The sequence below is a fragment of the Streptomyces sp. NPDC001002 genome (assembly GCF_053599215.1).
The window spans coordinates 1-56174 of record NZ_JBSFLV010000044.1; the positions used below are offsets into that span (position 1 = coordinate 1).

Sequence of the window (56174 nt, forward strand, 5' to 3'; positions counted from 1 at the left end):
GCACGGCGAGGGCCGCGTCCACGCGCGCGCGTGGCCCGAACGCCGCGTCCGCGTCGCCCGCCCACAGCGCCGCCGCGTCGACGACGAGGGTGGGGTCGGCGAGGCTGTGCACCTGGACGATCGCCGCGCCCGCCGTACGCACCCGCTCGCCTCCGTCGAACAGTTCGTACGCGGACAGGTCCAGGCGGAGCGAGACACGTACGCCCGCGTCCATGCCGGCCGCGACCTCGGCGGCCCAGTCCTGGGCGTCCGGCAGGCGCTGGGGGCGGCGGTCCGCGAAGGGCCGACCCGAGACGTACGGTGCGGCGGGGGTGCGGGGCAGGGTGTCCGCGACCGCGTCCAGGAAGGCCCGCATCAGCGCCTCGGGCTCGGGCAGCCGAAGCGGGCCGGCCCCGGGCAACGGGACCGCGTGGCCCTCGTACGGCAGGGCCGCGGCGACCGCCCTGAGGTGCGCGATGTCGGCCTGGTCCAAGGGGCCCGCCCGCCAGGCGTCATGGCCGGTGGCCGTCAGTCCGGGCAGCAGCCGGCCGCGCGCGGTGAGCCGCAGCGCGTGCAGCGTGGCCGCGCCCCAGCAGGCGGTGGCGGGGTGGGCGGCCGGGTCGCGCCGGGCCCGGACGAGGAGGGGCAGGGCCTCGCCGACGGGGAGGGTGAGGGCGGGTGCGGTCCTGCGCCGTACGCTCGCGCCGTGCGGTCGTACGACCGTGAGTTCGGTGTCCGCGGTGGCGGGCAGCTCTCCGCCCTCGGGGTCCCAGAAGGCGACCCGTCCGTCGCGCGGCAGGGGCGCGGGCAGGAAGACGGCCGCCAGCCGGAGGGGGATCTCCGCCCCCGTCCGCTCGGCCACCGCAGCCGTGTCGCTCATACGACCTGTCACCTCCCGCCCGTGTGTCGGATCAGACGTCTTCGACTCTACGGGCGGCCTCTGACAATCGGCCCCGGCGACCGGCCGGGGCCCGTCTCCTACGGCACCGCGCGGGAGACGACGTACACCATGGGGTACGTCGTGTTCTGCATGTTCACGATCACGTCCTGCGTCGGCTTGGGGCTCTTCTGCTTGTGGGCGAGCCCGAAGTTGTCGCCGCCGCGGGCGCCGGGGCCCGTGAACTTCCAGCCGGTGACCTTCTGGTCGCGCTCGCTGATGGTGATGTCGCCCTTCTTCAGGTCGGCGCGGGTGACGCCCATGTCCTTGAGGAAGGTGTCCAGGCCCGCGTTCGTGGTCTGGAACTGCGCGTAGAGACGGCTGGTCTTCCAGTTGTTCGTCTCGTAGTAGGCGACCTGGTTCGACGGGTGCGGGATCGGTACCTGGTACAGGCGGCGCTGGACCTTCGACGGCCAGCCCTCGGTGAGGCCGGTCGCGGAGTACTTGGCCTCCTTGTCCTTGCCGCTCTGCCGGCTCTGGTCGGCGGAGATCACCAGATAGCCGGCCGGGACGCCGATCAGCAGCACGATGATGAGCAGGGTGAGGGCCCGCCGACGGAACTTGTGGCGGGGGTCCTCCGCCGGTCCGGACGGTTCGTCGGGGGGTGCCGCCTGCCGCGGCAGCGATGCGGTCACGCGGTGTCCCTGGTCGAACGGCGGGCCTGGACGTAGCGCTCGTAGCGCTCGTGCCGCTCGACCCGGCGGCGGTTGGCGCGGCGGAAGCGGCGGGCGACCAGGCGGGCCAGGTCGGCGGCGCCGACCATGCCGGCCTCGGGGCCCAGCTGGGCGCGGGCGATGCGCGCCTCGGGACGGTAGCCGCGGCCGGTGAGCTGGCGCTTGAAGGCGTCCCGCGCGGGGCCGATCAGCAGGTCGTCGGCCGCGCTGACGCCGCCGCCGATGACGAAGCAGGAGGGGTCCAGGGCGGCGGCCAGGTTGGCGATGCCGACGCCGAGCCACTGGCCGATGTCCTGGAGGAGCTCGATGCACATCGCGTCGCCCTCGCGGGCCAGCTCGGTGATCATCGGGCCGGTGATGTCGTCGATGTTGCCCTTGACGTGCTCGATGATCCCGTAGGCGACCGGGGAGTCGGCGGCGGCCAGTTCCTTGGCCTCGCGGACCAGCGCGTTGCCGGAGCTGTACTGCTCCCAGCAGCCGCGGTTGCCGCACGGGCAGCGGTGGCCGCCGGGCACGACCTGCATATGGCCGAACTCGCCGGCGACACCGTACTTGCCCCGCTTGACCTGGCCGTCCTCCAGTATGGCGCCGCCGATACCGGTGCCCAGCGTGATCATCACCAGGTGGTCCTCGCCGCGGCCCGCGCCGAAACGCCACTCGGCCCAGGCGGCGGAGTTGGCGTCGTTGTCGACCAGGACGGGCACGGCCAGGCGGCCCGCGAGGCGGTCGCGCAGCGGCTCGTTGCGCCAGGAGAGGTGGGGCGCGAACAGGATGCGGTTGCGGTCGGCGTCGACCCAGCCGGCCGCGCCGATGCCCACCGCGTGCACGTCGTGGCGGTCGGACAGGTCCAGGACCAGTTCGACGATCGTGTCCTCGACGACCTTGGGGCTCTTGGACTTGTCCGGCGTCTCCGCGCGGAGCTTCTCCAAGATGTTGCCGTCGGCGTCCACGACGCCGGCCATCACCTTGGTGCCGCCGATGTCGATGCCGACGGTGGGGACGCGGGGGGCGGTCAGGTGTGACCGGCGTTCCCTCGTCCCGACCGTGCGGAGCGCCGGCGCGCGGCGGGAGCCTATGGGGGCGGTGAAGTTGCCGTAGGTGCTCATCAACGCATGATTCTGCCTCACCGTGACTCACAGTGCTGTACGGGGGAGCAATGGGGAGTGCGCGAGTGATGCCGGGTGCGGGTCAGCCGTGGCTTGTCGCGCAGTTCCCCGCGCCCCTGAGGGCACTGCAGCAACCAGCATCAAATTGTCCTGACATTACGACCAGCGACACCCCTCGACCGGCGACTCTCAGGACCGCACCAGCAACTGGAACTCGAACGAATAGCGCGTCGGGCGGTACGTGTGCGTGCCGAACTCCACCGCTCGGCCCGTGTCGTCGAACGTGACGCGTTGCATGGTGAGCAGGGGGGCGCCCTCCGGCTCGGCCAGGCGGTCGGCCTCGGCGGCGGTGGCGGCTCGGGCGCCGATGGTCTGGCGGGCGCTGTGCAGGGTGATGCCGACGGCGCGCATCATGCGGTAGAGGCCGGTGGCCTCCAGCTGCTCGGTGTTCAGGTCGAGCAGGCCGGGCGGGATGAAGTTGCAGAGGTACGCCATCGGCTCGCCGTGCGCGAGGCGCAGCCGCTCCACCCGGTGCACGTCGCTGTCCTCGGCCACCCCCAGGGCGGCGGCGATCTCCGCGGTCGCCGGGACGATGGCGTTGACCAGCACCTTCGTCGCGGGGCGCTGTCCGGCCGCCTCAAGGTCGTCGTAGAGGCTGCTGAGCTCCAGGGGTCGCTTGACCTGGCTGTGCACGACCTGCGTACCGACTCCTCGGCGGCGCACCAGCAGGCCCTTGTCGACGAGCGACTGGATGGCCTGGCGGACGGTGGGCCGGGACAGGCCCAGTCGGCCCGCCAGCTCGATCTCGTTGCCCAGCAGGCTGCCGGGGGTGAGCGCTCCGTGTTCGATCGCGGCCTCCAGTTGCTGCGACAGCTGGAAGTACAGCGGCACCGGGGAACTCCGGTCCACGCTGAGGTCGAGCGACACGGTGGGGTCCACTTCTGGTTTCGGCACGGGCCGAGCGTAGCTCTGTGCGTTGTTGACGGGAAGTTGTGTAGTTCGATTGTCCGGACATACGCATTGACAGCGTACGGTCCTGACCCCCATGTTTTGTTCCATGCGCATCGGGGTCATCGGTACGGGCCGCATCGGCACCATCCACGCGAACACGCTCAGCCGTCATCGCGAGGTCGGTTCCCTGATCCTCACGGACGTGGATCCGGCACGGGCCCAGGAACTCGCCTTCCGCCTCGGGGAGACCGCGGCGCCGGGGGTGGACGAGATCTTCCGGTGGGGCGTGGACGCCGTGGTGATCACGACGGCGACCTCGGCGCACGCCGAACTGATCGGCCGGGCGGCGCGCTCGGGTCTGCCGGTGTTCTGCGAGAAGCCCATCGCGCTCGATCTGCCCGGCACGTTAAGTGCGATCGCCGAGGTCGAGACAGCGGGGACGATTCTGCAGATGGGGTTCCAGCGCCGCTTCGACGCGGGCTACACGGGCGCGCGGGAGGCCGTGCGCTCGGGGCGGCTCGGACGGCTGCACACCGTCCGGGCGCTCACCAGCGACCAGGCTCCGCCCGCCGCCTCGTGGCTGCCGCTGTCCGGCGGGCTGTACCGGGACACGCTGATCCATGACTTCGACATCCTGCGCTGGGTGACCGGGCACGAGATCGTCGACGTCTACGCGGCCGGGTCGGACGCCGGGCCCTCGATGTTCCGCGAGGCGGGCGACGTCGACACCGGCGCCGCGCTGCTGCGGCTCGACGACGGCACGCTCGCCACGGCCACCGCGACGCGGCTGAACGGCGCGGGGTACGACGTCCGCATGGAGCTGGCCGGGGAGCTCGACCAGATCGTCGTCGGCCTGGACGACCGGACGCCGATCGCCTCCACCGAGCCGACCGGGCCGCCGGCCGCGGACAAGCCGTGGGCCGGCTTCATGGAGCGCTTCGGGCCCGCGTACGAGGCGGAGCTGTCCGCGTTCGTCGAGGTCGTGCTCGGCCGCCGGGCGAACCCCTGTGACGGACGCGAGGCCCTGCAGGCGCTGCGCATCGCCGAGGCCTGCGAGGTGTCCAGACGGGACCGCAGACCGGTCGCCCTGGCGGAGATCCCGGGGTGGACCGAGTCGGCGTACAGGTAGTCCGTAGCAGGGGCGGGCCGGCAGCCAGGCGCCCCGCACCCGCACCCGCGTGGGGCAGCCCTACCAGCGCACCGGCAAGCTCCGCACCCCTCGCATCAGCATCCCCGGCAGCCAGTCGCCGGGCGGCCCGTCGAGGGCGAGTTCCGGGGCCCGCTCCAGCAGGGTCCGTATCGCCGTACGGCCTTCCAGGCGGGCCAGTGGAGCGCCCAGGCAGAAGTGGATGCCGTGGCCGAAGGCCACGTGGCCGCGGGTGTCGCGGTGGATGTCGAAGCGGTCGGGGGCGGGGTAGCGCAGTCCGTCGCGGTCGGCCGCGGTGAGGCCGACCATCACGGCGTCGCCCTTCTCGATGTGCGTGCCGCCGATGTCGAGGGGCTCCGCGGCGAACCGGAACGTCGCGTTCTCCACCGGTCCCTCGTAGCGCAGGGTCTCCTCGACCGTGCCGTCGACGAGGCTCATGTCGGCCCGCAGGGCGGCGAGTTGGTCCGGGTGGGTGAGGAGGGCGTGGACGGCGTTGGTGATCAGGTTCACCGTCGTCTCGTGGCCCGCGATGAGCAACACGAAGGCCATGCCGCGCAGTTCGCTCGGGGAGAGCCGGTCGCCGTCCTCGGCGGTGGTGCGGATGAGGTCACTGAGCAGGTCGCCGCTCGGTCCCGCGCAGCGCTTGTCCTCGATCAGGTCGGCGAGGTAGTCGGCGAGTCGCACGAACGCCTCGTGCTCGCTGCCCGAATCGGTCGGCACGATCGCCTCGTTGGAGATCTTCCGGAACTCGGTACGGTCCACCTCGGGCACGCCGAGCAGCTCGCAGATCACGGTGATCGGCAGCGGGTACGCGAAGGAGTCGACGAGGTCGGCCCGGCCGAGCGGCAGCATCGCGTCGAGGAGTTCGTCGGTGATCTGCTGGATCCTGGGCCGCAGTTCCTCCACCCGGCGCATGGTGAAGGTCCGTGAGACCAGCGAGCGCAGGCGTGTGTGCTGGGGCGGGTCGGTGGTCAGCAGGTTCTTCCCGATCAGCTCCTCGTCGAGGAACCGCACCCCGATCTTGGTGGCGTCCTTGGCGAGCCGCGGGTCGGCGAGCGCCGCGCGCGCCTCCTCGTACCCGACGACCAGCCAGGTCTCGTGGTGCTCCTCGGGCACGGGCAGCCGCACCCGGTGCACCGGTCCGCGCTCGCGCAGTCGCGCGTACACGGGATGCGGGTCACTGCGGAACCCGTCCCCGAACTCCCCCAGGTCGATCACTTCCACCATGGACTCCCCCGTCCTTCCACCCGGACAACGTCCGGCATCGGCCGCGAGTGCCCGTCTCCCCCTTCCGGCCCGCTAGTTGGCGCCCCCTCCCGGTTCCTCCAGCAGTCCCGCGTCGTACACCAGCAGCGCGACCTGCACGCGGTTGTTCAGGTCCAGCTTGGCGAGGATGCGGGAGACGTGGGTCTTGACGGTGGCGACGCTCATGAAGAGCTGGGCGGCGATCTCGGCGTTGGACAGACCCCGGCCGACCGCGACGGCGACCTCGCCCTCGCGGTCGTTGAGGACGGAGATCCGCTCACGCGCGCGTGCGCGCCGGGTGTCGGCGGCGTTCCCCACGGCGTGCTCCACCAGCCGGCGGGTGACGGCGGGCGACAGGACGGGGTCGCCGGCCGCGACCCGCCGTACCGCCTCGACGATCTCCTTGGGGGGCGTGTCCTTGAGGACGAATCCGGCGGCGCCCGCGCGCAGGGCGCGCAGCACCTGTTCGTCGCCGTGGAAGGTGGTGAGGACGATGACCTGCGGTGCGTCCTTGCGGGTGCGCAGCTGCTCCGTGGCCGTGAGCCCGTCCACCGTGGGCATCCGGATGTCCATGAGGACGACGTCCGGCCGGGTGCGGTCGACGAGGTCCTCGACCTCGCCGCCGTCCGCGGCCTCGCCGACGACCTCGATGTCGTCCGCGCCGCCCAGCATCAGGGACAGGCCCGCCCGCACCAGCGGATCGTCGTCGACGAGGAGCAGTCTGATCACAGTCATGGGCCTACGTAATCACGGTTGCGCCGGGCGCAGGGCAAGGGTGTGGACGGAACCGGCTCTCCGGTCAACACGCGCGCGTGGAGGCGGGTTTGGAAAGTGGACGCCGGGTCGGAGGGTGGATGCGGGACAGGAGGGCGGGAGTCGGTTCGGCGGGAGCGCGGCCGGCGCCCCGGGCCCCTCTCGGGGGCCGCCCTCATCCCCACGGCAGCCAGGCCCGCACCCGGAACCCCCCGTCCTCCCCGCTCTCGTGCTCCAGCCGTCCGCCGGCCAGCGTCGCCCGCTCGGTGAGGCCGATCAGGCCCTGTCCCGAGCCGGGGACGGCCGGGACGTCACCCTCGGGGGCGGGGTTGTGCACGGTCACCGTGAGCCCCTCCCCCGGAGCGCCGGTGACGCAGACCGTGACCTCCGTGCCGGGCGCGTGCTTGCGGGCGTTGGTCAGGCCCTCCTGGGCGATGCGGTAGGCGGTGCGGCCGACGGAGGCGGGGACGGCGGTGGGGTCGCCGACGCGGTTGTCGAGGACAACCTTCATACCGGCCTCGCACGATTCGGCGACCAGCGCGGAGATCGCGGCGAGCGTCGGCTGGGGCCGGCCGCTCTCCTCGTTCTCGCCCGCGCGCAGTACGCCGATGATCTCCCGCAGGTCCTGGAGCGCCTCGTGGGCGCTCTCCCGGATGACACCGGCCGCCCGGGCGATCTCCTCGCGCGGGGCGTCGGGACGGAACTCCAGGGCGCCCGCGTGGACGCTGAGCAGGGTCAGCCGGTGGGCGAGGACGTCGTGCATCTCCCGGGCGATGGCCTCGCGCGCGAGGCGCTGTGCCTGCTCCGCGCGCAGCCGTGCCTCGGTCTCGGCGCGCCGGGCGCGGTCGCGCAGGCTGACCATCAGCTGCCGCTTCGACCGCACGAACATGCCCCAGCCGATGACCGTGACGGTGAACAGCGTCGAGAAGGCGAGCACGCCCGCGTAGGGCAGGTCGGGGTCGGGGCGGACCCAGAAGTAGAACGGCATCAGGACGAGGGTGATGCCGCCGATCCAGGCCACGTAGCGGAACGGCCGGTGCACGGCGACGGTGAACAGCGCGACCATGGCAGCGCCGCCCGCGGTGTTGGAGACCAGGCCCACGGGGATCATGGCGACGGCGAGACCGACCGGCCAGCGGCGGCGGCCCCAGACGGCGGCGCAGGCGAGTGCGCCGACCGCTTGGTCGAGGGCGATGAGTCCCTGCGGGAGGTTCGGGTCGTCGGCCACGCTCTGCGCGCCCACGATGCCGATCAGCACGGCCAGCAGGAAGGCGCTGAAGTCGACCACCCAGTCGCGTGCGGTGCGCCGGGGTCGGCGCCCTGACGCCGTGGCATCCGGATCGAGCTCGTGGAGCACCGCGGACGGGAACAGCCATCGGCGACCGGTGATCGTCTGCGGTGCGGGGGCCGGCTTGTCTGAACTCACAGTCGACAAATCTATGCGTGACAGGGCCGGGTCACTGCCGTCCGTACGAGATCGGCGACCAAAGTCTCGCCGCGATGGACTTTCGGCGCGCCGGGCGGCGTCGAGGACCATCCTGCGGCGGGCATGCCTCGCCCCGCGGCCGATGTGGGTGGGGGGACCGCGGGGCGAGGGTGGTGCCATGAAACAGCTGCTGGAACTTCTCGGTCTGCTCGCGCTGGTACAGGGTGTGCTGGGCCTGCTGCACGAGTTCACCCACTGGCATGTGGGCCTTGTGCAGAAGCTCGGCTTCCTCGACGGCTACGGGGTCTACGCGAGCGTCGCACTGGTGGTGCTGGCGATCGCGCTGTTCGCCGCCGCGGAGAGTCGGAAGTCCGGCTGACCGCGGACCGGGCTCCTGACGGGTCGCGCTGTTCCCTCGACGACGGCCGAGCGGGGGAAGTCGCTCAGCAGCCGAAGTTGATCAGGTCGAAGGTCACGTAGTGGTCCGCGGTGTAGTAGTCCTCCTGGGACCGCTGACCGGTGACGATGCGCTTGGCGCCGCGCGTGGACGAGCCCGGCGTCTTGACCGTGTACTCGTGGTAGTAGCCGGAGGACTGGCTGGGTAGCACGCCTTCCTGGTTCCGGAAGACGGTGCCGTCCTGCGAGTACGGGAAGGGCCCGCCCGCGTCGATCAGGTCCAGCGTGTCGTACGCCTGGGAGGGCAGGTCGCTGTAGCAGATGCTGCCGACCGAGGCCGCGGCGGCGTCCGCCGTGGTGACGGAGACGGTACCGCCGACGAGAAGCGCGGACAGGACGGCGGCAGCGGCGCCGATGCGGGTGATTCGTGGGGGGAATCTCATGCCCCCCATGATGACGCGCGTAGACAGTGGCATGTCAATGACAACTGCGCAGAATTTCCCGCCAAGTCCGATGAGTTTTCCGCGAGTTAACGTGCTGCGACGGGTGCGCACACGGTCCCCACACTGGCAGCCGGAGGGCGTCGCCCTAGGCCGCCCTCACGCGTTGTCCGGGAGCTCGTACGACCCGTACTCCGGTCGGCCCGCCAGGTCGTACGACTGGATCGAGACGCCGGTCGTGGTGATGGTGCCGCCCGTGTGCGTGAACTTCGTCGGTAGCGCGCCCTCCGCGAAGAGGCGGAAGCCGGAGCCGAGGACGACCGGGAAGGTCAGCAGGTGGAGGGTGTCGATCAGGTCGAGGGCGAGCAGGGACTGGACGAGGGCGCCGCTGCCGTGGATCTGGACCTCGCCGTCGGTGCGTTCCTTGAGGGCCGTGACGTCCTTGGCGAGGTCGCCGTCGAGGACGGTGGTGCCGGACCAGGCGGGGTCGGTCAGGGTGGACGAGGGGACGTACTTCGGGAGGGCGTTGAGCTTGGCAGCGATCGGGTCCGCGGGGTCGGTCACCCTCGGCCAGTGCGAGGCGAAGATGTCGTAGGTGCGGCGGCCGAGGAGGAATGCGCCGGGGCGTTCGAAGACCTCGGTGATGAACCGGCCGAAGTCGTCGTCGCCGAAGGGGAAACTCCAGCCGCCGTGCTCGAAGCCTCCCCGGGGGTCCTCCTGGGGGCCGCCGGGGGCCTGGTAGACGCCGTCGAGGGTGACGAAGATCGTGGAGACGAGCTTGCCCATGGCGGGTGCCTGCTTCCTGGTGCGGGGTCTGTTGTCATCACCTCAGACCCCGCGAACCCCCGCAACTCATCGGCCTGTCGCCTATCCGGCGTGCGTCGAGAAGAGGCCACCCGTCGGACCCTGCTTGTCGCCGCCCTGCGCCTTCTTGAGGGCGTTGGCCAGGCTCTCGATGGTCAGGGACTGCAGGATCACCTGGCCGTTGCCCTCCAGGGTGGCCAGGGACAGGCCCTCGCCGCCGAAGACGGCGTTCATCAGACCCTGGCGGTTGAGGCCGCCGACGCGCTGGACGCCGTACTGGATCCCCTCCTCGAAGGCGACGACGCAGCCCGTGTCGACCTCGATGCGGCCGCCGAAGTCGGCCGGGTTGAGGTCGATGAAGTTGCCCGCGCCGGCGATGATCACCGTGCCCTGGCCGGTGAACTTCTCCAGGACGAAGCCCTCGCCGCCGCTCATGCCCGTGCGGCCGCCCTGGAAGGCGATACCGAAGTCGACGCTCGACTCGGCCGCCACGAACGCGTCCTTCTCGGCGAACCACGCGCGCGTGCCGTTGAGCTCCAGGGCGCGCATCTCGCCGGGCAGCACGCCCGCGAAACCGACCGTGCCCTCGCCGCCCTGGGAGGTGAAGTACTGGAACGCCAGCGACTCGCCCGCCAGGGCCCGCTGGCCGACCTGCATGGCGGTGCCCATGGCCTGGCGGAGCATGCCGCCCATGCCGCCGCCGGCGCCCTGGGGCTGGCCGCCGCCGCTGTTCGACGGACCGGAGAGGCGGGTCTCCATGGTCACGTTCGTCGTCTTGAACAGGAACTTGCCCGCCTCGCAGTACACGGTCTGACCGGGGCGCAGGCTGACGACCGCCATCTGCATGGCGTTGCCGACAATCTCTTGCTGAAGAGTCACGCCAGTCACAACGCGTGAGATGGAGCGAATGGTTCCGCCCATACGGCTCCGATCGTCGACTTCCGGCCGTTCGATTCCGGCCGCGCGGCCTCCGTGTCACCTCAGTGCCACCTCGGTGTCCGTTCGCCGCCGGTACCGAGGGCGCGCGGCGGCTGGGATGGACCCATGACGACGACACAGAGCACGGCTCACCGAACCCTCGACAACAAGGTCGCCCTCGTCACCGGCGGCAGCCGTGGCATCGGCGCGGCCACGGCAGTACGGCTCGCGCGGGAGGGCGCGGACGTGGCCCTGACCTACGTGAACGGCAAGGAGGCGGCCGAGGACGTCGTACGGCGGGTCGAGGCGCTCGGACGGCGGGCGGTGGCCCTGCGCGCGGACTCGGCGGATCCGGCGGAGGCGGCCGGCGCGGTGGAGCGTACGGCCGAGGAGCTGGGCGGGCTCGATGTACTGGTGAACAACGTCGGCGTGGGCCTCCTCGGCCCGCTGGAGGACCTCTCGCTCGCCGACGTCGACCGGGTGCTGGCAGTGAACGTGCGGGGCGTGTTCCTGACCTCGCAGGCGGCCGCCGCGCGGATGCCGTCGGGCGGCCGGATCATCACGATCGGCACCTGCATGACTCAGCGCGTCCCCGGCCCCGGCGGCACCCTCTACGCGACGAGCAAGTCGGCGCTGATCGGCCTCACGAAGGCCCTCGCCCGCGAGCTGGGCGCCCGCGGAATCACCGCGAACATCGTCCACCCCGGCCCGACCGACACCGACATGAACCCGGCCGACGGCCCGTACGCCCCCGCCCAGGCCGCGACGACCGCCCTAGGCCGCTTCGGAACGGCGGACGAGGTGGCGGCCACGGTGGCGTATCTGGCGGGGGCGGACTATGTCACGGGGGCGGAGTTCTCGGTGGACGGAGGGCACGCGGCGTGAGGGTCAGGTGAGCGTCGCTCAGACCAGGGCCGGTCAGCCGCCCAGCTCCTGATGGCGTGCCGCCAGGCTCGTCGCGCCCTTCTCCGTCAGCGACCCGAACAACCGCAGCCGCGAGATGCCCCCGTCCGGATAGATGTCCACGCGTGCGTGGGTGCCGACGGCCGGGGTCGGGAGGACGAAGCGGTGGTTGGTGTCGGGCTGGAGGCGGGTGCGCGGGAGGATCTCCGTCCACTCGCCGTCCCCGGCTTCCGTGCCGCTCTCGGCGTCGCGCACCGACACCGACGCCCAGCCCGCGCTGTTGCCCTTCAGGTACGCCGTGTCGATCTCGATCGCGCGGATCTGGGACTGGGCGGCGAGGCGGTAGCGGATCCAGTCGTTGCCCTGGTCGCGGCGGCGGCGGGTCTCCCAGCCGTCGTCCATCTTGCGGGAGCGGCCCGGCTGGATGGTGTTGCTCGCCGGGGAGTAGAAGAGGTTCGACGCATCCTCGGCCTGGCCGCCGTTCTCCAGGGCGACGACGTCGAACGTGCCCAGGACGGCGAGCCAGTTGGGGTCGGGGACGACCTCGCCGTGCACCCGCAGGCGGGCGATGCCGCCGTCGGGGTGCTGGTTGACGCGGAGGTGCGTGAAGCGCTGCTCGGCCGAGACGGAGAAACCATTCTCCGCGTGCCCTCCGACCGGCGTGCGCGGTACCAGGGTCGTCCACTTCACGTCGTCCGACAGCAGCTGCTCCGGCGACGGGGAGCCCGCCACGGACGCGCCCTCGACCGACACGGCCTGCGGGTAGTTGCCGCGGAAGTGGGCCGTGTCGACGACGATCCCGCGGATGACACCGGGGGCGCCGAGGCGCACCAGCGCCCAGTCGTGGTCCTCAGCCGTCGGCCACGGGTGCTCGGCCGACGCGCCACGGCGGCGGCGCGTCTCCCAGCCGTCCATGATCTTGCCCTTGTGCCCGAAGTGCTCGGGGTCGAACTCGGCCCGCTCGGGCACCAGGAGGTTCTCGCGCTGGGCGAAGAACTCGTCGTTGGCGGCGATCACTCCGGCGCCGAGCCGCCGGTCGGCGAGGTTGGCGTACTGGGTGAAGGGGAGGTCGGCGGTGCGGTAGTCCGCGTAGGGGTCGCCGCCTCCGTAGGGGTTCGCGTCGCCGGTGAAGTGAGTCGAGGAAGCCGGGGAAGACTGGCTCTGCGCCGTCACGATGATCTGGTGTCCTTTCATGGGTCGGCCGCTGCGGGTGCGGTGAATCAGGGGGTACGGGTCAGCAGTTGTCCCTTCGGTTCGGTGAACTCGCCGTCCGCGACGATGCGTTGACCACGCAGCCAGGTGGACTTCACGACGCCGTGCAGGGTCTTGCCCGCGTACGCCGTGACGCGGTTGCGGTGCTGGAGAGCCGCCGGGTCCACGGTGAACGTCTCGTCGGGTGCGAGGACCGCGAAGTCGGCGTCGCGGCCCGCCTCGATGGCGCCCTTGCGGTCAAGTCCCACCAGACCGGCCGTACTTGACGACATCCAGCGGACCACGTCCTCCAGGCCGTGGCCCCGCTTGCGGGCCTCGGTCCACACTGCGGCCAGGCTCAACTGGAGCCCGGAGATGCCGCCCCAGGCAGTCGCGAAGTCGTCGGTCTTCAGGTCGGCGGTGGACGGCGAGTGGTCGGTGACCACGCAGTCGATCGTGCCGTCGGCCAGCGCCTGCCACAGCAGGTCCTGGTTGGCCGACTCACGGATGGGCGGGCAGCACTTGAACTCGCTTGCTCCGTCCGGGACTTCCTCGGCGGTGAGGGTGAGGTAGTGCGGGCAGGTCTCGACGGTGAGGCGCACGCCGTCCGCCTTGGCTGCGGCGATCAGGGGCAGCGCGTCGGACGAGGACAGGTGCAGCACGTGCACGCGCGCGTCCAACCGCCGTGCCTGGGCGATGAGTTGGGCGATCGCCGTGTCCTCCGCGTCCCGTGGCCGCGACGCGAGGAAGTCCGCGTACTTCGGGCCGCCCTGCTGCGGTGCCGCGTCCAGGTGGTGCGGGTCCTCCGCATGCACGATGAGCAGGCCGCCGAAGGAGGCGATCTCGGCCAGCGACAGGGCGAGTTGGTCCTGGTCCAGGTGCGGGAACTCGTCGACCCCGGACGGTGACAGGAACGCCTTGAAGCCGAAAACGCCGGCCTCGTGCAGCGGGCGCAGGTCCTTGACGTTGTCGGGCAGGGCGCCGCCCCAGAAGCCGACGTCGACATGGGCCTTGGCGGCGGCGACCGCCTGCTTCGTACGGAGGTTGTCGACCGTCGTGGTCGGCGGGAGGGAGTTGAGCGGCATGTCGACGAGGGTGGTGATGCCGCCGGCCGCCGCCGCGCGCGTGGCGGTCCAGAAGCCCTCCCACTCGGTGCGGCCGGGGTCGTTGACGTGCACGTGCGTGTCGACCAGCCCCGGCAGCAGGACGTCGTCGCCGAGGTCCTCCAGCCGGGACCCGGACGGCACTTCGGCGTCGTACGGGAGGACGGCCGTGATCGTGCCGGCGGCGACCGCCACCGAGGCGGCGCGTGTCCCCTCGGGTGTGATGACGCGCGTCGAGCGCAGCACCAGTTCTACGTCGGACACCCGGACCCCTCTCTGCCGGCGTTTACTTCCGCGTAACGGAATTCAACTTTCTGTTGAAGGAGTCTTCACTCCCGCTCCCGAGCCGTCAAGGGCACACTTGTCGACAAGGATGCCTGGGCGCACACTCTGGACGTTTCCACAAAGCGGAATTAGACTTCCGGCACGCAGAAGGTAGCTACGCACCACCAGGGAGTCAACCGACCGACGGGTAGGCTTCAGCCCTTCCTGCCAGTCCCGAAAGGAACGCGCCGTGCCGACGTCCAGCGCCAGCACCACCGACTCCGCCAAGTCCACGACGGGCGGGGTCCAGTCCCTTGAGCGCGCCTTCGATCTGCTGGAACGGATGGCCGACGCGGGCGGCGAGGTCGGACTGAGCGAGCTCTCCGCGAGCAGCGGGCTGCCGCTGCCCACCATCCACCGCCTCATGCGCACACTCGTGGCCTGCGGTTACGTCCGCCAGCAGGCCAACCGACGGTACGCGCTCGGCCCGCGCCTGATCCGCCTCGGCGAGTCGGCCTCGCGCCTGCTCGGCACCTGGGCCCGCCCGTATCTGGCCCGCCTGGTCGAGGAGACCGGCGAGACGGCGAACATGGCACTGCTGGACGGGGACGAGATCGTCTACGTCGCCCAGGTGCCGTCGAAGCACTCGATGCGCATGTTCACCGAGGTCGGCCGGCGCGTCCTGCCGCACTCCACGGGCGTCGGCAAGGCCCTGCTCGCCGAGGTCCCCGACGACGAGGTGCGCGCGCTGCTCTCCCGTACGGGCATGCCCGCCGCGACGGAGAAGACGATCACCACGCCCGACGGTTTCCTGGCCGCCCTCGCGGAGGTGCGCGGCCTCGGCTACGCGGTCGACGACAACGAGCAGGAGGTCGGGGTCCGCTGCCTCGCGGTCTCCGTGCCCAACTCCCCCACCGCCGCGGCCATTTCGATCTCGGGACCGGCGGGCCGAGTCACCGAGGCGGCGACGGACAAGATCGTGCCGGTGCTCCAGCAGGTGGCCGGGGAGTTGTCCCTGGCGCTGGCCAGCCAGGCCCAGGGATGACCGAACTGTCGTATTGGCCGGGGCGGTACACCGACCGGCACGGCTCGGAGGAGGTCGTCTTCGAGACGGACGGCCGGGACGTGATCCGTACGACGATCAGGGGCGTCCTGTTCGAGAGCGACACGATGGACGACCTGGGCGCCCTGAGCGGCGAGCCGCCCGAGCAGGCCTTCTCCTTCTTCGACGGGGCCCTGTGCTCCTGCCTCCTGGAGTGGGAGGTGCCGATTCCGGTCGAGGTCAGAGGCGGCGGCATCCGTCCGGCGGTGCTGTACTGCGCGCTGCGGATCGGGTCGCCTTCCACCGACCCCAGGAAGGGCCTGGACTCCGAGACGTTGACCACCAGGCTGCACCTCGACGGGTACGACTACCGCAACGCGGACGATCGCGACGGCTTCGAGGAGGCCCTGAGCGAGGTCCAGCGTCGACTCCCGCGGGCGGCCCGACTCAAGGCGTGTGTCTCATGCGCCTGGTCCGACTACCACCCGGTCGGCCACAGCATGATGGGCGGGCTCGCCTGCTTCCGCGACGCCAAGGATCTCTACCGGCAGGTCGACGGCAAGCACGGGCCGCACGGCATCCTCACGATCTGGCAGTCGCGCACCGAGTTCGTCCAGGAGACCTGGCTCTGCGAGGAGTTCGAGCATCGGACCGGTGACGTGGGCTACCGGGGCCGGTTCCCGTTCCGAGCGCCCTGAGACCAGGGTCCGCAGCCTCAGCCCCGCCGGCCCGGCGGTTCGCCGAACAGTTCCACCGCGTCCCGTACGTCCGACAGTCCCCGGGCCAGCGCGCTGACCGAGCCGATCGATCCCGCGATGAGTAAAAGGGAGCGGCGCAGCCGCGGGATCTCGGGCGTGCCGTCGATCGTCATCGCGGCCAGGGCGGCGAGTTCGTCCTCGGCGATGCCGCGGTCGGGGAACTCCGCCGGATGCGCGGCGAGTTGGCGGCGCAGCCGGGACACCGCGGTCCGCAGTCCCGCCACTCTTGGGTCCTCACCGCTGCCGGTCACTGGTCTCTGCCCCAAGCTCCGCAACACAGCTCTCCCCCCGCGCACGCCGTTGTGCGCCTCTACGTCGTGATCCCGCCGGGCTCCCCCATGGCGTTGGTCGGGCGCCGGGAGACGCGGGTCAGTAAACGCCAACCGATGCCGGGCGCGCCACTGCGCGGACCGAAATTCAACCCTTGGAAACCGGGCACTCGCACGGGCGTCAGGTAGGGGGTGGGGCATGGCGTCAGGTATGCAGGACGCATGACGGAGAAGGAAGACGGCGTGATCGGACTCGTGCTCGCCGCGGGCGGCGGCCGGCGGCTCGGCGGACGGCCCAAGGCGCTGCTCGAACACCGGGGCCGGCCGCTGGTCGAACACGCGGTCGGCGTGCTGCGCGCGGCCGGCTGCGCGCGCGTGCACGTGGTGCTCGGCGCGCGGGCGGCGGACGTACGCGCGCGTGCCGATCTGGCGGGCTGCGTCCTGGTGGACAACCCGGACTGGGCGGAGGGCATGGGCGGTTCGCTGCGGGCGGGGCTCGACTCGCTGGCGGGAACTGGCGCTTCGGGCGTGCTGGTCTCGCTCGTCGACCAGCCCGGGATCGGTCCGACGGCGGTCGCCCGGGTGCTCGCGGCCCACCGGGACCGTACGTCGCTGGTCTCGGCGGCGTACGCCGGTGTGCGCGGGCATCCCGTGCTGTTCGGGGCCGCGCACTGGGCCGGGGTCGCGGCGAGCGCGACCGGGGACCGCGGTGCGCGCGCCTACCTCAGGGCGCACGAGGAGGCGATCACGCTCGTGGAGTGCGGGGACGTGGCCGAGCCGTACGACATCGACACCGAGGCCGACCTGGTCCACCTTGAGCGAACGACCCACCTTGAGTGAGCGGCCCACCTTGAGTGAGCGGCCCACCTTGAGTGAGCGGCCCACCTTGAGTGATCACGGTGGCACTGAGCGCCACGTTCCCTCGATCCGGAGAATCTCGATATCAACAAACCATTGAAGTTCCACAATGAGGAAACTAGTATCCACTGCTCAGAAACACGTTGAGAAGGAAGTGACAGCTCATGTCCGCACCAGCGCCGTCCCCGCTGGCCATCGTCGACGCCGAGCCCCTGCCCCGGCAGGAGGAGGTCCTCACCGACGCGGCCCTCGCCTTCGTGGCCGAGCTGCACCGGCGGTTCTCACCGCGCCGTGCGGAACTCCTCGCCCGCCGTGCCGAGCGCCGCGCCGAGATCGCCCGCACCTCCACCCTCGACTTCCTGCCGGAGACCGCCGCGATCCGCGCCGACGACTCCTGGCGGGTGGCCCCCTCCCCCGCGGCCCTGAACGACCGCCGGGTCGAGATCACCGGCCCCACCGACCGCAAGATGACGATCAACGCCCTCAACTCGGGCGCCAAGGTCTGGCTCGCGGACTTCGAGGACGCCTCCGCGCCGACCTGGGAGAACGTGATCCTGGGCCAGGTCAACCTGATCGACGCGTACACACGGAACATCGACTTCACGGACCCGGGCTCCGGCAAGTCGTACGCCCTCAAGGACGAGGCCGAGCTCGCCACCGTCGTCATGCGCCCGCGAGGCTGGCACCTCAACGAGCGGCACCTCCAGGTCGACGGCGAGCAAGTGCCGGGCGCCTTCGTCGACTTCGGGCTGTACTTCTTCCACAACGCCCAGCGCCTGCTCGACCTGGGCAAGGGCCCGTACTTCTATCTCCCCAAGACCGAGTCGCACCTCGAAGCCCGGCTGTGGAACGACGTGTTCGTCTTCGCACAGGACTACGTCGGCATCCCGCAGGGCAGCGTCCGCGCGACCGTGCTCATCGAGACGATCACGGCCGCGTACGAGATGGAGGAGATCCTCTACGAACTCCGCGACCACGCCTCGGGGTTGAACGCGGGCCGCTGGGACTACCTGTTCTCCATCGTGAAGAACTTCCGTGACGGCGGCACCAAGTTCGTCCTCCCGGACCGCAACGCGGTCACGATGACCGCCCCGTTCATGCGGGCGTACACCGAACTCCTCGTCCGCACCTGCCACAAGCGCGGGGCGCACGCGATCGGCGGCATGGCGGCCTTCATCCCCTCCCGTCGGGACGCCGAGGTCAACAAGGTCGCCTTCGAGAAGGTCCGCGCCGACAAGGACCGCGAGGCGAACGACGGTTTCGACGGCTCCTGGGTCGCCCACCCCGACCTGGTCCCGATCGCCATGGAGTCCTTCGACCGGGTCCTCGGCGACAAGCCGAACCAGAAGGACCGCCTGCGCGAGGACGTCCACGTCGAGGCCGCCGACCTGATCGCGATCGACTCGCTGAAGGCGAAGCCGACGTACCCGGGTCTCGTCAACGCCGTGCAGGTCGGCATCCGTTACATCGAGGCCTGGCTGCGCGGTCTCGGCGCGGTCGCCATCTTCAACCTCATGGAGGACGCGGCCACCGCGGAGATCTCGCGCTCGCAGATCTGGCAGTGGATCAACGCGGGCGTCGAGTTCGAGAACGGCGAACTCGCCACGCCGGAGCTGGCCCGCAAGGTCGCCGCGGAGGAACTCTCCAACATTCGCGCGGAGATCGGCGAGGAGGCCTTCGCGGCCGGCCACTGGCAGCAGGCCCACGACCTGCTCCTCCAGGTCTCCCTGGACGCGGACTACGCGGACTTCCTGACGCTGCCGGCTTACGAGCAGCTCAAGGGCTGACCGGCGGAGGGCAGTTCAGGTAGCGGGCTTGTCCGAGTGGCCCAGGGATCTTCCCGGGGCCACTCGGTCGCGTACGACCTGCTTGACCGCTGTGGGCTCGGGGAAGCCCTGGTCGCGGCGGTCCCAGACGACCTCGTCGTCGACGCGGACGATGAAGACGCCGCCCTTGCCCGGTTTGAGGGCGAGTTCGGAGAGTTCCGTCTCGAAGGTGGTCAGGAGTTCCTGGGCCAGCCAGGCGGCGCGGGGCAGCCAGCGGCACTGCGTGCAGTACTCGATCTCGACACGGCCACTCATTCGAGGTGCACCGACCAATCCTGTTCCGCGGCCGGTTTGCCGTGCAGGTCGGGGACCCGCTTCAGCCACTTGGGCCGGCCTCGCTCTGTCTGCGCCGCGCGGAGGGCCTGCTCGGCGGCGAGTTCCTCCCGGGTGGGGAAGTCGGTGGGCAGCCACGCGGCGGACGCCTCCACGCGCGCGTGGAGGTAGCCGACGTACGCCTCGCGCATCTCCTCGGGCGTGCCGAACTCCGTCAGCCAGGCGTCCGGGACCTCGGCGACGACCTCACGCAGCAGGTCCTCGGTGACCTTGGGCGCCAGTTCGGCGTCGGCGGCGCGCACGTCGGGGGCGTAGTGGCCCAGGGCGTGGTTGCGGAAGTCGTAGGCCTTGGCGGGGTCGGAGGCGTCCCAGCGGTGGTGGAAGACGAGGGCGGCGCCGTGGTCGATCAGCCAGAGGCGGGCGGGCACGGTGCCCAGCGTCGGCCAGATCATCAGGTTGGAGCTGTGGACCGTACGGTCGACGTTGACGGTCAGGGCATCCAGCCAGACGATCCGGCCGGCCTCCAGGGAGTCGACACGGAAGTGCTTCGCGAGTTCCGGGGTGAAGTCCTTCGCGCCCGGCAGATAGTCCATGCCGAGGTTGACGCCCGCGCTCGCGCTGTGCAGGTCGCGCACTTCCTGGTGCGGCTCGCTGTCGGCGATCGCCGGGTCGAAGTGGACCAGGACGAGTTCCGGGAAACGCAGCCCGAGCGCGCGTGCCAGCTCGCCGACGATCACCTCGGCGACCAGCGCCTTGCGGCCCTGCGCGGAGCCGGTGAACTTCACGACGTAGGTGCCCAGGTCGTCGGCCTCGACGACGCCGGGGACGGAACCGCCGGACGTCAGGGGGGCGACGTAGTCGGTCGCGGTGACCTCTCGCAGCATTTCCTCAGGTCACCCCCTCTTTCCGGCTTCCGGCCCGAAGTGACCATAGTAACCGGGGGTGATCGCCGGCGAGGCGGCGGTCAGTCGGCTTCCGGCGCCTCGGTGACGCGGGGTGGTGAGTTAAGGGTCGCCGTCACGAGGTTGTGGATGGCCCGGTCGTCGAAGGTGAGGTCGAAGAACAGGCTGCGGAAGAGCATGAGCCCGGCCCACATGTCGAGGACCGTGGAGATGTCCGTGTCCTTGGGCATGTGGCCCCGGTCCACCGCGCGCTGCAGCACGGTCGCGGACTGTCTTTTACGGTCCTGGATGAGCTCTTCGCGCAGACGGCGCCCCAGTTCGGGGTCGGCGGCCGCGTCCGAGACCAGGGCCGGCAGGACCAGCCGTACCTTGGGCGAGCCGTAGAGCGCGGCGAGTGTGTCCGCCACGGCGAACACCTCCTGTCTGCTGTCGCCGACGTCGTCGACGGGGATGTCCGGCAACTGGGTGCGCACGGCGTCGAGGGTGAGCGCGGCCTTGTTCGGCCAGGACCGGTAGATCGTGGCCTTGCCGACTCCGGCTTCGATGGCGATACCGCCGATCGTCAGCCGTGTGTACCCGAGCTCACCTAGCATTTTCAGTGTCGCGGCGAGGATGCGGTCGCGGGCTTCGAGGTCCCGCATGCGCTGACCGTCCTCGACGGTGACAGAAGTGAGTGATCGTTTCTGGCCCATGTGCAGGTCGGCTCTCCGGTCGTGCGACTTGGTGACACGCGTAGCCGCGGGGGGTGAGATCTCCGTGGAACGAGTCGTATCGTTCTTATGGTGAGGGCTGTTGTGCGAATGCTCAAGTACCTTGCGAAACAATCACGTTCACCCCTGTGCACGATCACAGTGCGTGACACGAGGGGCGTACGGGCAAGGGAGCGACTCGGCCGCACCGGTACCTCGACGGCATCCGGCACGGCCGTGGAGCGTCAGGTTCCGCGCGGTTCCCGGATCCAGTCCGAGATCTCCCGGGCGATTCCCGCACCGGACCGGGCCCACCGCACGTGGTCGATGCGTTCGCCGTTCTGGGGGCGGTAGTGCACGCGCCGCACATCGGCCCGGGGAAGCTTGGCGCACAGCCGGTCCACCGCCGCGCGCGGGGCGAGTCCGTCACCCGCGAGGGACACGGCCAGCACCGGCAGAGTCACGGACGCGAACGCGGCCTCGTAGTCGAGGTCGGCACCCGCGGGTTCGAACCGTCCCGTACGGCAGATCCGCGCCCAGTCCCGCATCAGCCGGGCTGGCTGACGGCCGCCGAATCCCAGCCGGTGCCCCGGCCAGTACCCCCACAGCGAGGCGACCAGCGCGACGAACTGCGTGCCGGCCAGCACCCGCAGCCGGGCGGCTCCGCTGAAGCCGCGCTGGTCGACCGAGCCCGCGGCCACCAGCAGCAGGCCGTCCACGCCCTTCGGCTCACGGGCCGCGTACAGCACGCCGACCTGGCCGCCGATGCTGTGCCCGAGCAGGAACAGCGGGATCTCCGCGCCGAACCGCTCCCGGGCGGCGGCGACGAGCGCGGGCCAGTCCCGGCCGGCCAGCTCGTGGTACCCGTGGCGGCTGCCGCGCCCCGCCCTCGGCGTGCTGTGCCCCTGGCCGCGCAGGTCGGCCGCGACGACGGCGATGCCCTGGGCGGCGAGTTCGGCGCAGAACGGCGCGTAGTAGGAGGCGGTCACGCCGAGCGCTGGCCAGAGCAGCACCACCGCCCTCGGCGCCTCCTCCGGAAGCGTGACCAGCGCCGCGACATGGGCCTCGCCGGGCCGCGCCGGATCGCCACCGCCCGGCAGGGCGATCCGCCAGACGTCCTCGTCGGCCATCAGCGGGTCCCGTCGAGCAGCATGTACGCGAGCCGGGTGTCCTGCGTCTGCCGCGACCACCGCTCGGCGGCTTCCATACGCTCCTCGATCCCCGTGTCCACGAGCCGGCGTCCCGGCCAGATCTCGTAGTCTCCCAGCAGGTCCCCGTGCGCTGCCAGTCCCTCCTGGAACAGGGTCTCCCGGCGGAACAGCACCTCCAGCATCGGGAGCTTCTCCCACAACCGCCGCCCCTCCTGGATGAGTTCGAGCAACCGCCCGCGTTCTCCGGGGTGTTCGGTCAGGTGGGTGCGGATGATCGACGAGCCGACCGCGAGATGACGGATCTCGTCCATGTTCGCCCCGCGCTCGACCAGCGCCGCCGACGGGTCGAACACCTTCCACTTGCGCTCGCTGAGCTCCGCCGCCGGCGCCAGCACGCCCTCGACGAGGACGGTGAGGACGAGGACACCACCGTAGAAGTCGCCCTGGTCCCGCAGGACTTGCAGGCCGAACTCCTCCAGCGGGTCGAGGACGGCGGCACCCGAGGCGGCCGCGGTGCGCGCGACGGCGGACGCCACCTCGTCCGCCGGCACCCCGGCCGCCACCAGGTGCTCACGAAACACGCGGGCGTGGCGGGCCTCGTCGACGAGCTGGGTGGCGAAGAACTCCAGGCAGTCGGTGTCCGGGGCGTGGTGCACCAGGAAGGACAGCGCCCGCGTGGCCTTCTCCTCGGCGAGCGTGCGGAAGGTGAACTCCTCGACCAGCGCGTCGTGCAGTGGGCCCGGACGGCGTACGGCCTCGGTGGGGGCCTGTGCCGTCACCGTGCCGTCCGCGAGCCGGCGCAGCATGGTGCCCGCCACGTGCTCCAGCCAGTAGGGCAAGTCGCAGTCCCGCGCGGTCAGTTCGAGGTCGCGTGCGCCCTCCAGTACGCCCGGGGCCTTGTCCCAGTCGGCTTCGAGGGGAAGTGCTGTCATGGTGTGGTCCTTACGTCGGTGAGGGTGCGTCGGGAAGAGGTGCGGGGCGTCGGGGAGCGGTCAGAGCGCGCCGGTGGCCCGCAGCAGGCGCCATACGGCACCGGGGCGGACCCCGTCCTGGAAGGCCACGTACTCGGGTTCGACCACGTGGGGGTCCCACTTGAGCTTGAAGCCCTCCTGGGTGCGCGCGGGGTAGACCGCGCTCCCGTGCCGGTCCACCAGTCGCAACGCCCTTGTCATTGACCGCGAGGCGCAGGACGGCTCGTGCTCGTCGGCGAGTCCGGCGAACGGGGTCAGCCCCAGGTGCAGCCAGCCCGCGCCCTCGTCGGTGAAGCGGGTCAGGGCGGTGAGGTTGACCAACTCGATGGTGCCGACGGGGGCTTGGGGGTCGCGTCGGGTGAGGTCGTACAGCCAGCCCGGGCGGCTGCCCCACGCGGGCGAGTAGGTGATGTAGGCGACGATCCGGCCCCGGTGCCGGGCCAGGAAGGTGCGGCGCAACGGCCGCCCGGGGCCGCCACGTTCGCCGACCAGGAACGCCAACTGCCGTACGTGGCGGCCTTTGGCACGCAGCCATTCGTGGTCGATACGGTCCAGGGCTTCCTGGTCGACCGGGTCGTCGGGTCCCGCCTCCGTCACCGTCACCTCCTCGCGGCGGGCGCGGGAGACGTTCTGCCGGATCTTGGCCAGCGCCTTTCCGCGGAGCGTGAAGCGGCTCAGGTCGATGCCGTAGGTGCTGCCGATCTGGTTGACCGTGAAGCCGCGTTCGGCGTACAGGTCCACGTCCTGCGCGCGGACCTGGACGGCTGTCAGCAGGCCGCGTCCGCGCAGGGACGCCAGGTACTCGTCGAGCAATGGGCCGCGTGCGGACGGGGGTGCCAATGGGCCGGCGAACTGGATGTGGTGGCGGCGGCCGGGCAGGTGCGCGACCAGGCCGGGCATCTGGCGCCCGTGGTGGTGGCGGGTGTGTGCGTTGACGGCGAGGAATGCGCTGGGGTGATCGGCGTATGCGCGCAGGACGTCGATCGCATCGCGTGTGTCCGGCGGGCCCGGCGGGCTCGGTGGACTTGGCAGGCTCGGCGGACTCGGGCGGCTCGGCGGGCTCATCGTGTCCCGCCCGCGACGGCCCGGTCGGCTGCCGTGTCCTTCGCATCCTCCGCTGTCTGCTCGGCCTGCTCGCTCGCCGGCAGCGGCGCGGAGAAGGCCAGGCTCTGCTCGAAGCGGACGAAAGCGGGATGGGGCTTCGGCTCGAACGGCACCGCGAACGGTTTTAGGAAGTTCCCCAACAGGCCCCGGTCGCCGCACAGATGGATCGGGACCGCGAGCAGCGCCCACTCGGGGCCGATCAGCCAGGCCCACAGGGCGACCACCGCGCCGGCGGTCAGCCAGCTGTGCATCGTGTTGTAGAGGACGTAGTAGACGCGCGGCAGGTGGCCGGTCGCAGACTTGCGGTGGGCCAGCGCTCCGGGCACGTATCCGATCACGTCGATGTAGGCGAACAGGGCGACGGCCACCGGCCAGCGCACCTCGTCCCAGTGTGCGAGGAACAGGCCTGCGGACAGCGCGAGGCCGACGCAGTACTCGGCCCGCAGCAGGCGGTAAGTGACCCTGCTCTCGAAGCGGTTGACGGCGTCCATCAGGCCGCCACCCGGTCCGCGTCGACCGGTTCGCCGTCCAGCAGCGCGCGCAGGATGTCCTCGATGGTCTCGCGCAGCACCCGCTCGGCGACCGGGTCGATGATCCCGGCCAGGCTCGGCAGACCGAAGTCGAACGCGGCCGTGAAGCGCACCCGGGCCCCGTCCCGCGCGGTCGGGGTCACTTCCCAGCGACCCTCGAAGGACTCGAAGTCCCCCTCGGTCAGCCGGAATTCGATGCGCAGGGCCACGTCGTCGAAGACGTCCTCCTCGCTCCAGGCGAGGACGCCGTTGCGGAAGTCGACCTCCCAGTCGCTGAGTACCGCCGAGGCGGTCTCGGACGGCCGTACCGTCACGCTGCGCACGACGTCGACCAGGTCGGGATAGCGGGCGAAGTCTCGGATCCGGTCGTATGCCTGACGGGGGGTCAATCCGTCTCCGCTGTAGTCGAGTTCAACCGAACGCATGTCAGTTCCTTTCGGTACCGGGCCCCGGACAGGGGTAGGGAAAGCGCCGGGCGAGCGCCTCGGCGGCGCCCTCCAGGGCCTCGGTCAGTCGGTCCGTCCCGGTCTCGTCGAGCACCGCGGGCGGGGTCAGCCGGACGACCGACTGCGCGTTGAGCGAGTGGTTGGCGATCACGTCACGGTCGAGGAGTTCGAGCAGGAACTCGCCTGCCAGGCCCGGGTCGTGGAACTCCACGCCGATGAGCAGTCCGAGCCCGCGCACCTCGGAGACGAGGTGGGGGCAGTGCCGGGCCACCGTGTCCCGCAGCGAGTTGAGCAGTAGCCCGCCCAACAGGGCTGCCCGGTCGACGAGTTGCTCGTCCTCGACTACCTCGACCGCGGCTTCGGCGGCAGCCATCGCGATCGGCGCCGCCGAGAAGGTCGAGGTGTGCAGGAACGGGTCGCGGTCGAAGGGCGCGAACGCCCGCGCGGTGGCGATCGCCGCCGCGACCGGGACGACCCCGCCGCTGAGCGCCTTGCCGACCAACAGGACGTCGGGCACGACCGCCTCCCGGTCGGCGCCCCACCAGTGGCCGAGCCGACCGAGGCCGGTCATCACCTCGTCGAGCACGAAGAAGGCGCCCGTTTCGGCGCAGGCCGCTGCCACGTCCTTGAGGTAGCCGGGTGGCGGGACCAGGACGCCGGCCTCGCTCTGCACCGGCTCCACGATCACCACGGCGTCGGAGCCGTCCGCGCCGAGGGCCTCGCGCAGCGCGCCCGCGTCTCCGTAGGGCACGTGCACCGTCTCCAGCAACGGCAGGAACGGATCGCGGTAGAGGGGCTTGCCGGTCGCCGAGAGGGCACCGAGCGTCTTGCCGTGGAAGCCGCCGGTGGTGGACACGATCCGCCGGTGACCGTGCGCACGGGCCAGCTTCAGCGCCGTCTCGACCGCCTCCGCACCGGAGTTGGTGAAGTGCACCCGCTCAAGACCGGCCGGCGCCACCCGGGTCAGCGCGGCCGCCGCGTCGGCGGCCTTCGGTTCGAGGAGCATCCGGGTGGCCAACGGGTGCGTACGCAGTTGCCGTTCGACGGCGGCGACGATCCGTGGATGGCAGGCGCCGGCCAGGAACACGCCGTAGCCACCGCAGTTGAGGAACTCCCGTCCGTCCGCGGTCCGTACTGTGCTGCCGTAGGAAGCGACTTCGACGTGTCCGCCGAACAGTTCGCCGAGCTTGCCCCTCCCCCGGCTCAGGTGCTGCTTGTACCGGCGGGCCACGTCCTGGCCCGGGGACGTCCCCGCGTCCGCCGTCGTGCTGTGGATCTGTCGCATGGCCGTCTCCCTTCCGTCGTCCGTGTGGTCACGCGAGCCGCAGCGGGGCGCCGGCGTGGTGGTCCAGCAGGGCCTGGGCGCTTGCCCCGCGCGAGGGCGGGTGGAAGGCCAACGCGCGGCTGACGGCGAGCAGATGGCCGATGTCGCAGCTGGTCGCGAAGGCCAGGCCACCCAGGAGTTCGGCGGCGCGGTCGGCCGCCGAGACCAGCAGTTCCTGGACCGCGTAACGGGCCGTCAGGACCATCGCCAACTCGTCGTTGCCCACCGGCCCCGCGTCCACCACCCGTGCCGTGTTCTCCGCCAGCGCGATCGCGGCCTCCACCTGCGTCAGCACGGCGGCCCGGTCGGTCGCGGAGCCCTTGCCCGCGTCCAGGGCGCTCTCGGCGAGCCGGGCGACCGCACCCGTGTAGACGCTGGTCACCAGCAGCTCGAACCACACGAAGCCGATCGTCTGCAACGTGTCGAGTCCGGTGCCCAGTTCGACCTGCGGGCGCAGCATGAGCTCCGTCGGCACGTGCACGTCCGTCAGCACGACCTCGTCGCTTTCGGCGCCGGCGAGGAAGGGCGCGCCCCAGAAGGGCCGCCGGGTGATGCCGGGCGAGGCGGTGGGGACCAGGGCGACGCCCAGTTCCGTTTCGCCGTCCGCTCCGGTCAGGGCGACGCTCGCGGTGATCAGGTCCATGGACTGCGAGAGGCTGCACGGCTTCTTGCTGCCGCTGACCAGCCAACCGCCGTCCACAGGACGGGCCTTGACCGCTGAGTCGAGGATCCCGGCACCGGGGCGGCCCTCCGCGAACGCCGACGCCACCAGCAGCCGGTCGCGGGCGATGCCTTCGATCAGCATCCACTCCAGGCCGGAGGCGTCGGCGGAGGCCACCAGGGCGACCAGGCTTGCGACCGAGAAGTTGTGCATCGCCGTCGCCACCCCGAGGGAGGGGGACAGCGCGCCCAGCGCCCGGGAGACGCGGGTCGCCCGCAGCGCTCCCGCGCCCGCGCCGCCGTACTCGGCAGGCACCAGCAGCCCAGGGCCGCCGCTCTTGCGGAACGCGTCAAGTCCCGGACCGCCGGGCGACTCCAGTACTTGGAGCGGTACGTCGGTGAGGGCCGGCGCGAGTCCGGGCAGCAGCGTGTCGAGTGCCTCGCGGGCCGTGTCCATGCCGCGCATCAGAGGGGTACCTCCTTGTCGCCGCCGAGGCGGGCGTCTTCGCTGGAGCGGGCGGCCTCGCTGGGGCGGGTGTCATCGCTGGGGCGGGTCTCGTCGCCGTGACGGCCGTCGTCGCTGAGGCGGCCGTCCGCGCTGGAGCGACTCTCGTCGCCGGTCTGGGCGAACACCGCGTCCGAGGGCCGCACCCCGCGGGCCACGCTCACGCCCTGGAGGTGCGAGGTGCGCAGCAGGGGGTAGTTGGCCTCGCCGCCGGGGCCGCCGGTCAGGCCCGTGCCGCCGTGGGTCGGCAGGACGGGCAGGAAGCCGATGTGCGAGTCGTTGACCTTGAGCAGGCCGCCGTTGCGCACCCGGCGCAGGAACAGCTCCGCGGTCTCCTCGTCGCCGGTCCAGAGCGAGTTGCGCAGCCCGTACTCGTTGCTGTTGACGAACTCCGTTACCAGCGTGAGGAGTTCGTCGTCGGGCAGCTCCTCCGGCACCACGACCGGCAGCAGCGGGAAGAACGTCTCGTGGCGTACGGCGTCCAGCTCCCGGGCGCCCTTAAGGCCGTCCACCCGGATCACCGTGGGTTCCAGGAACAGGCCGCGGACGTCGTCGGGACGGCCGTCCACGTCCAACCGGCGGCCGCCGCACACGAGTTCGGCGCCCGCCTCGACGGCCTGGCGCAGCACGTCGTTGAACCGGTCCGTGCGCAGTACGGGCGACAGGAGTGCGTCCGGCGCCTCGGGCGGTCCTGGCCGGATGGCCGCGGCGCGCGCGGCCAGCTTCGCCAGCAACTCGTCGGCGACGCGCGGGTGTACGACCGCGCAGTTGGGGACCATGCAGATCTGCCCGGAGCCGTAGAAGGCCTCGGCCAGTGCCTCCGCCGCGAGGTCGAGGTCGGCGTCGTGCCACACCACGCAGATGTCGTTGCCGGCCAGTTCGAGGACCGGCTTCTTGCCGCGGGCCGTGCACTCGGCGCCGAAGGCGATGCCCTGTTCGCTGCCGCCGAAGTACATGATGTCGTCGACCAGCGGGCTGGCCAGCCACTGTTCGACCGTGGCACCGGCGTCCGAGCACAGCACCGACAGCGCGGCGGCCGGGGCACCGGCCCGCTCCAGGGCCGGCACCACCAGCTCGCGCAGCGCGTACATCACGCCGAGCGGTGCGCTGCGCGGCGCCCGGACGACCAGGGCGTTGCCTGCCGCGAGGGCCCAGATGCCGAGCAGCGCGTTGGACACGGTCGCGTTCTGCGGCGGGTTGAGGCAGACCACGCCGTCGGCGACCCGGCGCACCCTCAACTCCCGTGCGCCGTCCCGCACTCGGTACTCCAGCTGGCCTGCGAGGAAGTCGCGGGTGGCGGCGCCGGTGGCCGCGAGCATGCCCGCGATCTGCCAGCGGGCCAGGGACCGCGGATGCCCCTCGGCGATCATCAGGTCGACCAGCGCGTCCTGCTTCTCCCGTACGAGGTGGTGGAACTCCTCGACGACGCGCATCCGGGTGGCGGGCGCGGCCCCCGCCCAGGTGTCGACGGCGCGGGCCGCGGCCTGCAGAGCGGCCTCCATGTCGTCGCGGTCGGCGACCGCGCAGCGCCCGATGACGTCGGTGCCGACCTCGTCGGGGCTCAACCGGCCGCGTTCCAGGCCGCGTTTGACGCGGACGGCGCCGAAGAAGTCGCTCAGCATGGCCGAGCTGCGCAGCGTGTACACCCAGCGCCGGCCGGGCTGTTCGACGCCGCCGATGTAGGACCCGAGACTCAGCACGTCGTCAGTCCTTTCCGAGGCGGGAGACCGCGTGGTCGAACGCGGCGGCGAGGGCGGTGATCCGCTCGCCGTCGTCGAACATGGAGAAGTGGTGTCCGGGAACCTTGCGGACCCGCAGCCGCCCGGTGATGTGGTCCTGCCACAGCGACTTGTCGCGTTCGTTGATGTGCAGCGCGTCGAGCAGTTCCTCGGGCTCGGACTCCTCGGCGCGCAGCAGCAGGATGTCGCCGTCGAAGGGGCGGTCCGGGTAGTACGACTTGAGCCAGTCGTGGTTGGCCTGCCACACCGCGAGGAAGCCCTCCTCGCGCAGGACGCCGACGTCGACGCCCGCCAGCAGCGTCGACTGCCGTGCCAGCACCTCGAAGGCGCCCTCGAAGGCCTCGCTGTCCAGCCGTCCGCCGACATAGCTCTCGGGGACGTGCGAGTCCAGCATGATCAGCGGTTCCACCTGCTCGCCCGCCGCTTGGAGTTGGAGTGCCATCTCGAAGGCCACGTTGCCGCCGAAGGAGTAGCCGCCCAGCCGGTAGGGGCCGGCCGGCTGCACGGCGCGGATGCGGTCGAGGTAGAGCGCGGCGAGCTCGCGCAGGGTGCCGGGCAGGGTGTCGGCGGTGGACGGGAACGACAGGGCCGCGAGCGGCAGCGTCGAGCCGGAGTACTCGGCGAGCTTGAAGTACAGCAGGTTGGTGCCGCCGGCGGGGTGGACCATGAACAGTGGCCGTCCCTCGCCCTCGCGCACGGTGACCAGGCCGCTGGGGCGGCTGCCGTGGGTGAGCCGGGCCCGCAGGGCGTCGGCCATCCGGGCCGGGGTGCGCAGCAGACCGAAGTCGTCGAGGTCGAGCACCACGCCGAAGGCGTCTCGGAAGTCGCTGACGATCTCCACGGCGGCCATCGAGTCGCCGCCCAGGTCACGGAAGTCGTCGTCCGGGCCGATGCCTTCGACGCCGAGATGCTGCTCCAGTACGGCGACGACCCGGTCCAGCACCTGCTCGTCGTCGCGTGCGGCGGTCCCCGCGGGGGGTTCGGGGACCGCCGCACGAGCGCCGCGCGCCGGCTCGGTGGCCGGTCGCTCCGGTACGGGCCGGTCGATGTCCGGCTCGATCCAGTGGCGCTCCTCCCGCAGGGGGTGACCCGGCAGGGAGATCTTGTGGGCGGGTGCGAACGGCCATACGGATTGCGGCAGTTCGCCATTGGGTGCGCCCGCGATCAGGGCGTCGAGTCCCGCCGTCACCTCGGCGAGGTCGGTCGCGGTGAAGGTGTGGCTGACGGGGAACCGGGAGCGGCCCGTGAACAGCGTGTAGGCGAGGTCGACGACATCGGTCCGGGGCGCGGCGGCCAGGCGGGCGCGCAGTTCGCGCGCCAACTCCCGTAGCGCTTCCGGGTCCTTGGCCGTCAGCACGATCGGCACCGGGACCTTGGCAACGGGACGTTCCTGCGGCTGCGGGGCGCGGGCCAGGACGCAGTGGGCGTTGGTGCCGCCAATGCCGAAGGAGCTGACCGCGGTGGCGCGCAGGGGTTCCTCGGTGAAGCGGACGGCCTCGCGCGGCACGTCGTAGGGCGTCCGGTCCAGTTGCAGGAACGGGTTCGGCTCGCCGATGTTGATCTGCGGCGGCACCGTCTGGTGGTGCAGGGCGAGGGCCGCCTTGATCAGCCCGGTGACACCGGCCGCCGCGTCCAGGTGGCCGAGGTTGGCCTTGACGCTGCCGATCAGGCAGCCGACCGCCACACCGCCCGCGTCCCGGTGGGCTGCGGCGAGCGAGCTCAGCTCCAGCGGGTCGCCCACGGCGGTGCCGGTGCCGTGCGTCTCGACGTACCCGATGTCCCGTGAGGGGATGCCGGAGGCGGCCAGCGCCTGTCGGATGACCTCCCGCTGTCCCGTCGTACCGGGTGCGGTGAAGCCGATCTTCGCGGCGCCGTCGTTGTTGATCGCGGTGCCGCGGATCACGGCGTACACGCGGTCACCGTCGCGTTCGGCGTCCGCCAGGCGTTTGAGTACGACGACCCCGCAGCCATTGCCCTTGACGGTCCCGGAGGACTCGGCGTCGAAGACCCGGCAGTGTCCGTCGCGGGAGAGGATGCCGCCTTCCTGGTAGGCGTAACCGGCGGTCTGCGGCAGCGTGATGCTGACCCCGCCGGCCAGCGCGGCGTCGATGTCGCCCAAGTCCAAGGCCCGGCAGGCGAGGTGAATGGCCGTCAGGGAGCTGGAGCAGGCGGTCTGCACGGTCATGGCCGGGCCGCGCAGGCCGAGCTTGTAGGCGGCGCGGGTGGCGAGGAAGTCCTTGTCGTTGCCGAGCAGGACGGGGTACGTGAGCGCCGAGTCGGCGTACTCGGCGGAGCGCAGCACGTGGAAGAGGAGATACGTGCTGAGGCTGCTCGCCGCGTACACACCGACGTTGTCCTCGACGTCCGGGGCTATCCCCGCGTCCTCCAACGCCCGCCAGGCGCAGGTGAGGAAGACGCGGTGCTGCGGGTCCATCAGCCGCGCGTCGCGCCGGGTGACGCCGAAGAACTCGGCGTCGAAGAGGTCGGCGTCGGCCAGATCGGCGCCGAAGGGGACGTACGTCGGTGAGCCGGCGACAGCGGCGGGTACGCCGGCCTCGGTCAACTCCCGTGGGGTGAACCGCCGCACGGCCTCCGCTCCGTGCACCAGCTCCTCCCACAGTCCGGCCACGGAGTCGGCGCCGGGAAAGCGCCCGGCCATGCCGACGACGGCTATCGGTCCGGTATGCGGTGCGGTGCGCTCAGTCATGCGTGTTCCCCCGTATGGAATCGATGTGCGCGGCGAGCTTGCGTGTGGTGGTGTGGGTGAAGAGTTCGATCATTTCCAGCTCGTCGACGGCGAGTTGGCTGCTCAGCAAGCGGTGCACCTCGACGACGTGCATCGAGGAGCCGCCCACGTCGAAGAAGTTGTCGTCGGGCCCGAACTCCGCGCCGGGCAGCACCTGTTGCCACACGTCCCGCACGGCGTCGACCGTGGACGCCGGGGCGGCCGACAACTCGGTCGGGCTCTGGTCGGCCCGCGCGGGCCAGGGCAGCGCGGCCTCGTCCACCTTGCCGTTGACGGTCAGCGGCAGCCCGGCCACGCGCACGAGCGCGGACGGGACCATGTACGACGGCAGCAGGGAGCGCAGCGACTCGCGTACGGCGGCGTCCGACGGCACGTCCCGGCCGGACACGAACGCCACGAGGGCCGGATGTCCGGCGTCCCGCTCATCGAGGCGGACGGCACACTCACGCACACCCTTGAGCGACAGCAGCGCCGACTCGATCTCCCCCAACTCGATGCGGAAACCCCGTAGTTGGACCTGCTTGTCCATGCGGCCCAGGTGCACCAGGGTGCCGTCGGGACGGACGAGTCCGAGGTCACCGGAGCGGTAGACGCGCTCACCGGCCCGGACGGGGAACCTCTCGTCGGTCAGTTCCGGCTGCTCGCGGTAGCCGCGGGTGACGCCCGCGCCCGAGACGACCAGCTCTCCCGGAACACCGGGCGGGCAGGGATGACCGTCGACGTCGACGACGCGCACGCCGAGGTCGGGCAGCGGGCGGCCGATGGCCGACACGGTCTCGTAGCGGGCGTCCTCGGCGGTGACCGGGTGATGGGTGACATGGACGGTGGTCTCGGTGATGCCGTACATGTTCACCAGCCGGGTCCGCGAGCCCATCAGCTCGAACCAGGGGCGCAGCGCCGCGTATCGCAGGGCCTCGCCGCCGAACACGACGTAGCGCAGGGCGAGTTCGTCCCGGTCCTGCGGCCGGAGCACCTTGAGCAGCTGGCCGAACGCCGACGGCGTCTGGTTGAGCACGGTGACCCGCTCGCCGAGCAGGAACTCCCGGAACTGGTCGGGGGACTTGGCGGTGGTCTCCGGCACGATCGCGAGCCGGCCGCCGTACAGCAGCGCGCCGAAGATCTCCCACACGGAGAAGTCGAAGGCGTACGAGTGGAACAGGCTCCAGACGTCGCGCGGGCCGAAGCCGAACAGTTCCTCGGTGGAGCGCATGAGGCGCATGACGTTGCGGTGGGTGACCTGGACGCCCTTGGGGCGGCCGGTGGAGCCGGAGGTGAAGATGACGTACGCGTCCGCGTCCGGGTCGTGCAGGACCGGGAGCGCGCTCGTCTCCCCCGGTGCCAGCAGGTCGGCGGCCGGCAGCCGGACCGTTTCGGCGTCGGGCCAGCGGGGCTCGTCCTCGACGACGGGCAGGCCCTCGGGGAAGCTGCGCAGGATCTGGCCGATCCGGGCCGCGGGCGAGGACGGGTCGAGCGGCACGTACGCCTTGCCTGCCTTGAGGACACCGAGGATCACGGCCACCAGGCCGGGGCCGCGGCGCAGGGCGACGCCCACGTGTTTGCCGGGTACCCGCTCGGCGAGCCGGGCCGCGACGGCGTCGGCCCTGCGGTCCAGTTCGGCGTAAGTCAGGCTGTCCGGGCCGAGGTTGACGGCGACCCGGTTGGGGTGACGGCGTGCGATCTGCTCGAACCACACGGACAGGGACGCCTCCACCGGGAACGGCGGCCGGGCCGCGCCCGGGTTGACCAGGTGGTGCAGCCGGGCCTCGGCGTCGATGGACAGCGCCGGGATCGAGGTCACCGGCCGGTGCGGGTCGCGGCCGACGGCGTCGAGGACCGTGCGCATCACGTCCAGCGGGTCGGTCGCCCACTGTTCGTGGGAGCACTCGACGTTGACGGTGAAGGACGTACCGAAGTCCTCGACGTTCATCGACAGCGGGTACTTCACCAGGCCGCGGGGCAGGTCGAGGGAGTCCACCGCGCAGCCGTCCAGGCGGATGTCCAGCGGCTGCTTGTAGTAGGTGAAGGTGGTGTCGGTGCTCAGCGGCCCGCCGGTCACCCCGGGGCACACCTCGCGGGCGGCGGCGGCCAGGTCGAAGTCCTGGTGGCGCAGCATGCCGGTGCTATGGGACTGCACCGCTCGGCACAGGTCCGCGAAGGTCTCGTATTCGCTCAGGTCGACGGCCAGGGGCAGGGTGTTGACGAAGTAGCCGAACGCCTTGCGCTGGCGCAGGCCCCGGCGGTTGGCCAGCGGAAGGCCCGTCACCGACTGCCGGTTGCCCGTGCAGCGGCTGTAGGCGACGAGATACGCGGCGAGGAAGAAGGAGAACGGCGTGCAGCCCAACTCCTTCGCCAGCAGCCGGAGTTGATCGCTGGTCTCCGCGTCGAGCTCCAGTCGCCGCTCCTCACCGAGCAGTCCGCCGTCGGGGGCCCGCCGGCCCAGCAGCCGGTCGTCGGTCAGGGAGGTGAGGTGGCCGAGCTGTGCGGCGAAGTGCTCGATCGCCGCCGGGCGCGGGGCAGTTGCCGTGACCAGCTCGGAGGGGTCGTCGGCGGCCGACGCGGGCAGCGGCGCGTCCGGGTCGGCGTAGAGCCGCTCCAGTTCCTCCACGAAGTTGAAGTACGCGTAGCCGTCGAGAACGATGTGCGAGAACAGCATCGCCGCGTAGACCGCGTGGTCGTCCTCGTAGAGCGTGAAGTGGTACTGCTCCGGCGCGTCCGGCGGCAGCGGGGTGTCCGCGAGGTGGGCGAGCCGGCGCGCGACCTCCTCGCGGGCGTCGCCCGCCAGTCGCACCAGCGGGATGTCCGTCGGCGACGGGTAGCGGGGCGGCCGGTCCAGCGCGAGGACCCGGCCCTCGCGTTGGACGAAGACGGTGTTGAGGGCGCGGATGCCGCCGCTGAGGCGGGCGAGCGCCGTGCGCAGCCGGTCGATGTCGACGTCGCCGGTGATGCGGTAGGCGCCGGCCAGGTTGAAGGCGGCGTTGTTGGTGAAGAGCTGGGTGTGGGTGTGGAGCTTCAGCTGCGCCGGGGTGGCCGGGCGGGCCGACTGGCTCTCAGTCATGCGGGGTATTCCTCTTCAGGCTGTCGAGGCTCAGCTGCGGGTGCCGGTGCGGAGGGGCGACGAACGGATTCCGGGTGCGGTGGTGGCCGCTCGCGGGACAGGACGGCTCACGCCGCGGCCGGTACGGCGAGGACGCGGTCGCGGACGGCGGCGAACCCGGCGAGGGCGCGGCCGAGGTGCTCCTCGGTCTGCACCGCCGTGTAGCTGGTGCGCAGCCGGGGCGAAGCGGCGGGCGGCAGCACGGCGTTGACGTACACCCCTTCTTCGATGAGCAGGTTCCAGGCGTTGAGGGTGTTCAACTCGTCGCCCGTCTCGACCGGTACGACGGGGGTGGTGCCGGCGCCCACCTCGTAGCCGAGCGCGCTGAGTTCGCGGCGCATGTAGGCGGCGTTGTCGGCGACCGTGGTGCAGCGCCAGGGCTCCTCGCGCAGGATGCGCAACGACTGCAGCGCGGCTGCCGTGTTGGCGGGGCTGGCGCTGGCCGAGAACATCAGGGCGCGGGCGTGGTGGCGCAGGTAGTCGATGACGTCCGCGTCGCCGAGCACCGCTCCGCCGATGGAACCGAACGCCTTGGAGAAGGTGAGCGTGATGAGCGGCACTTCGTCGGTGAGCCCGAAGTGCGCGCTGGTGCCGCGGCCCTTGTCGAGGACGCCGCCGCCGTGTGCGTCGTCGACCAGCAGGGTCGCCCCGAACTCCCGGCAGACCTCGACCAGTCGGGGCAGCGGGCAGAGGTCGCCCTCCATGCTGTAGACGCCGTCGACGACGACCATGACGCCGCCGCGGCGGGGCAGCCGGGCCAGTTTGTCGGCGAGGTCGTCGACGTCGTTGTGCGCGAACCAGCCGATCTTCGCGCGGCTCAGCCGGGCGCCGTCGATGAGGGACGCGTGTGCCTCCTTGTCGACGAGTATCAGGTCGCCGGGGCCGCACAGGCCGGATATCGCGCCGAGGTTCGCCTGGTAGCCGGTGGTCAGGACGAGGGCGGCCTCCTTGCCGAAGAACTCGGCCAGCTCGCGCTCCAGTTCGTCGTGCAGGTCGAGGTTGCCGTTGAGGAAACGGGATCCGGTGCAGCCGGCGCCGTAGCGGGCGGAGGCCTCGGCGGCCGCGGCGACCACCCGGGGGTCGGTGCTCAGCCCCAGGTAGTCGTTGGAGCCGCACATGACGACCTCGCGGCCGTCGGCCATGCGGGCGGTGCCGGCGTCGCGGCCGTCGAAGTTGAGGAAGTACGGGTACAGGCCCGCGTTCCTGGCGTCCCGTGCCCTGGTGTAGGACGCGCACCGCTCAAGCAGAAGACTCACTGGATTGCCCTTTCTGAGAACCGTAAGAAGGCATGGCTGAACTCGGACGCGGAATTCTTGTTGCCATCTCGCGCACGACCATGTCGAGAATGCTGGAAAGCGAGGTCGGTTCCGGGCACGGCACCGTTGCCGGCCACTCGGAATGGCGCGAGATAAGTGAGGTGGGACGTTCCGCGTGGATGTCGCGGAACTCCTTCATCGACCGGCTCTGTCCCAGCTGTTCCAGAGCAGCTGAATGACCGAGGCAATGTCGCAGACAACAGTCCCGACAGCGCTCGCGATCTTGTTCACGTGTCCCCCTGGCATGGCCATAGGGCATGGCGCAGCGGTCGACTTCGTCGACGCCCGCAGCGACATCCCCCGTGAATGTGCTGGTGGGTCGGTATGCGAGTACCTCCGGCGATGACCCTCCGGAAGCACTCAGAACGATCCGACTCGTTCCAAGCTAGAGTCACCGTCGTGACTGCGTCAAGTGACATTCGGTTTAACAGTTTCGCGATCAACTAAACCGGAAAAGGGAGTCCTTGACTCCGCTTATGGTTTCGAACGGTCGTTGGACAAGCCGTCGCGAAGACGGTTATTGTCCGGACGCTCCACGCCCGCACAATGCGACCGAATCCGAATCGGGGGAAAATCTGTGGGACGCCAGTGGGAGATTCAGGAAAGCGCCCTGGTGAATTCCGGGAGAGAAGATCTTTACGCCGCGATCTCCCGGGTCCGGAACATCGGGAGCTGGAGCCCGGAGTGCTTCGCGGTGTGGCACCGCGGACCGGTCGCGGGCCCGGGGGCGAGGTTCGTCGGCTTCAACCGCAGAGGCCTGTTCGTCTGGTTCACCACCTGCCGGGTCGTGGTCGCCGACGCACCGGCCGAGTTCGCGTTCAAGGTCACCACGTTCGGGCTGCCCGTCGCGCTGTGGGGCTACCGGCTGGAGCCGGAGGGAGCCGGTACCCGGGTCACCGAGTACTGGCGCGACCTGCGCACCGGCCCCGGCGCACGGCTCACCGAGCTGCTCGGCCGGGTGTTCACGGGCACCCGCCCGACCGACCGCGCCGAGGTCAACCGCGCCGGCATGCGCAGCACCCTCCAGCGCATCAAGACCGCCGTCGAGGCCTGACCGGCCGCACGAGCCGAGGCCCGACCCGCGAGAAGAAAGGCACTCCGGACATGGAGTCCACGACGGACATACATTCCTTCGCTCCCCTGCAACAGCGCATCCGCGCGGCCGGCCTGCTCCAGCGGTGCACCGGCTACTACGCCGTGAAGTTCACCGTGAACACGGCGCTGCTCGCCGGTTCCTGGGCCGTCTTCGCCCTGCTGGGCGACTCGTGGTGGCAGCTCGCCACGGCCGTGCTGCTCGCCTTCGCCTACGGTCAGACCGGCTTGCTCGGCCACGACGTGGGCCACCAGCAGGTCACCCGCAGCCGCCGGGCCATGGAGGTCCTGGGCCTGCTGCACGGAAACCTGGCCCTGGGCTTCAGCTACGGCTGGTGGATGAGCCACCACACCAAGCACCACAACCATCCCAACCACCTGGACCTCGACCCCGACATCCTGCGCCGGGTGGTCGCCTTCTCCCCGCGCCAGGCCGACGGGGTCTCACGGCTGCGCACGTTTGTGATCGACCGTCAGGCGGCTCTGTTCTTCCCGCTGTTGGGCCTTGAGGCCGTCGGTCTGCGGGTCGGCTCGGCGATCGCGATCAGGCGCGGGGTGCCGCGTCGCCCGCGTCTGGAGCTGGCGCTGCTGGCCGTGCACGCCGTCGTCTACCTCGCCGTGGTGTTCCTCACGCTCTCGCCGCTCACCGCCGTGGCCTTCGTCGCCGTGCACCAGGGCCTGTTCGGGTTCTACCTGGGCTGCGTCTTCGCCCCGAACCACAAGGGCATGCCGGTGCACGACGGCGAGGAGCCCGACTGGCTCAGCCGCCAGGTCCTCACCTCGCGCAACATCCGCAGCTCACGGCTGCACGACTTCCTGTACGGCGGCCTCAACTACCAGATCGAGCACCACCTGTTCCCCGGCATGCCCCGCCCGCACCTGCGTCGCTGCCGGCCACTGGTCATGGCGTACTGCGCCGAACTCGGCCTGCCCTACTACGAGGTGGGCGCCTTCCGCTCGTACCGCGAGGTGCTGGCACATCTCGCCGGCGTCACCCGCGAGGTCGAGCGGCGCCGTCGCCCATCGCCCGCACCCCGTCCAGCAGCACCCGGACCAGCTGGGCGCTGAAGTCCTCGGCGACGGGCTTGCGGCGGACCAGGATGCGGATCCACAGCGCGCCGGTGAGCGCGTCCACCAGGAGCGCCGGGTCGAAGTCGGCTGGCAGTTCCCCGCGTTGCACGGCGCGCGTGAAGAGCGGCTGGTGCCGGCCGAGCCGGTCCTCCAGGAACGACGTCGCCAGCTCGCGCATCGCCGGATGCCGTACCGCCCCCACCAGAGCGGCCTCCACCACGGCCCGCCGGTGCTCGTCGGCGAGGAGATCCCGTACCCGCGCGGCGAGTGCGGTCAGGTCGCCGGTGAGGCTTCCGGTGTCGGGCAGTTCGAAGGCGAGGGTGCCGGAGTGCAGCAGCGCGTCGCGGAGCAGCTCCGACTTGGACGGCCACCAGCGGTAGATGGTCGTCTTGTTGACGCCGGAGCGCTGGGCGACGCCCTCGATGGTCAACAGGTCGTAACCCTGGGCTGCGAGCAGGTCGAGACAGGCGGTGAAGATCTCGTCGCGACGCCGGGGGCCGCTCTGCGTGTGCGCGGTACGGGTGGCGTCCGTGCGCGTCCGTGCCGTCCCTGCCGGCTTCTCCTCCGCCTGCTTCTCCTTCGCCGTCATCTCTGTCCTCGCATCCCGTCTCGTCGCACCGTGACGCCGGCTCGCGGGCGAACCGAACGCAACGTTGTGTTGCGTTGGATCATAGCCACCTTCTAATATTGCAACGCACCGTTGCGTTGCGTTCTCGGGTCCACTGTGAACAGGGGGAATCGCATGAACCCGACCACCCGACTCGTCTGTCTGCCCTACGCGGGCGGCTCGGCCGACGCTTACCGACCCTGGTCGGCCTGGATGCCCGACGGCTGCGAGCTGCTCGCGCCGGACCTGCCCGGACACGGCCGCCGACTGCCCGAGACACCGCTGGAGACCCCGGCCGCCATCGTCGCGGACCTGCTGCCCCGGCTCGGCGACCCGGCGCTCCCGCTCGTCCTGTTCGGGCACAGCATGGGCGCCCTCCTTGCGTACGAGCTGTGCCAAGCCTTGTGTGCCCATGGCACCCCGCCCCGCGCGGTCGTCCTCTCCGCCCTCGGCCCACCCGAAGTCCTGCGCGCGGACCGGGAGTTGGCGGACGACTCGGACGCGCTCCTCGCCCATGTGGCGCGGCTCGGTGCCACCCCGCCCGAGGTCCTCTCCAGCGACGCGATGCGCGCCCTGGTGCTGCGCCCCCTCCAGGCGGACTTCCGTCTGCTCGCGGCGGCTCCTCAGACGCCCGCGAGGACGGTCTCCGTGCCCCTGTACGCGCTCGCCGGCGACCGGGACCCGGTGCATCCGCCGCGCGAAGTCGCCCAGTGGGAACGGCACGCGGCGCACTGGCAGGGCCTGCGCGTCCTGCCCGGCGACCACTTCTTCCCCTGGCAGAGCGACGAAGTGCCTCGGCTCCTCGCCGACCTCGCCCACCCGGCCAAGTGCCTTGCAGCACCCAGCTCTTGAACACCGACGACAAGACCGCCGACACCAACACCGCTGACGACGACAACGCCGACACCACTGACGACAACGCCCAGGAAGCGAAGGAGAGGTGGTACCCGATGCGGGCCACAACCGTGTGGAAACAGCCGCGTGCCTGGATCGTGGTCCTGCTGGGCTCCCTGCTCGCCGCCCTGGCCACCGTCAGCTATCTGGGCCCCGCCGCGGACCCCGAAGGACATCTGCACGACCTGCCTCTGGTCCTCGTCAGCGAGGACGCGGGCGCCACCGGTCCCGCGGGCGCGGTGAACCTCGGCCGCCAGGTGACGCAGAAGGTCAGCGCCGCCGACGCCCGGGACGACCGGGTCGAGTGGACCGTCGTCCCCACCCGTGCCGCGGCCGAGAAGGCCCTGGCGCGCGAGGACGCCTACGCCGCGTTGGTGGTGCCCGGCGACTTCAGCCGCCGGTCCCTCTCCCTGCTCGGCGCCGGGCAGGACGTCCACCGCCCGGTCCTGGAGGTGCTCAGCCACCGGGGCGTCGGCCCCATGGCCGCGTCCATGGCGGACAAGGCGGTACGGCAGGCCGCGGCGACCGTGTCCCAGCAGGTGGGCACCCAACTGAGCACCCAGGCAACGAAGTCCGCTGCGAAGAGCTCCCAGGCGACGAAGCCCACCACGAAGCACGCCGAGGCAGCGAAGCCCGCTACGGACAGCGCCCAGACGGCACAGCCGCCCACCGCACAGACCGCCCCAACCGCCCCCGGCTTCCTCGCCCTGCTCCGCGACCCCGTCGAGGTGAAGGCCACCGTCCAGCAGACCGCGGGCGGCTCCGCCGGATCCACGTCGGGCACGATCCCCCTCTACTTCACCGTGGCCCTGCTCATCTCGGGCCTGCTGCCCGCCACCCTGCTGACGATGCTGGTGGACGCCCGGCTCGGCTACCTGCCGCTGGAGATCGGACCACGCCGGCTGCTGCGCCCCGTCGTCCGCATCTCGCGCTCCGCGACCTTCCTCGCCAAGGCGCTGCTCGGCACCGTGATGGGCTTCGCCGCGGGGGCTGTCGTCGCCGCCGTGGGCTTGTACAGCACCGGCATCGACACCTCGGCGCAAGCCGAGTTGGTCCCCTTCTGCGGCGCGGCCTGTGCCGCGACGGCCCTGGTCACCCTCGCCCTGTTCGCCGTCTTCGGCATGCCGGGCCAGGTCCTGGCCCTGCTCCTGGTCACGCTGGTGGGCATCCCGCTGTCCGGCGGCGCCATCCCCGTGGAGGCGCTGCCCGGTGCCCTGGACACGCTGGGCGGACTGCTCCCGGCCCGTCATGTCGCCGACGGAGTGCGCTCGTTGATGTTCTTCGACGACGACGGCGTCCGGTCCTCCCACGCCTGGGCCGCGCTGGCCGCGTACGCGGCGGGAGCGGTCGTCGTCGGCCTGAGTCTCAGCCACTGGTACGACCGCCGCGGCTACCACCGGGCCAGGGCCCACGAGTTCCAGCCGACCGCCCATCCCGAACCGGCCCTGTCGTGACGCCGCCGCCCGCCCCTCGAAGGTGAAGACCATCCCATGGCCACGTTCCTGACGATCTCGGGCAGCCCCACCCCGGGCTCCGCCACCGATCACGTCCTGACCCATCACGTCACGCCCCGACTCGCCGCCTCGGGCCACCGGACCGAACACCTCGTCCTCAGGGAACTGCCCGCCGCGGCCCTGCTCTTGGGACACCTGCACCACCCCCGTCTGACACAGGCGGCCCAACTCCTCGCCACAGCAGACGGGATCGTCGTGGGGACTCCGGTCTACAAGGCCGCGTACTCGGGACTGCTCAAGACGTTCCTGGACGTCATGCCCCGAACGGGCCTCGCCGGACGGCCCGTTCTGCAACTCGTGGTGGGCCACTCCCCCGCCGACGGCCGGCTGACCCACGAGGCGCTGCACACCGTCCTGACCTCCATGGGGGCGAGCACCCCGACAGAGCGCTGCTTCGTCCCCAGCCGCGCGGCGCGGGCGCTGCGCAATCCGCCGCACGAAGCAACCGCGCACGAAGCAACCGCATACGAAGCAACCGCATACGAAGCAACCGCATACGAACTCGACGCAGCCGTCGACCGGTTGTGCGCCCCGGCCGCGAACCGACCCGAGACGAGGGCGGCATGACTCCCGGGACCGAGACCGGCCGCACCGTCCGCCCCGGTCTGCGGGTCTACGGCGAAGACTCCGCGCCGCCGATCGTGCTCGTGCACGGAGTCCGTGTCTCGGCGGCCATGTGGACGCCCCATGCCCGCCGCCTCGCGCCCGACTTCCGCGTGAGCGCCGTCGATCTGCCGGGGCACGGAGCGCTCAGGGACCGTACGTTCACGCTGGCCGACGCGGCGGCGGAACTGGACGACGCGGTGCGCGAGGCGACGGAGTCGACGGGCCGCAGACCTCTGGTCGTCGGCATGTCCCTCGGCGGGTTCACGACGATGGCCCACGCGGCACGGTTCCCGGACCACGCCGCCGCCCTGGTCCTGTGCGGCGCCACCGCCCAGCCCCGCGGCCTCAAGGGCCTCGCCTACGCGACCGCCGCCCGGGTGACCGACTTCATGGGCCCGGAGCGCGCCGCCGCCCGCGACGAGCGGCTCTTCCGCCGCCACACCACCCCGGAGTGCGCGGACGCCGTCCTCGCCGGAGGCCTGGCCATGCGCGCCTTCGGAGAAGCGGTCGCGGAACTGCGGCGGGTCGACTTCCTCGCCCTCGCCCGTCACCTGAACCGTCCCACCCTCGTCGTCAACGGCCGCTCCGACCTCGTCTTCCGCGCCGACGAGCACGCCTTCGTGAAGGCCCTGCGCCGCGAGGGCGCGCCGGTACGATGCACCCACGTCCGCGGCAGTCACCTCTTCCCCATGCAGGACCCGGACGCGTTCGTGGCCCTGATCTCCACAGCCCACCGATATTTGACGGAGCGTCAATGAACGGCGCGCCCGCGGGAAGCGCGGGGCGGCGGACAGGAGTACGGCGATGAGAGCGACGAGAGCCACCGGCCACGTGATAGTGACCGGCGGATCCAGCGGCATAGGGCTGGCCACCGCCCGACTGCTCGCGGAGCGCGGCGCGAAGGTGTCGCTGATCGCACGGGGCGAGGAGCGACTGGCCGCGGCGGCAAAGGAGTTGGCGGCCGCCGCCCGCACGGCCGACGTGGCAGACCGGACGGCCGTGACACGGGCTGTCGCCGAGTTGGAGGAGGAGCAGGGAGAGCCCTGCGACGTCCTGATCAGCTCGGCCGGACTCGCTCGTCCGGGACGCTTCCTCGAACTCTCCGACGACGTGTTCCGGCAGATGATCGACGTCGACTACTTCGGCACGTTGCACGCCCTGCGGGCCGTGGTCCCCGGGATGGTCGAGCGCGGGCGGGGCAGCGTGGTCGCGGTGTCCTCGGCCGCCGGACTCCTCGGCATCTACGGCTACAGCGCCTACGGGCCCGCCAAGTTCGCGGTCCGCGGCCTGATGGAATCGCTCCGCGCCGAACTCACACCGCACGGCATCCACGTCGGGGTCGTCTTCCCACCGGACGTCGACACCCCCCAACTCACCGAGGAGAACCGCTGGAAGCCCGCGGAGACCCGGGCGGTCGGCGGCACGATCAAGCCGATCCCGGCGGAGCAGGTCGCGCGGGCGATCGTGCAGGGCATCGACCGACGCCGCTTCCTGATCTGCCCGGACCTGGGCACGCGTGCGCTGTCGAGGTTCGGCAGCGTGCTGTCGCCCCTGCTCAACCGGGAGTTCGACCGAAGGGTGCGAGCGGTCAGGAAGGCGGAGCCGAACTCCTAGCCGTGCGCAGCGGGTTGGGCAGCGGCAGATAACGCGCGTCGGCGCCGTCCGCGCCCGTCCAGCGGAGCAACAGGTTGGTCTTTCCGGGCAGTTCGGGAGCCGTGAGCAGGGCGGCGGCCTCGGGCAGGTCGTGCCGGGCGAACTCACGCCGCACGGCGGGCCACGGGTCGAAGCCGGGACGCGGTTCCGCCAGCGCACCGGCGACCTCGATGAGGTTGTTGACGACGAGGCAGTAGACGAGCCGCTCCCAGCCGGCCTCCCGAGACACGTCCGACAGCAGCTTCACGCCCTCCGCGTCCCGGAAGAGCGCCTGCACGGGGATGCCGTCGGCGTCCACCGCGACCAGTGTGTTCTGCAGATGCGCCTCCAGTACGACGCCGTACTCGGCGAAGGCCGTCAGGCACGGCGGGACCACCGCCCGCAGGTACGCCTCCCACCAGGCCTCCGGATCCGACAGGACGGCCATCGGACTGCCCTCGAAGCCCTCCACCAGGCCCGCCGCGAGCAGCGGTGTCGTCCCGGGTGCCAGATGGCCGTGCAGACCGTCACGCGCCAGGACGGCGAGTTCCTCGAAGGCGAAGTCGGCGGTGCGGTAGCCACGGTCGCTCAGCCAGGCCGCGGGCGTGTCCGCCGCGGCGAACGACGAAGTCACCGCAGCACCCTCGCCCATCGCTGCGGACGCCGAAGCCCCCGCAGCGCCCTCGTCCACCGATACGAACGCCGAAGTCACCCCAGCACCCTTGCCCATCGCGGCGAACGCCGAAGCCACCGCCGTGTCCGTGCGGCGCAGTTTCAGCAGGTCGTGGCGCCACAGCCGGCGGATGTCGTTGGTGATGCGCACATCGAGGCTGAACTTCAGGAACAGGTCGCGCTCGGGGGCGTACACCGTGCGGATCGCGGCCGTCGGCCAGGTGTCGAAGTCGGTCGGGCCGAGACGGACCAGCCGGCCGTCCGCGAAGGCCGGGGCGAGGTCGGCGCCGAGCAGGTCGAGCTGCCAGGGGTGGGCGGGCAGCAAGCGGTAGCCGGGCGGGGCCTCGCCGAGGGTGTCGAGCGCCGAGGTGTCACCCTCCTCGACGACCGCGTCCGCGCGCACCCCGAGCAGCGTCAGCGGGAAGTCGGCGTACGCCTCGGGTGCGTACGGCAGCCAGCCGGCCACCGGGCCGCCGCCGCGCGCCTTGGGGGCCGGATGGTAGGGGTGGCCGGTGATCAGGGACTGCTCGGAGCGCCGGTACGGGTCCTCGGGCGCCGTCGCCCCCGCGCGGGCGGTGAGCAGCGCGGCGACCGCGTCCCGGCTGTCGGTCATCTCGGCGGGCAGCTCGTGGTTGGACAGGCCAGTGGTGCGGCGCAGCTCCTCCGCGACGAGTTTGACCAGCTCGGTGTGGCCGACGCGGTGCCAGCGGCCGGCCGCGTACACCTCGGGCTCGGCCGGTCGTCGCTCGCCACGCACGCGTAGGAGACGATTCACGCCGGGCAGGCGGTACTCGTGCCGCCCGCCGCGCTCGGTGAGCGGCTCGGCCACCTCGCGCAACAGGCAGTTCAGGAGCGGTGCGGCGGCGTACGCGTCGGCGCGGGCCGGGACATCGGCGCCGGTCGCGGCGTCGTCACCGGAAGGCGGGGGGATGAGAACCACGCGATCCACTCGATCCATTCGTGCCCAGAGGTCCGTACAGGCGAAGATGATCAGTATGTATGCCGTCACTCCCCGTTCGTGACGCCCTACCCGTACCCGAGGAGCCCTCCCGTGCACCGTCCCCACTCCGCGGAGGCCGTGGTCGCCGACGAGCTGGCCGTCGTACGTCCCGACCTCCTGTCACGGTACGCGGCCGAGCTGCCGGGCGCCCGGGCGGCCGTGCTGACCCGGCTGTGGCGGGCGCTGGCCCATGAACCGCTGCCGTGGATCACCGGCCGCACACCGGGCCCCGACGGGGTCACCCTGCGCCTGAGCGACGGCCGCCGCCTGCACGGCCCGCCCGCCGACCCGTACGCCACCTCCGCGTACGTCACCGTCGTACGACTCGACGACAGCGCCTACGACCATCCGGCACTGCTGATGACCGACCTCGGCGTACCCCACAGCACCGGCTTCGCGGCCGAACTGGCGCACAGCGTCGCCTCGTTGGCCCTGTCACGGGCCGACCAGGGGGAGCCCGCGAAGGGGTGGCCGGCGAGCGACTGGGAGTGGGAGCAGCGGGTGGTCGACGGGCATCCGTACCACCCCAACTGCCGTTCCCGGCCCGGCTTCTCGGTGGCCGAGCAACTCGCCTACGGTCCCGAGCACCGGCCGGTCGTCGAGCTGGGCATGGCGTCCCTGCCGGCGTCCGATTGCCTGGTGACGGGCGTCTGGCCGGCCGACATGCGGGACGGGGAACGCCTGTTGCTGCCGGTGCACCCCTGGCAGGCACACCACGTGCTCAAGCGGACCTGCCAAGAGGGGCCGCGCGCCCACCCGTTGATGTCGCTGCGCACGCTCGCCCTGCCCGGCGGTCCGCACGTCAAGACGGCGCTCAGCGCCCGACTGACCTCCTCGGTGCGGGACATCTCCGTCTACTCGATCGGCATGTCGGCGACCCTGTCGGCGTTCGCAGAGTCGCTCGCCGCGCGCTCGGACGGGCTGCTGCACGTCACCCGCACGCTGGGCGCGGCCACCGCGGACTCGCCCGACCTCGCGGCCGTGCTGCGGGAGTCGCCGCAGACGTACGCGGCCACGGAGCGCGGTGAGCGGATCGTGCCGGTGGCCGCGCTCGCCACCACCGAGCTGCCCAACTCCCCCGCCTGGCTCGCCGAGTTCACCCGTCTCACCCTCACGGTCGGCCTGCGCCTGCTGGAACAGGGCGTGGCCCTTGAGGCACACGGCCAGAACCTCCTGGTCGTCCTGTCGGACTCGGGTGCCCCCCTGCGCCTGGTCTACCGCGACCTCGCCGACATCCGGGTCAGCCCGGTCCGACTGGCCCGGCACGGCATCCCGGACCCGGGTCTCACCGGCCGGGTCGTCACCGACGACGAAACGTCTCTGCGCCGCAAGCTGTTCGGCTCCCTGGTGGCCGGCGCGCTCGCGGCCACCGCGGGTTCGGCACCGGCCCTGCGGACCGCGCTGGAGACCGCCGTACGGGATCTGCCGCACACCCCCGACGTGACCGCGCTGCTCGAAGAGCCGCTGCCCGCGAAGGCGTTGACGTTGATGCGGCTGTCGCCGGGGACGCCCGGGGACCAGTGGATGGAGCTGCCCAACCCCCTTCGCTGACCGCCGTTTTGGAGCACGGCACCTTTGATCAATAAGATCCGCCGATGATCAGAACTCAACGGCTGGCGGCAGGAGTGTGCGCCCTGCTCGCCGCCATGGCGGCCGGGCTCGCGTTCCCGGCCGCGGCAGCCGCCGGCGAACCCACGGGCGAGAGCGTCGCGAAGGTCGATCTCGTCCTCGACGTCAGCGGGTCCATGCGGGCCCGGGACATCGACGGCGGGACCCGGATGGCGGCGGCGAAGCAGGCGTTCAACGAGGTGCTCGACGCGACGCCCGAGGAGGTCCAGCTCGGCATCCGCACCCTCGGCGCCAACTACCCGGGCGACGACCAGAAGACGGGCTGCAAGGACACCGCGCAGCTGTACCCGGTCGGTCCGCTGGACCGCACCGAGGCGAAGACGGCGGTGGCGACCCTGTCGCCGACGGGCTGGACGCCGATCGGTCCCGCCCTCCTCAAGGCGGCCGACGACCTGGGCGAGGACGCGGGCTCCAAGCGGATCGTGCTGATCAGTGACGGCGAGGACACCTGCGCCCCGCTCGACCCGTGCGAGGTGGCCCGCGAGATCGCGGCCAAGGGCATCGGCATGACCATCGACACCCTCGGCCTGGTGCCGAGCACCAAGCTGCGCAAGCAGCTCAGTTGCATCGCCGAGGCGACCGGCGGGACGTACACCTCGGTCGAGCACACCGACGAACTCACCGACAAGGTCAACCAGTTGGTGGACCGGGCGGCCGACCCGGTGGTGACGCCGGTGGCCACCGAGGGCGCCGACTCCTGCGCGAAGGCGCCGACGCTGAAGTCCGGTCTGTACACGGACCGCGAGGAGTTCGGACAGCAGCGCTGGTACCGGGTGGACGTCAACCCGGGCCAGGAGCTGCGCACTTCGGTGAGCGTCTCGGCGGATCGGGCGATGAACCCGGACTACGGCCTGCTGCTGCGGGCGGTGACGACACACGGCCGGGAGATCGTGCGCGGCGAAGCCTCGGGCACAGGCCGCACGGACGTGATCTCGACGGGGCTGCGCTATCCGAAGGCCGAGAGCGACGACGAGGACGCCCCGGCCGAGGCCGTGTGCATCCAGGTGACCAACTCCTACTCGGCGGCGGCCGGGGTGAAGACCACGCCCGGTATGCCGGTGGAACTGACGGTCGATGTGGTCGACGCGCCCTCGAAGGCGAGCGACGTGGCCTCCTTCGGCCTCGGACGCGGCTGGTGGCTGCTCGGGCTGCTGGTGCTGGTCGGCTTCCTGGCCGGCGTGCTCTGGGGCTGGCTGTCCCGCTGGCGGCTCGCGGTCTGGAGGACCAACTGATGCGGATCACACGAGTGTTGGGCGCCGCCCTGCTGACGCTGGGCCTTGCCGCCTGGCCCGCCGCGGCCGACTCCACCCCGTCGCCGAGCGCGTCGGACGACAGCTCGGCGCCGACCTCGGCGGGCACGTCGTTCCGTACGGCGGCCGAGTTCGAGCAGGGCCAGCAGGCCACGGCCAGTGCCTCCACCGGCGACTACCTGTACTGGTCCTTCCCGGCTGACGCCGGTCAACGCCCCACCGTCAAGGCGACGGTGAAACTGCCGGACGCGCACGCCGCGCAGACCTGGCAGCTCGACGTGTACGACGGACTGCGCCGCCGTCAGGCCTGCCAGTACGGGGCGCAGAGCCGCACCGCCGCCCAGGGCGCGGCCTCGGTCGACCTGTCCTGCACGCTGCGGACCGTCCGCGCCTGGTCGGAGACCTGGGCGAACGACCCGCTGCCGGGCACGTACTACCTCCGGCTGACCGCGGTGAACCTCGCCACGGCCGACCTGGGTCTGCCGGTGAGCACCGAGGTGCGGGTCGACTCCAAGGACGTCGGCGGTTCGGCGGCGGTGGACGGCTCGCTGGCGAAGCCGCTGGTGCCGGGGATCGCGGTGACGTCCAACTCCGAGGACGGCGACGAGGATTCGTCGGCGTCCGCCGTGCTGTCCAGCATCGAGCCCGACGACGGCTGGTCCTCCGGCTGGTGGTCCGACCGCTGGGTGTGGACCGCGCTGGGCGGTGTGCTGGCCGCGCTGGCCGGCGTCGGCGGGTACGCGCTGACGCGCGGTTCGGGACGTCCGTCGCGGGTGCCGCCGGGCGCCTGACGGTACGTCAAGAGGCCCGCCGCACCTGGGGTACGGCGGGCTTCTTGCATGTTCAGAAACCCCGCGTACTCCGAGACCCCGCGCACTCGGAGCCCCCGCCGTATGCAGAGGCCCCCGCCGTATTGGGAAGTCCCCGTCGTTCTCAGAGGTCCCGCAGCACCTTCGCCAGCATGCCGTCCCCGGTCACCTCGATACGCCCACCCCGCACCGCGTCGGCCACGCTCAACTCCCCGCTGCCGACGGCCGCACCCGCCCCGGCGTCCAGCACCAGCCGCGCATCTGGCTCGCCGGGCGCGGGCCCGTCACCGTAGACCGGACCGTCCGCGGCACCGACGTACAGGTGGAAGTCGCCCTCCTCCAGCCGGACTTCGACGATCCCCTCCCCCAAGTCGCCCAGCTCCCGCAGGGACCGCAGCATCGGCAAGGCGAACCAGTGGGCGCGCACCGCGTCCGTGGGGCGCCGCTCGCCCAGCTCGGCCTGCCCCCACGCTCCGAGCGCTTGCAGCACCGGCAGCAACTCCCGTCCGCGCGGGGTGAGTTCGTAGACGTAGGCCGCGCCGGGCGGGGGGAGGCGGCGGCGGGTGGTGAGGCCGACGCCTTCCATGTCCTTCAGCCGGGAGGCGAGCACGTCGGTGCTCACGCCGGGCAGGTCGGCGTGCAGGTCCGTGTAGCGGCGCGGCCCTGCGAGCAGTTCCCGGACGATCAGCAGGGTCCAGCGGTCGCCCACGACGTCGAGGGCGCGGGCGGCGGAACAGTACTGGTCGTAGCTTCGGCGTGGTGACATGCGACGCAGTCTAGACATGTCGTTGGACTTTCCAAGCTCGAACTTGGTAAAACCAAGCAACACAAGTCACCGGAGAGGCGAGCGCGCATGGAGTTCCGGCAGTCGAACAAGCTCAGCGAGGTCTGTTACGAGATCCGCGGCCCGGTGATCGAGCAGGCCAACGCCCTGGAGGCGGCGGGCCACAGCGTGCTGCGCCTGAACACCGGCAATCCCGCCCTGTTCGGTTTCGAGGCGCCGGAGGAGATCCTCCAGGACATGATCCGGATGCTCCCGCAGGCGCACGGCTACACGGACTCGCGCGGCATCCTCTCCGCCCGCCGTGCCGTCGCCCAGCGCTACCAGGAGCGGGGCCTGGAGGTCGGCGTGGACGACGTCTTCCTCGGCAACGGCGTCTCCGAGCTGGTCTCCATGGCCGTACAGGCGTTGGTCGAGGACGGCGACGAAATCCTCATCCCCGCCCCGGACTTCCCCCTGTGGACCGCCGTCACCACCCTGGCCGGCGGCAAGGCGGTGCACTACCTCTGCGACGAACAGTCGGACTGGTACCCGGACTTGGACGACATGGCGGCGAAGATCACCGACCGCACCAAGGCCGTTGTCATCATCAACCCGAACAACCCCACCGGCGCGGTCTACCCGAAGGAGATCATCGAGGGCATCCTCGATCTGGCCCGCCGGCACGGCCTGATGGTCTTCGCCGACGAGATCTACGACCAGATCCTCTACGACGACGCCGTGCACCACTCGGCCGCCGCGCTCGCCCCCGACCTGGTCGTCCTCACCTTCTGCGGCCTGTCGAAGACATACCGCGTGGCGGGCTTCCGCTCGGGCTGGCTGGTGGTCACCGGACCGAAGCAGCACGCGAAGAACTACCTGGAGGGCCTGACCATGCTGGCCTCCATGCGGCTGTGCGCCAACGCGCCCGCCCAGTACGCCATCCAGGCCGCGCTCGGTGGCCGCCAGTCCATCCACGAACTGACCGCGCCCGGCGGCCGGTTGAACGAGCAGCGCAGCGTGGCCTGGGAGAAGCTGAACGAGATCCCCGGTGTGTCCTGCGTACGGCCCAAGGGCGCGCTCTACGCGTTCCCGCGTCTTGACCCCAAGGTGCACAAGATCCACGACGACGAGAAGTTCGTCCTGGACCTGCTGTTGCGGGAGAAGATCCAGGTCGTCCAGGGCACCGGCTTCAACTGGCCGACCCCCGACCACTTCCGCATCCTCACGCTGCCGTACGCGGACGACCTGGAGGCGGCGATCGGACGGATCGGGCGGTTCCTGAGCGGATACCGGCAGTAGTTGCCCTGTGCGGATACCGGCAGTAGTCGCGGCCCGTTTGCCGATTCGCGGTCGCGGCGGAAGGGGATGCCATAGAGTGCCGCCACTGATCTCGGGGATCGGGGGATGGGGGAACCCCAGATGTTCATGTCGCCTCGGCGTGCCGCGCGCACACCGTCGGACTTACGCAGCCGACTCGCGCCGCTGCTCCTGCTCCTCGTCGTCGTGGGCAGCCCGTGGGTGCAACGGCCGGTCAGCGACTACTACGTCCGGCACTACTACGTCCTGCTGACCGAGGACGGGCCCCGACGCTGGTTCGTCCAGGCGGTGTTCCTGCCGGACTGGGGGTATTCCCCCGACCGCTACGGCGGCGTCGGCTATCTGCTCGTGAACGACGCGGCCACCGTGCTGCTGCTCGCGGGCATCGTCTTCTTCACCTCGCGGCTGTCGGCCCGCCGGGGTCCCGGGGTGATCGGCTGTCTCCTCGCGGGCGTACTGGCCTCGGAGTTCGTGATGCTCCTGCAGTGCGCCCTGCCCGGCGCCTTCGTACCGGGCTCCTGGGACCTGGCATTCTCCGGCGAGTTGATGAAGAACCTGCTGCGCTCCGGCCTGATCTTCGGCCTTGCGGTCGGCGTACTGCTCGCCCTCCTCACCGCCCGTTCCCCAAGATCCCGTACCGCCAAGTCCGTCGACGCCACGAAGGCGTCGCTCCGTCGGAGGAACAAGGGAGGACTCGGTATGACGACCGCGCCGGGCTACATGCCGGTCGGGAGCGCACCGGGTGACGTCACCCGCTATCTGTGCGCCGCGGCCTACGTCGACGAGGGGTTCGCCGACCGGGTGGTGGAGGGTGTCCTGGCCGACGAGGCCAGCGCCGTGGCCCCCTCACCCGGCGTCGACCTGGTGGCGGTCGTACGCCACTGCCTGTCGGCCCAGGAGTTGCGGCACCAGCGCGATCTGCGGCTGGCGGCAGGCTTCGGGGCCGTGGCCCTGCTCGCGCCGCTGTGGCTCGTCTTCGTCATGGTGTTCCTGGCGGTCGCCCAACGAGGCGGCGTACAGCAGAGTTTCGCCACTCGCGGTCAACGCCAGCCCGACAGAAGGGTGTTGGCGAACACCGGGATCGCGGTCGGGGTGGCGGTGCTCTTCGCCTTCTACCTCGGTGCCGTCTTCTCGTCCCTGCCCGTGGGCGGCTTCGCGAGCTGGCTGCTCGGTGCCTATCTGGCCGGCGTGCCCGCCGTCCTCGCGTCCGTCGGCGCCGCGGGATTCGCGTACGCGACCGTCGTACGGCACGACCTCGACGTCGACCGGCTGCTGCGCACCACCATGACCCGCGAGACCTTCGCCCGGCAGCCCCGCCCGACCGTCCCCCGGCGCAAGTGGATCGCCGCGCGGCTGACGGCCATCAAGGAGGCGCGGGACGGCAACGTCACCCTCTACAGCGGCTACAGCCCCTTCATCGGCTACGCGGCGACCAGCGCCAAGTCGGCGCTCGCCGTACCGCTGTTGCCCGCCGAGGACCCCTCCGGGATCGGCCGACGCCCCACCGAGCCACGGCCGTTCACGGTCACCGAACTCGTCGGCCACGTACGCGAACAGCTCCATGCGGTGGCCGCGCGCGGCTCCGCCGACCGAACGCCGGCGGACTCGGTCTCCACCCCGGCCGCGGCTTCGGCCGACGGGGAGGGCCTCGGCTCCCTCGTGATCGAGGACCGGGTCTTCGCGAGCGGCACCGCCATCGGGGACGACGACCGGTTCATCAGAAGCACGACACTGGCCCCGGCGACCCGTCTGTCGCCCGAGGCCGTCGAGCGGATCATGCTGCGTCCGACCGGCACGGTCCGCCACTGGCTGGCCATCCATGTACCGCTGTGGGGCGGCGATGTCGTACCGAGCGTCTTCCTGCACTTCTCGACCCTGGGCAGGACGCTGCACCTGAACATCGACGTCCACGTGCTCGGTCCGGTGAACGCCGCGTACCACGTCGTGGACCGCCTGCGTGACCCGCTCACACCCGAACGGCGCCGGGGCCTCCTGGTGACCGCCTTCTCCCGCACCGGCCCGGCGTTCTTCGCCGCGCCGTTCCGGGCCCTGCGCCACGCCCGTTTCGAGAGCCGCCACAACCGCCGGATGTCCGACGAGATCAAGGCCATGGCGCAGGACCCGGTCTACGACTACGGCGCCCGACTCAGCGTCCGTGAGCTGGCGTTGAGCCCCGACTACCACAACTACTTCCAGGTCGTGGACGCCGAGCGGATCACATCCCTGGTGCAACGCCACACCTTCGCCGCGATCCGCGAGTTCCTCGACGCGCACGGCTACGACACCAACGACTTCCGCGCCCAGCAGCAGACCATCCTCAACCAGGGCCTCATCCAGCAGGGCGGGACGAGCATCATCGGCAACCAGGCGATCGGCACGGGCGCGACCGCCACGCAGAACATCCCGCAGCAGCCCGGCGGGACCGCCCTCAGCGCCGCCGGCGGTTCCGGCAAGTAGTCCGACGAGCAAGCAGGGGGTCCTGATGACACGCGACGACGACGGGCGACTCGATCCTCCCGTCAACAACGGAGTCGTGATCAACGGCGGCACGCAGTACGTGGGCAACCAGGCCGTGGGCCACGGCGCCCAGGCGTTCTCGGGCTCGGTCTCCTTCCAGCCCCAGGACGCCGAACAGTCCGCCCGTACGGCTCAACTCCTGGCCTACGTCGAGCAGTTGCTGACGGAACACCGCGCGGCCCTCGCCGACCCGGAGGCCACCACCAGGGAGCTGCGCCGCCTGCGCGAGGAACTGGAGGAGCCCGAACCGCAGCCGTCGGTCCTCCAGCGCGCCCTGGACCGCCTGAACGCGTTCGTCCAGCCGGTGACCCCGCTGGTCGTGGCGGTCGGCCAGCTCACCCAGTCGGTACAGGGGCTCCCCGGGCTGTCGGGGCACTGAGACCGCCGGCGCGGGGTCTCGGGGCGGGGCCGTCCGGCCCAGCCCGTCCTGCGGGTCCCCGGCACCCTGTGGCACGGTGCCGGTAGGCGAGCGGGAAGGGCGCGCACGTGGGTGATCTCTTTCTGGTCCGGCACGGGGAGACCGAGTGGTCCCGGTCCGGCCGGCACACGGGTTCGACGGACGTGCCCCTGACCGAGCACGGGCGGGAGGAGGCCCGGCGCCTGGTCCCGCTGATCCGCTCGCACCGCATCGGCGCCGCCTTCGTCAGCCCGATGCAGCGGGCCCGGGAGACGGCGGAACTGATCGGGGTGACCGACGCCCGGGTCGACGTGGACCTGCGCGAATGGGACTACGGCGGCTACGAGGGCGTCACGACCGTCGAGATCCAGCGCACCCGTCCGGGCTGGTTCCTGTTCACGGACGGCGTCGCACCGGGCCCGCCGGACCATCCCGGGGAGACCCCGGAACAGGTCGGGGCACGCGCCGACCGCGTGCTGGCCATGGTGGACGCGGCACACGCCAACACCGAGGGCGTCGTCCTCCTGGTGGCCCACGGCCACTTCCTACGAGTGCTCACGGCCCGCCGGCTGGGGCTCGCCCCGTCGGCCGGGGCGCTGTTCCAGCTGGCGACCGGGACGGTGTGCCGGCTGGGCACGGAGCACGGGCGACCGGTGATCTCGGGCTGGAACGTCCGGCCCCCGTCGTAGCCGCCGTACGACCCCACCGCCGGACCCCGGTCGTGATCGCCGTACGACCGCCCGGCCATACCCCCGTCGTAATCGCCGTACGACCGCACTGTCAGACCCCGGTCGTACGCTTCGAATGGACCGTCTCCCGACGGTCCGCCCATGACCGATCCCCGGGGAGGAGCACGCCGTGACACGACCGCCGACCGCCGCCCAGCGGCGTGTCATCGACGCCGCCGATCCCGTCACCGGACGCCTGAGAGGCACGGAGACCCAGCTCGCGACCCTGGTCAAGTACGGCCTCGCCTTCCGCCACCCGAGGCCACCGCACGACCACTTCCTCACTCCGGCCGGGCATCGCATACGGGAGTCGGAACCGACCGAGCCGCCACCGGCGTCGCCGCCGCCCGAGCCCGAGGCACCCGCCGCCACGGGCGTCTTCGCCGCGCGCGTCGGCGGTGAACCGGAGGGCGCGGTCACCTCGCCCGCCCGCACCCGCGAGGTGCACAGCGCCTGGCAGGGCCTGCTGGAGCTGCGCCGGATGACCAATCCGGACGGCTCCACGGACCGACCGTGCGGCTGGGAGCGAAGCCACCTGGTACCGGCCGCCGCACTCGCCCTGGAGGCGGCGGGGCACACCCCGGCGGGACCGGACACCGACGGCTACCGGGTGCGCGCGACCCCGCAGCCGGAAGCCGTCGCCGTGCACGAACCGAACCCCGAGGCGCTTCGAGCCTGCGCGGCCACGCTGGAGGGAGCGGGCTGGCAGGTCGGCGAGTACACGGAACCACGGACGAGGGCCCGCTATCTGCTGGCGTCACCGCGCCGGGTCTGAGAGAGACGCGCCGAGTCTGAGGGACACACGCCGCGTGCGAGGGGCGCGCATCGCGTGTGAGGGACGCGCACCGCACACCCCCCGCTCGACCGCCGAAGGCCTACCCGTCCACCAACTCCGGTGCGTGCTCGGTGTCGTACTTGGCGCGGGCGTCGGCGACGTAATGACGGTTGCGTTCCGCCCAGTCGGTGAGGCTCTGGAGGGTCTCGTGCAACTCGCGGGCCACCGGGGTGAGTTCGTACTCGACCTTGGGCGGGACGGTCGGGTGGACGGTGCGGGTGAGGAGGCCGTCGCGTTCCAGGTTGCGCAGGGTGACGGTGAGCATGCGGCGGCTGATGCCCTCGATGCCGCGCTCCAACTCGGTGAAACGGATGGGGCCGTGGGCCACCGCGACGAGGATCTGGACACTCCATTTGCCGGCGACCCTGTCAAGAACTTCGCGGACCGGGCACGCGTGCGCG

General features: G+C 71.4%; 52 protein-coding genes and 1 pseudogene (1 of these 53 running past the window's edge). 22 read left to right on the forward strand and 31 right to left on the reverse strand.

Features of this window, described 5'->3' with window-relative positions; genetic code table 11:
• From ACWDR3_RS21065 to ACWDR3_RS21080, 4 genes and pseudogenes are all read right to left on the reverse strand, one after another.
• Positions 1–859: pseudogene (locus tag ACWDR3_RS21065) on the reverse strand (ATP-dependent helicase); the annotation flags it as partial.
• Positions 860–957: 98 nt separating this feature from the next.
• Complete coding sequence (locus ACWDR3_RS21070; protein WP_450354030.1) at positions 958–1551, reverse strand: sugar kinase; 594 nt, start codon at positions 1549–1551, stop codon at positions 958–960.
• Complete coding sequence (locus ACWDR3_RS21075; protein WP_124001679.1) at positions 1548–2696, reverse strand: ROK family glucokinase; 1149 nt, start codon at positions 2694–2696, stop codon at positions 1548–1550. The genes ACWDR3_RS21070 and ACWDR3_RS21075 overlap by 4 nt, the downstream gene beginning before the upstream one ends.
• Positions 2697–2885: 189 nt before the next feature.
• Positions 2886–3623: a GntR family transcriptional regulator gene (locus ACWDR3_RS21080; RefSeq protein WP_450354097.1), complete on the reverse strand. Its 738-nt coding sequence runs from the start codon at positions 3621–3623 to the stop codon at positions 2886–2888.
• Between the two features lie 130 nt (positions 3624–3753).
• Here ACWDR3_RS21080 and ACWDR3_RS21085 point away from each other — a divergent pair, with 130 nt between their 5' ends.
• Positions 3754–4776 (forward strand): Gfo/Idh/MocA family protein, encoded by a 1023-nt coding sequence (locus tag ACWDR3_RS21085; RefSeq protein ID WP_450354031.1) that lies wholly within the window; start codon positions 3754–3756, stop codon positions 4774–4776.
• A 60-nt stretch (positions 4777–4836) separates the two neighbouring features.
• On the opposite strand, the gene ACWDR3_RS21090 is transcribed toward ACWDR3_RS21085, so the two are convergent.
• The 3 genes from ACWDR3_RS21090 to ACWDR3_RS21100 form a co-directional block, all read right to left on the reverse strand.
• Complete coding sequence (locus ACWDR3_RS21090) at positions 4837–6021, reverse strand: cytochrome P450 family protein (RefSeq protein ID WP_450354032.1); 1185 nt, start codon at positions 6019–6021, stop codon at positions 4837–4839.
• Between the two features lie 72 nt (positions 6022–6093).
• Positions 6094–6774, reverse strand: coding sequence for a response regulator transcription factor (locus tag ACWDR3_RS21095; RefSeq protein WP_450354033.1), 681 nt, complete (start codon positions 6772–6774; stop codon positions 6094–6096).
• A 193-nt stretch (positions 6775–6967) separates the two neighbouring features.
• On the reverse strand, positions 6968–8227 hold the full coding sequence (locus tag ACWDR3_RS21100; protein ID WP_450354034.1) for a sensor histidine kinase: 1260 nt from the start codon (positions 8225–8227) through the stop codon (positions 6968–6970).
• A 169-nt stretch (positions 8228–8396) separates the two neighbouring features.
• Here ACWDR3_RS21100 and ACWDR3_RS21105 point away from each other — a divergent pair, with 169 nt between their 5' ends.
• Positions 8397–8597, forward strand: coding sequence for a hypothetical protein (locus tag ACWDR3_RS21105; RefSeq protein WP_450354035.1), 201 nt, complete (start codon positions 8397–8399; stop codon positions 8595–8597).
• A gap of 64 nt (positions 8598–8661) precedes the next feature.
• On the opposite strand, the gene ACWDR3_RS21110 is transcribed toward ACWDR3_RS21105, so the two are convergent.
• The 3 genes from ACWDR3_RS21110 to ACWDR3_RS21120 form a co-directional block, all read right to left on the reverse strand.
• A complete protein-coding gene (locus ACWDR3_RS21110) occupies positions 8662–9057 on the reverse strand; it encodes a ribonuclease domain-containing protein (RefSeq protein ID WP_401718255.1) in 396 nt (131 codons plus the stop codon).
• Positions 9058–9213: 156 nt separating this feature from the next.
• Positions 9214–9840, reverse strand: coding sequence for a dihydrofolate reductase family protein (locus ACWDR3_RS21115; protein WP_450354036.1), 627 nt, complete (start codon positions 9838–9840; stop codon positions 9214–9216).
• A gap of 81 nt (positions 9841–9921) precedes the next feature.
• On the reverse strand, positions 9922–10737 hold the full coding sequence (locus tag ACWDR3_RS21120) for an AIM24 family protein (protein WP_450354037.1): 816 nt from the start codon (positions 10735–10737) through the stop codon (positions 9922–9924).
• 165 nt (positions 10738–10902) lie between these two features.
• On the opposite strand from ACWDR3_RS21120, the gene ACWDR3_RS21125 reads away from it, so the two are divergent.
• Entirely contained in the window at positions 10903–11661 is a 759-nt protein-coding gene (locus ACWDR3_RS21125) for a 3-oxoacyl-ACP reductase family protein (RefSeq protein ID WP_450354038.1), read from the forward strand.
• A gap of 33 nt (positions 11662–11694) precedes the next feature.
• On the opposite strand, the gene alc is transcribed toward ACWDR3_RS21125, so the two are convergent.
• Positions 11695–12873, reverse strand: coding sequence for an allantoicase (gene alc, locus ACWDR3_RS21130; protein ID WP_450354039.1), 1179 nt, complete (start codon positions 12871–12873; stop codon positions 11695–11697).
• A 26-nt stretch (positions 12874–12899) separates the two neighbouring features.
• Positions 12900–14237: an allantoinase AllB gene (gene allB / locus ACWDR3_RS21135; RefSeq protein ID WP_450354040.1), complete on the reverse strand. Its 1338-nt coding sequence runs from the start codon at positions 14235–14237 to the stop codon at positions 12900–12902.
• Between the two features lie 250 nt (positions 14238–14487).
• Between allB and ACWDR3_RS21140 the strand changes: the two genes are divergently transcribed.
• Complete coding sequence (locus ACWDR3_RS21140; RefSeq protein WP_450354041.1) at positions 14488–15282, forward strand: IclR family transcriptional regulator; 795 nt, start codon at positions 14488–14490, stop codon at positions 15280–15282.
• On the forward strand, positions 15279–15977 hold the full coding sequence (locus tag ACWDR3_RS21145) for a DUF6304 family protein (RefSeq protein ID WP_450354042.1): 699 nt from the start codon (positions 15279–15281) through the stop codon (positions 15975–15977). The genes ACWDR3_RS21140 and ACWDR3_RS21145 overlap by 4 nt, the downstream gene beginning before the upstream one ends.
• A gap of 17 nt (positions 15978–15994) precedes the next feature.
• Here the strand turns inward: ACWDR3_RS21145 and ACWDR3_RS21150 are convergent, their stop codons facing one another.
• A complete protein-coding gene (locus tag ACWDR3_RS21150; RefSeq protein WP_450354043.1) occupies positions 15995–16288 on the reverse strand; it encodes a DUF5955 family protein in 294 nt (97 codons plus the stop codon).
• Between the two features lie 240 nt (positions 16289–16528).
• On the opposite strand from ACWDR3_RS21150, the gene ACWDR3_RS21155 reads away from it, so the two are divergent.
• Together ACWDR3_RS21155 and aceB are read left to right on the forward strand one after the other, a co-directional pair.
• Positions 16529–17146: a nucleotidyltransferase family protein gene (locus ACWDR3_RS21155; RefSeq protein WP_450354045.1), complete on the forward strand. Its 618-nt coding sequence runs from the start codon at positions 16529–16531 to the stop codon at positions 17144–17146.
• A gap of 182 nt (positions 17147–17328) precedes the next feature.
• On the forward strand, positions 17329–18951 hold the full coding sequence (gene aceB / locus ACWDR3_RS21160; RefSeq protein WP_450354046.1) for a malate synthase A: 1623 nt from the start codon (positions 17329–17331) through the stop codon (positions 18949–18951).
• Between the two features lie 15 nt (positions 18952–18966).
• On the opposite strand, the gene ACWDR3_RS21165 is transcribed toward aceB, so the two are convergent.
• The 14 genes from ACWDR3_RS21165 to ACWDR3_RS21230 form a co-directional block, all read right to left on the reverse strand.
• Positions 18967–19245, reverse strand: a complete 279-nt coding sequence (locus tag ACWDR3_RS21165) for a SelT/SelW/SelH family protein (RefSeq protein ID WP_450354047.1) — start codon at positions 19243–19245, stop codon at positions 18967–18969.
• A complete protein-coding gene (locus ACWDR3_RS21170; RefSeq protein ID WP_450354048.1) occupies positions 19242–20147 on the reverse strand; it encodes a HipA family kinase in 906 nt (301 codons plus the stop codon). Before ACWDR3_RS21170 ends, ACWDR3_RS21165 begins: the two co-directional genes overlap by 4 nt.
• 80 nt (positions 20148–20227) lie before the next feature.
• Positions 20228–20806 carry a TetR/AcrR family transcriptional regulator gene (locus ACWDR3_RS21175; RefSeq protein WP_450354049.1) on the reverse strand — a complete coding sequence of 193 codons (579 nt, stop codon included), beginning with the start codon at positions 20804–20806 and terminating at the stop codon, positions 20228–20230.
• Between the two features lie 293 nt (positions 20807–21099).
• On the reverse strand, positions 21100–21984 hold the full coding sequence (locus tag ACWDR3_RS21180) for an alpha/beta hydrolase family protein (protein WP_450354050.1): 885 nt from the start codon (positions 21982–21984) through the stop codon (positions 21100–21102).
• Positions 21984–22937, reverse strand: coding sequence for a VlmB-like protein (locus ACWDR3_RS21185; protein WP_450354051.1), 954 nt, complete (start codon positions 22935–22937; stop codon positions 21984–21986). Before ACWDR3_RS21185 ends, ACWDR3_RS21180 begins: the two co-directional genes overlap by 1 nt.
• A 60-nt stretch (positions 22938–22997) precedes the next feature.
• Positions 22998–24041, reverse strand: coding sequence for a phosphatidylglycerol lysyltransferase domain-containing protein (locus ACWDR3_RS21190; protein WP_450354052.1), 1044 nt, complete (start codon positions 24039–24041; stop codon positions 22998–23000).
• The gene (locus ACWDR3_RS21195; protein ID WP_450354053.1) at positions 24038–24571 is read right to left on the reverse strand and encodes a hypothetical protein; all 534 of its coding nucleotides are present in this window, start codon (positions 24569–24571) and stop codon (positions 24038–24040) included. The genes ACWDR3_RS21190 and ACWDR3_RS21195 overlap by 4 nt, the downstream gene beginning before the upstream one ends.
• Positions 24571–25035, reverse strand: a complete 465-nt coding sequence (locus ACWDR3_RS21200; RefSeq protein WP_450354054.1) for a type II toxin-antitoxin system RatA family toxin — start codon at positions 25033–25035, stop codon at positions 24571–24573. The genes ACWDR3_RS21195 and ACWDR3_RS21200 overlap by 1 nt, the downstream gene beginning before the upstream one ends.
• 1 nt (position 25036) lies before the next feature.
• Positions 25037–26341: an aspartate aminotransferase family protein gene (locus ACWDR3_RS21205; protein ID WP_450354055.1), complete on the reverse strand. Its 1305-nt coding sequence runs from the start codon at positions 26339–26341 to the stop codon at positions 25037–25039.
• A gap of 28 nt (positions 26342–26369) precedes the next feature.
• Complete coding sequence (locus ACWDR3_RS21210) at positions 26370–27506, reverse strand: acyl-CoA dehydrogenase family protein (protein ID WP_450354057.1); 1137 nt, start codon at positions 27504–27506, stop codon at positions 26370–26372.
• A complete protein-coding gene (locus tag ACWDR3_RS21215; protein WP_450354058.1) occupies positions 27506–29245 on the reverse strand; it encodes an aldehyde dehydrogenase family protein in 1740 nt (579 codons plus the stop codon). The genes ACWDR3_RS21210 and ACWDR3_RS21215 overlap by 1 nt, the downstream gene beginning before the upstream one ends.
• 4 nt (positions 29246–29249) lie before the next feature.
• The gene (locus ACWDR3_RS21220; RefSeq protein ID WP_450354059.1) at positions 29250–31991 is read right to left on the reverse strand and encodes a beta-ketoacyl synthase N-terminal-like domain-containing protein; all 2742 of its coding nucleotides are present in this window, start codon (positions 31989–31991) and stop codon (positions 29250–29252) included.
• Positions 31984–35085 carry a non-ribosomal peptide synthetase gene (locus tag ACWDR3_RS21225; RefSeq protein WP_450354060.1) on the reverse strand — a complete coding sequence of 1034 codons (3102 nt, stop codon included), beginning with the start codon at positions 35083–35085 and terminating at the stop codon, positions 31984–31986. The genes ACWDR3_RS21220 and ACWDR3_RS21225 overlap by 8 nt, the downstream gene beginning before the upstream one ends.
• Before the next feature lie 107 nt (positions 35086–35192).
• Positions 35193–36380, reverse strand: coding sequence for an aminotransferase class I/II-fold pyridoxal phosphate-dependent enzyme (locus tag ACWDR3_RS21230; protein WP_450354061.1), 1188 nt, complete (start codon positions 36378–36380; stop codon positions 35193–35195).
• Positions 36381–37053: 673 nt separating this feature from the next.
• Between ACWDR3_RS21230 and ACWDR3_RS21235 the strand changes: the two genes are divergently transcribed.
• Positions 37054–37494, forward strand: a complete 441-nt coding sequence (locus tag ACWDR3_RS21235) for an SRPBCC family protein (protein ID WP_450354062.1) — start codon at positions 37054–37056, stop codon at positions 37492–37494.
• A gap of 50 nt (positions 37495–37544) precedes the next feature.
• Entirely contained in the window at positions 37545–38600 is a 1056-nt protein-coding gene (locus ACWDR3_RS21240) for a fatty acid desaturase family protein (RefSeq protein ID WP_450354063.1), read from the forward strand.
• Here ACWDR3_RS21240 and ACWDR3_RS21245 read toward each other — a convergent pair.
• Positions 38524–39192: a TetR/AcrR family transcriptional regulator gene (locus ACWDR3_RS21245; RefSeq protein WP_450354064.1), complete on the reverse strand. Its 669-nt coding sequence runs from the start codon at positions 39190–39192 to the stop codon at positions 38524–38526. The genes ACWDR3_RS21240 and ACWDR3_RS21245 overlap by 77 nt on opposite strands.
• Before the next feature lie 153 nt (positions 39193–39345).
• Between ACWDR3_RS21245 and ACWDR3_RS21250 the strand changes: the two genes are divergently transcribed.
• The 5 genes from ACWDR3_RS21250 to ACWDR3_RS21270 are packed head-to-tail and all read left to right on the forward strand — an operon-like array spanning position 39346 to position 43838.
• Positions 39346–40062, forward strand: coding sequence for a thioesterase II family protein (locus ACWDR3_RS21250; protein ID WP_450354065.1), 717 nt, complete (start codon positions 39346–39348; stop codon positions 40060–40062).
• On the forward strand, positions 40059–41558 hold the full coding sequence (locus tag ACWDR3_RS21255; RefSeq protein WP_450354066.1) for an ABC transporter permease: 1500 nt from the start codon (positions 40059–40061) through the stop codon (positions 41556–41558). The genes ACWDR3_RS21250 and ACWDR3_RS21255 overlap by 4 nt, the downstream gene beginning before the upstream one ends.
• Before the next feature lie 36 nt (positions 41559–41594).
• Positions 41595–42185, forward strand: coding sequence for an NAD(P)H-dependent oxidoreductase (locus tag ACWDR3_RS21260; protein WP_450354067.1), 591 nt, complete (start codon positions 41595–41597; stop codon positions 42183–42185).
• A complete protein-coding gene (locus ACWDR3_RS21265) occupies positions 42182–42982 on the forward strand; it encodes an alpha/beta fold hydrolase (protein WP_450354068.1) in 801 nt (266 codons plus the stop codon). The genes ACWDR3_RS21260 and ACWDR3_RS21265 overlap by 4 nt, the downstream gene beginning before the upstream one ends.
• 46 nt (positions 42983–43028) lie before the next feature.
• Positions 43029–43838 carry an SDR family oxidoreductase gene (locus tag ACWDR3_RS21270; RefSeq protein WP_450354069.1) on the forward strand — a complete coding sequence of 270 codons (810 nt, stop codon included), beginning with the start codon at positions 43029–43031 and terminating at the stop codon, positions 43836–43838.
• Here ACWDR3_RS21270 and ACWDR3_RS21275 read toward each other — a convergent pair.
• Entirely contained in the window at positions 43813–45486 is a 1674-nt protein-coding gene (locus ACWDR3_RS21275) for an IucA/IucC family protein (protein ID WP_450354070.1), read from the reverse strand. The two genes, ACWDR3_RS21270 and ACWDR3_RS21275, sit on opposite strands and share 26 nt — an antisense overlap.
• A 93-nt stretch (positions 45487–45579) precedes the next feature.
• On the opposite strand from ACWDR3_RS21275, the gene ACWDR3_RS21280 reads away from it, so the two are divergent.
• From ACWDR3_RS21280 to ACWDR3_RS21290, 3 genes are read left to right on the forward strand one after another with little or no spacing between them, the layout of a single operon-like run.
• On the forward strand, positions 45580–47079 hold the full coding sequence (locus tag ACWDR3_RS21280) for an IucA/IucC family protein (RefSeq protein ID WP_450354071.1): 1500 nt from the start codon (positions 45580–45582) through the stop codon (positions 47077–47079).
• Positions 47080–47123: 44 nt separating this feature from the next.
• Positions 47124–48389, forward strand: coding sequence for a VWA domain-containing protein (locus ACWDR3_RS21285; RefSeq protein WP_450354072.1), 1266 nt, complete (start codon positions 47124–47126; stop codon positions 48387–48389).
• Entirely contained in the window at positions 48389–49198 is an 810-nt protein-coding gene (locus ACWDR3_RS21290) for a hypothetical protein (RefSeq protein WP_450354073.1), read from the forward strand. Before ACWDR3_RS21285 ends, ACWDR3_RS21290 begins: the two co-directional genes overlap by 1 nt.
• 142 nt (positions 49199–49340) lie before the next feature.
• Here ACWDR3_RS21290 and ACWDR3_RS21295 read toward each other — a convergent pair whose 3' ends face one another.
• Positions 49341–49982 carry a winged helix-turn-helix transcriptional regulator gene (locus ACWDR3_RS21295; protein WP_450354074.1) on the reverse strand — a complete coding sequence of 214 codons (642 nt, stop codon included), beginning with the start codon at positions 49980–49982 and terminating at the stop codon, positions 49341–49343.
• An 87-nt stretch (positions 49983–50069) separates the two neighbouring features.
• On the opposite strand from ACWDR3_RS21295, the gene ACWDR3_RS21300 reads away from it, so the two are divergent.
• The 5 genes from ACWDR3_RS21300 to ACWDR3_RS21320 all read left to right on the forward strand — a co-directional run bounded on the left by ACWDR3_RS21300 (position 50070) and on the right by ACWDR3_RS21320 (position 55713).
• On the forward strand, positions 50070–51278 hold the full coding sequence (locus ACWDR3_RS21300) for a pyridoxal phosphate-dependent aminotransferase (protein WP_450354075.1): 1209 nt from the start codon (positions 50070–50072) through the stop codon (positions 51276–51278).
• A 105-nt stretch (positions 51279–51383) separates the two neighbouring features.
• Entirely contained in the window at positions 51384–53753 is a 2370-nt protein-coding gene (locus tag ACWDR3_RS21305; RefSeq protein ID WP_450354076.1) for a hypothetical protein, read from the forward strand.
• A gap of 25 nt (positions 53754–53778) precedes the next feature.
• Positions 53779–54192, forward strand: coding sequence for a hypothetical protein (locus ACWDR3_RS21310; RefSeq protein WP_450354077.1), 414 nt, complete (start codon positions 53779–53781; stop codon positions 54190–54192).
• A 107-nt stretch (positions 54193–54299) separates the two neighbouring features.
• Positions 54300–54899: a histidine phosphatase family protein gene (locus ACWDR3_RS21315; RefSeq protein WP_450354078.1), complete on the forward strand. Its 600-nt coding sequence runs from the start codon at positions 54300–54302 to the stop codon at positions 54897–54899.
• A 169-nt stretch (positions 54900–55068) separates the two neighbouring features.
• Positions 55069–55713 carry a hypothetical protein gene (locus ACWDR3_RS21320; protein WP_450354079.1) on the forward strand — a complete coding sequence of 215 codons (645 nt, stop codon included), beginning with the start codon at positions 55069–55071 and terminating at the stop codon, positions 55711–55713.
• 100 nt (positions 55714–55813) lie between these two features.
• On the opposite strand, the gene ACWDR3_RS21325 is transcribed toward ACWDR3_RS21320, so the two are convergent.
• Positions 55814–56174, reverse strand: the 3' portion of a protein-coding gene (locus ACWDR3_RS21325) for a winged helix-turn-helix transcriptional regulator (protein WP_450354080.1). 41 nt of this gene lie beyond the right edge of the window; only the last 361 of its 402 coding nucleotides appear in the window; the start codon falls outside the window, past its right edge; its stop codon occupies positions 55814–55816.

What these genes read in the sequence shown, in the direction of transcription:
- ACWDR3_RS21075 (WP_124001679.1), bottom strand. Translation starts at nt 2,696, where the DNA reads ATGAGCACCTACGGCAACTTCACCGCCCCCATAGGCTCCCGCCGCGCG.
- ACWDR3_RS21085 (WP_450354031.1), top strand. Translation starts at nt 3,754, where the DNA reads ATGCGCATCGGGGTCATCGGTACGGGCCGCATCGGCACCATCCACGCG.
- ACWDR3_RS21090 (WP_450354032.1), bottom strand. Translation starts at nt 6,021, where the DNA reads ATGGTGGAAGTGATCGACCTGGGGGAGTTCGGGGACGGGTTCCGCAGT.
- ACWDR3_RS21095 (WP_450354033.1), bottom strand. Translation starts at nt 6,774, where the DNA reads ATGACTGTGATCAGACTGCTCCTCGTCGACGACGATCCGCTGGTGCGG.
- ACWDR3_RS21105 (WP_450354035.1), top strand. Translation starts at nt 8,397, where the DNA reads ATGAAACAGCTGCTGGAACTTCTCGGTCTGCTCGCGCTGGTACAGGGT.
- ACWDR3_RS21110 (WP_401718255.1), bottom strand. Translation starts at nt 9,057, where the DNA reads ATGAGATTCCCCCCACGAATCACCCGCATCGGCGCCGCTGCCGCCGTC.
- ACWDR3_RS21115 (WP_450354036.1), bottom strand. Translation starts at nt 9,840, where the DNA reads ATGGGCAAGCTCGTCTCCACGATCTTCGTCACCCTCGACGGCGTCTAC.
- ACWDR3_RS21125 (WP_450354038.1), top strand. Translation starts at nt 10,903, where the DNA reads ATGACGACGACACAGAGCACGGCTCACCGAACCCTCGACAACAAGGTC.
- alc (WP_450354039.1), bottom strand. Translation starts at nt 12,873, where the DNA reads ATGAAAGGACACCAGATCATCGTGACGGCGCAGAGCCAGTCTTCCCCG.
- ACWDR3_RS21145 (WP_450354042.1), top strand. Translation starts at nt 15,279, where the DNA reads ATGACCGAACTGTCGTATTGGCCGGGGCGGTACACCGACCGGCACGGC.
- ACWDR3_RS21155 (WP_450354045.1), top strand. Translation starts at nt 16,529, where the DNA reads ATGACGGAGAAGGAAGACGGCGTGATCGGACTCGTGCTCGCCGCGGGC.
- aceB (WP_450354046.1), top strand. Translation starts at nt 17,329, where the DNA reads ATGTCCGCACCAGCGCCGTCCCCGCTGGCCATCGTCGACGCCGAGCCC.
- ACWDR3_RS21165 (WP_450354047.1), bottom strand. Translation starts at nt 19,245, where the DNA reads ATGAGTGGCCGTGTCGAGATCGAGTACTGCACGCAGTGCCGCTGGCTG.
- ACWDR3_RS21170 (WP_450354048.1), bottom strand. Translation starts at nt 20,147, where the DNA reads ATGCTGCGAGAGGTCACCGCGACCGACTACGTCGCCCCCCTGACGTCC.
- ACWDR3_RS21175 (WP_450354049.1), bottom strand. Translation starts at nt 20,806, where the DNA reads ATGCGGGACCTCGAAGCCCGCGACCGCATCCTCGCCGCGACACTGAAA.
- ACWDR3_RS21180 (WP_450354050.1), bottom strand. Translation starts at nt 21,984, where the DNA reads ATGGCCGACGAGGACGTCTGGCGGATCGCCCTGCCGGGCGGTGGCGAT.
- ACWDR3_RS21185 (WP_450354051.1), bottom strand. Translation starts at nt 22,937, where the DNA reads ATGACAGCACTTCCCCTCGAAGCCGACTGGGACAAGGCCCCGGGCGTA.
- ACWDR3_RS21190 (WP_450354052.1), bottom strand. Translation starts at nt 24,041, where the DNA reads ATGAGCCCGCCGAGCCGCCCGAGTCCGCCGAGCCTGCCAAGTCCACCG.
- ACWDR3_RS21195 (WP_450354053.1), bottom strand. Translation starts at nt 24,571, where the DNA reads ATGGACGCCGTCAACCGCTTCGAGAGCAGGGTCACTTACCGCCTGCTG.
- ACWDR3_RS21200 (WP_450354054.1), bottom strand. Translation starts at nt 25,035, where the DNA reads ATGCGTTCGGTTGAACTCGACTACAGCGGAGACGGATTGACCCCCCGT.
- ACWDR3_RS21205 (WP_450354055.1), bottom strand. Translation starts at nt 26,341, where the DNA reads ATGCGACAGATCCACAGCACGACGGCGGACGCGGGGACGTCCCCGGGC.
- ACWDR3_RS21210 (WP_450354057.1), bottom strand. Translation starts at nt 27,506, where the DNA reads ATGCGCGGCATGGACACGGCCCGCGAGGCACTCGACACGCTGCTGCCC.
- ACWDR3_RS21220 (WP_450354059.1), bottom strand. Translation starts at nt 31,991, where the DNA reads ATGACTGAGCGCACCGCACCGCATACCGGACCGATAGCCGTCGTCGGC.
- ACWDR3_RS21225 (WP_450354060.1), bottom strand. Translation starts at nt 35,085, where the DNA reads ATGACTGAGAGCCAGTCGGCCCGCCCGGCCACCCCGGCGCAGCTGAAG.
- ACWDR3_RS21240 (WP_450354063.1), top strand. Translation starts at nt 37,545, where the DNA reads ATGGAGTCCACGACGGACATACATTCCTTCGCTCCCCTGCAACAGCGC.
- ACWDR3_RS21245 (WP_450354064.1), bottom strand. Translation starts at nt 39,192, where the DNA reads ATGACGGCGAAGGAGAAGCAGGCGGAGGAGAAGCCGGCAGGGACGGCA.
- ACWDR3_RS21250 (WP_450354065.1), top strand. Translation starts at nt 39,346, where the DNA reads ATGAACCCGACCACCCGACTCGTCTGTCTGCCCTACGCGGGCGGCTCG.
- ACWDR3_RS21260 (WP_450354067.1), top strand. Translation starts at nt 41,595, where the DNA reads ATGGCCACGTTCCTGACGATCTCGGGCAGCCCCACCCCGGGCTCCGCC.
- ACWDR3_RS21265 (WP_450354068.1), top strand. Translation starts at nt 42,182, where the DNA reads ATGACTCCCGGGACCGAGACCGGCCGCACCGTCCGCCCCGGTCTGCGG.
- ACWDR3_RS21270 (WP_450354069.1), top strand. Translation starts at nt 43,029, where the DNA reads ATGAGAGCGACGAGAGCCACCGGCCACGTGATAGTGACCGGCGGATCC.
- ACWDR3_RS21275 (WP_450354070.1), bottom strand. Translation starts at nt 45,486, where the DNA reads ATGGATCGAGTGGATCGCGTGGTTCTCATCCCCCCGCCTTCCGGTGAC.
- ACWDR3_RS21285 (WP_450354072.1), top strand. Translation starts at nt 47,124, where the DNA reads ATGATCAGAACTCAACGGCTGGCGGCAGGAGTGTGCGCCCTGCTCGCC.
- ACWDR3_RS21290 (WP_450354073.1), top strand. Translation starts at nt 48,389, where the DNA reads ATGCGGATCACACGAGTGTTGGGCGCCGCCCTGCTGACGCTGGGCCTT.
- ACWDR3_RS21295 (WP_450354074.1), bottom strand. Translation starts at nt 49,982, where the DNA reads ATGTCACCACGCCGAAGCTACGACCAGTACTGTTCCGCCGCCCGCGCC.
- ACWDR3_RS21300 (WP_450354075.1), top strand. Translation starts at nt 50,070, where the DNA reads ATGGAGTTCCGGCAGTCGAACAAGCTCAGCGAGGTCTGTTACGAGATC.
- ACWDR3_RS21305 (WP_450354076.1), top strand. Translation starts at nt 51,384, where the DNA reads ATGGGGGAACCCCAGATGTTCATGTCGCCTCGGCGTGCCGCGCGCACA.
- ACWDR3_RS21310 (WP_450354077.1), top strand. Translation starts at nt 53,779, where the DNA reads ATGACACGCGACGACGACGGGCGACTCGATCCTCCCGTCAACAACGGA.